This window comes from Bradyrhizobium sp. 31Argb (assembly GCF_043638955.1).
GTDB lineage: Bacteria > Pseudomonadota > Alphaproteobacteria > Rhizobiales > Xanthobacteraceae > Bradyrhizobium.
Map to the genome: position 1 here is coordinate 1 of NZ_JBEGDB010000031.1, position 48,463 is coordinate 48,463.

The window sequence follows — 48,463 nt, forward strand, 5'->3', positions numbered from 1 at the left end:
CTCCTGCCACCCGAAAACTTGCCGATCCTCGAATGGCTCGGTATCAAAACGTCAAAATCACTGTGATGAACCACTAGTCGCGACCTGCCGATCTGGATTGCCTCGACCGTGATTGACGCGCCGGCCGTTCCATTGTTGTTATCGGTCTCAACGAAACAACAGCGCCGGGCAGGAAACCATGAGCAAGACCTCCAACATCAGAAGCATCGAAACGCTCGCCTGCGATGCCGGCTGGCGGAATTACCACTTCGTCAAGGTGACGACCGAAGGCGGCATCGTCGGCTGGAGCGAATTTGACGAGGGTTTTGGCGCGCCCGGCGTCACGGCCGCGATCGAGCGGCTGTCGACGCGGATCGTCGGCAAGAACGCGCTGCAGCATGAGCGCATCTATGCGGAATTGTTCTCCGCGACCCGGCCGGCCGCCGGCGGCGTGGTGGCGCTGGCGCTCGGCGCGATCGAGAACGCACTGCTCGACGTCAAGGCAAAGGCGCTCGGCGTGGCCTGCTATGAACTGCTCGGCGGCAAGATCCGCGACCGTATCAGGGTCTACTGGTCGCATTGCGCGACCTGGCGCATCAACCATCCCGACTGGTACAAGCCGGCCATCACCGACCTCGACGGCGTCAAGGCGATCGGCCGCGAGGTGCGCGAGAAGCGCTTCACGGCGCTGAAGACCAACATCTTCGTCTATACCGACGGCAAGCCGCAGGGCTGGCGGCCGGGCTTCGGCGCGCCGTTCGAGCCCGAGATCAATGTCGACCGCAAGGTGCTGCGCAATCTCTGCATGCATTTGGAGGCGATCCGCGACGGCGCCGGGCCCGATGTCGATCTCCTGCTCGACCTCAACTTCAATGCCAAGACCGAAGGCTATCTCAAGATCCTGCGGGCGATCGAGAAGATGGACATGTTCTGGGTCGAGATCGACACCTTCAACCCGCAAGCGCTCGGCTACATCCGCCGCCAGAGCCCGCATCCGATCTCCTCCTGCGAGACGCTATTGGGCCTGCGCGAATTCCTGCCCTACTTCACCGAACAGGCGATGGACGTCGCGATCATCGACACGCCCTGGAACGGCGTCTGGCAATCGATGAAGATCGCGAACGCCGCCGAGCATTTCGAGGTCAACGTCGCCCCGCACAATTTCTACGGCCACCTCTGCACCATGATGAACGCGCATTTCTCCGCGGCAGTGCCGAATTTGCGGATCATGGAAACCGACATCGACCGGCTCGCCTGGGATCATGAGCTGTTCACTCATGTCCCTGAAATCGTCGACGGCCACCTCGTGATTCCGAACCGGCCGGGCTGGGGCACCGAGCCGAACGAAGAAGGCCTGCGCGCGCATCCGCCGAAGAGCAAGGGCGGATTGCTGAATTACGGACAGGCTGGGAAGAAATAGGCCGCCGCTCTTCGTGACCCGAGCAGCCGGCCTCTTAGGGTTCGATCGGAAGATCGGCCTCGAACAGACGATTGAGATCACCGATCAATGCAAGACCATTTTCGCGCGCTCTAACCGCTGAATTGATCCGCTCTGACGCAGCCGCCTGGAACGCCATATAACCATGGTATCGCGGCCGAACATAGGATTCCTCGAGCGTCGCGCGTGTGCTCCGATAGAATTCCGCGGTCGCGCTGTTGACGACCGGATCGTCCCAGGCACTTGCATGTCCGGGCTGGCCGCCGGCTGCGGCGTAAGGTCCACGCTGTACCTCTGCGCTCGCGACCCAATAGGCAAAATCGATCGCGTGCATCGCGTGCGGCGTCTTGGCGGAAACGGCAATTCCGGTACCGCCAAGCGCGGCGCCAATCGGCTTGCGCGAGCCGATCGTCGGGATGTTGGCGAAACGGATCAGTCGTCGGCGAAAGGCAGTCTGGGCGTAGGACACGTAACCGTAGATGAACGGAACACAGTCGATTTCCGAGGCATCATCGACCATCCTTTCGAACACCGCGATCGGATCGCGGTCGAGGTCCGCGGGATCGATCAATTCGGCGAGTTCGCGGATTCTGCGCCACACTTCGAGGCCCGTCTCGGCATCCACGAACCGGGAACGTTCAATGCCGCATGGCTGGCCGAGATGCGCTGCGAGCGTATAGAACAGCATGAGGGAATGCGGCGGCCGGAGCGGGAGGGCCACTCGCCCGCGCCGCGCCAGTTCCATCACTTCGGTGAACTCCGACGGAGCTTGCGCCAGCCGGTCCGGTCGAAACGCCTGGACTTGGGTGGCCGCGTCGATCGGAAATGCCCATTGTCTTCCATTCCACCTATATGAAAGGTACGACGGGCCGACGGATGCGGCCTCGAGCACAGTCCGCTCCGTCGCGCGGCCCGTGACATCCAGCGGCAGCAGGCACTTCTCCTCGGTGACTTGCCCGACATGCGGATGATCGATCACAATCAGGTCATAGCGGTTGGCGAGCTCCATCACCGGGAAGCTTTCGAAGTCCTGAAGCGAACGCTGCTCCCAGGTGATGTTCACTCCGCTGCGCCGTCGCCATATCTCCGAGCACGCGACCAGCGGATCGTAGCCGCGCGGATGGCTCCACGTCATGCCCTTGAGATGGATCACAGCCCGAACTCCCGGCGAAGCGCGGCCGAATGCTCGCCGATCTTCGGCGCCGCCTGATCGCCCTTCGGCCTGAAGCCGTCGAGACGCAGCGGCACGCGCGTGGTCCGGATGCTGACATCCTCGCGCGACACGGTTTGCAGCATATCAAGCGACTTGAAGCCCTCACTCTCCAGCAATTCAGGCCAGGTGAGGACCTTCGCGCACCAGATGTCGGCGGGCTCGAGGATCGAGAGCCAGTCGTTACTGGTTCGCTCGGCCAGCCGAAGGGCGATGATGGTCTTGATAGCGTCCCGGTCATTGAACCAGCTCGCCGGGTCGTCGCGATAGGGAGCGAGCGCATCCAGGCCGAGCAAGTCGGCGAGCTTCGGGATCGGCGCCATCGCGATCGCCAGGAACCCGTCCTTGGTTGGATACACACCATATGGCGCGGCCAAATAGGCATGAGCGCTGCGACGCGCGGAGCGGCTGGGCAGTCGTCCGCCGTCATTCAGATGTACCGTAAGCACCTCGAGCTGGAAGTCGATGAGCGCTTCAAGCAAGCTTGTCTCCACATGAGCGCCCTCACCAGTCACGCCGCGTCGGACCAGGGCAGCAAGAACACCCTGGGCCATCGTCGCGCCAGCCATCATGTCGGCAACCGCAAGCCCGAAAGGGACCGGCCCTTGGGCATCGTCGCCATTCAGCCACATCACGCCGGACCGGGACTGTGCCAGCAGGTCCTGGCCCGGGCGTTGCACCCACGGCCCCTCCTTACCGTAACCCGTGATGGACGCGTAGACGATGCGCGGATTGAGCGCTCTCACGGCATTGTAGTCGAGCCCGATCCGCTCGATGACGCCGGGACGGAAATTCTGAACCACAACGTCCGCGCGCGCGAGGAGCGTGCGCAGCGCTGCCAAATCGTTCGGGTCCTTGAGATCGAGGGCCAGACTTTCCTTGCCGCGGTTGATCGCGTGGAAGATCGTGGAGTCACCGCCGATCTCTGCGTCGCTGAGATACAGGCGACGGGACAGGTCGCCGCTCTCCGGCCGTTCGACCTTGATCACCCGTGCTCCGAGGTCGAGCAGGCGGAGGCAGCAATAGGGACCGGATAGAAATTGGCTCAAGTCGACGACCAGAAGACCTTCGAGGGGGAGCGTCGTTTCGAACATCGGGCCACCTTCTGTCGGACAAGTTCTCGCTCGCAGCGCCGGACTGCAGAAGCACCCCTGCGGTTGATCCGCTCCGGGGCTATCATTCTTATATGAATATGGTACTTATAAGTAAATGGCAAGCTCCGACGTGACGAATACCGGGTGGGCACCCGCAACCTGAGAATCACTGGCAGGGCACTAGGTCGGCGGACTTCAGGCTACGCCCGCGGCAGCGGAAATCTCGCCTGCCGTCGTGAGCAGCATCGCGAGAATATCGTCTCGTAGTGGCGCATCGTCGCGGTCGAGGCGACGAATATGCGGACAGGTAAGCGCCGCAAGCGGGATTCCGGTCGAGCTGAGAATGGGAACGGAAATATTGGTGACGCCGGCCGTTTGCTGGCTTGGACGAACCTCGTAGCCTCGCTGTCGCACCTTTGCGATGATTTGCTCGAACCTTTCCGGTGAAGTCTCGCCGGGAATAGGCACTCGCTCGTCGAGCATCAGCTTGCGCTCCGTCTCAGTCACGAAGGCGAGCAAGACGTGGCCCGATCCGGTGTTCAGCAGGCTGATATGCGAACCCACCCGTATCGAGAGCCCCCAATATCCCGGAGCATCGGTCTGTGCGATCACCACTCCGCTGCCCCGGTCATAAACCACCATGTGGCAGGCCTGCTCCGCCTTACGCGTGAAGCGGCGCATCGCAGGGAGCGCGAGACTTACGAGGCGCCGCATGGGTGGATGCCGATGAGCCAGCCCAAACAGCTTCAGGGACAGTTCGTAGCGATCTTCGCTGGTCCGCACGACGTAGTACCGCCGCACCAGCCGATCCAGCATCCGGTAGATCTCGTTGGGTGAACGGTCGAGTGCCTTTGCGATTTCGGCCTGCGAGAGCCCCTCATCGGTACTCGACAAGAGTTCGATGATGTCGAGGCCCTTGTCCAGCGCAGGCGCCTTGTAAAGCTCTTCCGTCGTCTCATGTGTCTTTGTCATCGCTCACCCGCGGCCCATGGGCGGCGACAATAGCACACGACCGGATTGCCGCCGGACTGCGCCGCCGACGTTTTCGACGGCTTTTTCGGGACACTTGACATTCTTCCATATATGAAAATACTTTCCATATTTGAATAATGGCGCGCAGGAGCCTTCGCGGCGTCGCTTGCTGCGTCGGGAGGACGTCAAGGAGTTTCACGCATGATCGTGAGCGAGCTTTTTTTCGAGGATTACCAGATCGGCTTCAGCCGCCGCACCCTCGGCCGCACGATCACGGAAGCCGACATTGTGATCCACGCCGGCCAGACTGGCGACAATTTCCCGCATCATATGGACGCCGAGTGGTGCGCCAAGCAGGATTTCAAGCAGCGGATCGCACACGGAACGCTGGTCTTCAGCGTCGGCATCGGCATGACGGCGTCCACGATCAACCCGCATGCAATGTCCTACGGCTACGACCGATTGCGGTTCATTCGCCCGGTCTTCATCGGTGACACCATCACCGTCAACGCAAGCATCACGACCAAGCGCGACCACGCCAAGCGCGCCGATGTGGGTGTGGTCGTCGAAACGGTTGAGATGCTGAATCAGTCCGACGAAACCGTGCTCGTCTGCGAGCACCTCTATCTCGTCAAGCGAAGGCGGCCCGGCGACGAGTGCCGCAAACCGCATTGAGACATTGCGGAAGACAACAAAGCTTAAACAAAGGGAGGTCCGATGATGCTGCAGAATACCCAGGATTCGCCGCTAGAGAGCGCGATCCAGCGATCCGCATGGCGCTTGCTGCCGTTCCTCATGCTGATGCTTGTCCTCGCATTCCTCGATCGGGTCAATATAGGCTTCGTCAGGCTCGCCTATCAGGCCGATACGGGTATCGGGGACGCTGCCTATGCTTTCGGAGCAGGCATTTTCTTTATTGGTTATGCCCTGTTCGAGGTGCCCAGCAATCTCATCACGACGCGTGTCGGCGCACGCACCTGGCTCGCGCGCATCATGGTGAGCTGGGGACTGATTTCCGCCGCGATGATATTCGCGCGTTCGGACACCGTCTTTTATGTCCTGCGCTTTCTCCTCGGAGTCGCGGAGGCTGGCTTTTACCCGGGGGTGCTGCTCTATCTGACCTACTGGTTTCCGGCCAAGCAACGAGCGCGTGCGACCGGCCTGTTCTATCTCGGCGTCCCCCTCTCACTCGTATTCGGGAGCCCGCTCAGCGGTTTGTTGCTGCAATTCGATGGGGTGTTGGGTCTAAAGGACTGGCAGTTCGTTCTTGCAGTCGAGGGGATGGCCGCAGTCGTTGTTGGCTTTATTGCCTTCTTCTATCTTTGCGACCGGCCCGCGGAAGCGGCCTGGTTGACGCCGGCAGAGCGCAAGGCGCTGTCCGACGAAATCGCGCGGGAGGAAGCTCTCAAGGCGGGGCAGGTGAAACACTCGGCCCTCGGTGTGCTCAGGGATGTGCGGGTTATCGCCTTTATCGTGGTCTACTTCTGCTTCCAAATCGGCACCTCGCCGTTCTCTTTCTACTTCCCTTCAAAGCTCGCCTCGGCCATGGGGGGCAAAGTCGACTTTACGATCGGCCTCCTGCTGGCACTTCCCTGGCTGTGCTCGGCGATAGTCACGCTGCTTGCGACCGCATACGCCGATCAGCATGAGAATCACCGCCAGGTCGCTGTCGTGCTGATCATCGCCGGCGTTCTGGCATCGGCTGCCGTCGGATTCACCAACAATCCGGTTCTGCTGATGATCGCCTTCTGTATTGCCGTCCCGGGGCTGACCTCGTCGCAGCCGGTCTTTTGGAGTCTGCCGACGCAGTATCTGAGCGGCATCGGCGCGGCGAGCGGGATCGCCTTCATCGTATCCCTGGGCAATCTGGGCGGGTTCTTTTCGCCACAGATCAAGACCTATGCCGAGCAGGCCCTTGGCAATAGCAGCGTCGGCTACTTGGTCCTGTCGGTGATTGCCGCCGGTGCCGCAGTCATCCTGCTGGGTCTGCCGCAAAATGAACCGCGCACCCGCTTTGCGCCGCCGCTCGCCAAATTAGACGCCGCAGCGAGGAAGGATCCTGCCTAGAGCATTTTCGGTTCTGATGGAATCAGAACCGAAGCTCTAGATTCTTGTTGTGACGCGTTTTCTTCACGCGAACCGGTGTCCACTTCGCTCGAAAACGCTCTAACCGGTTCGGAGCAATGCGAAGGCAGATCGGGAAATCAAAGGATCGGCTGAGAATGCCGGCCGTTCGGAAGAGGGCAAGATGAGCAAACGTCTTGGTGGAAAGACCGCCGTTGTGACCGCGGCCGGAAATGGTATCGGGCGCGCGTCCGCAATGATGCTTGCCGCAGAAGGGGCGATGGTGTGGGCGACGGATATCGACCAAGTCGCGCTCGACGAGCTGAGAAGAGATGCAGATCCCGGCTTGCTTCTCCGAACTCATCGCCTGGATGTGCTCGATCCGGTCGAGGTAAGGCAATTCGCCGAATCGCTCAGACCGATCGACGTTTTGTTCAACTGTGCAGGCTACGTGCACGCAGGAGATATTCTGCATTGCGAGGAGAGCGCTTGGGATCTGAGCTTCGAATTGAACGTGAAAGCGATGTATCGCACCATCCGGGCGTTTCTTCCCGCGATGATCGAAGCTGGCCGCGGCGGCTCCATCATAAACATGGCGTCCGTTGCTTCGAGCGTGAAAGGTGTCTCGAGCCGTTGCGCCTACGGCGCCTCCAAGGCGGCCGTGATCGGTCTGACGAAATCCGTTGCGGCAGACTTCGTATCCCATCAGATTCGTTGCAACGCCATTTGCCCTGGCACTATCGAGTCACCTTCTCTGCAAGCGCGCATAAAGGCACAGGCGCTGAAGGATGGGCTGGACGATGCTGCAGCACGTCAGAGCTTTACGTCGCGGCAGCCGCTCGGGAGACTTGGTCGACCCGACGAGGTCGCGGCTCTCGTCACATATCTTGCTTCGGATGAGTCGGCGTTTACAACAGGAGCGATCCACATCATCGATGGCGGCTGGTCAACTTGAGTAGCTCGACTGGCTCGGTAGTTAGAGCGTTTTCGAGCGAAGTGGACACCGGTTCGCGTGAAGAAAACGCGTCAAAACAAAAACCTAGAGCTTCGGTTCTGATTCCATCAGAACCGAAAATGCTCTAGGCTCTGGCTCCAGACCGGGACGACGGAGCGGCATTTCGTCCCGCGCAATCACTTATCCCCCGGCCCGTTCAAGAATGCGCTTTCGACGACGTCGCCGATCGGTTGCCAGACATTGCCGTCGAACTGCACCAGCCGCATCTGCTTGATCGGGCGGAAATCGGTCGGGCCGGTGTTGATCGCGATGCCCGGCAGCGCGACCGGGTTGAGATAGTTCTTCAAGGACGCAGCCTGTAGCATGATGTTCTCGCGTGACAGATCATCGCCGCACTGGTTCAGCACCTGGACCAGGGTCTCCGCCGCGGCGTAGCCGAAGATGGCGTAGCTGTCCTCCTTGTCGCCGTCGGGATAGTACTTGTCCATGAAGGCCGACCATGCCTTGATCGGCGGGTCTTCCTTCCATGCAGCATCGTCGGCATCCTTCAGGAAGGATGTCGAGATCACGCCGAGCGCATTCTGCAGCCCCGCCGGCCGCAGCGCGCTCGCGATCGAGGCCGAGGCATTGTCGAGGATGAAGACCGGATGCCAATCCAGATCGGCGGCAATGCGGATGGCGCGGGCGGCGATCGCCGGTGCCCCGTTGAAGACCAATATGTCGGCACCGGAATCCTTCAATATCTTGATCTGCACCTGGATCGAGGTCTCGGACGCATCAAAGGCGAGATCGGCGACGATCATGCCGGCGGTATCCCCGAGCCCCTCCTGCAATCCCCTGAACAGATCGCGCCCGAACTGATCGTTTTGCCAGAGCACGGCGATCTTGCGGTCGGGATAGGACGCCTGGATGTAATTCGCATAGATCTGGCCCTCGGCGCGGAAGGTCGGCTGCCAGCCCATGCTCCACGGAAATTTCTTCGGATTTGCCCATTCCTCGTCGCCCGAAGCGACGAACAATTGCGGGATCTTCTTGTCGTTGAGATAGGTCCGGGTCGCGAGATTGCTCGGCGTGCCGAATGAGCCGAACATCAGCAGCACGTTCTCCTTCTCGACCAGGTCGCGCGTCTGCTGAAGTGCAGTGCGCGGATTGGAGCTGTCGTCGACGGAGATGAACTTGATCTTCCGTCCGTTGATGCCGCCGCGCTCGTTGACCATGTCGAAATAGGCGGCCTCTGCCCTGCCGATGGTCGCGAAGGCCGCCAGCGGGCCGGTGTAGGGCATGACGTTGCCGATACGGATTTCATTATCTGCGGCGCCTCCCTCGGACGCCTGCTGTGCGCTGGACGGCGCCCACGCGAGAAGCAGTGCGGCGACGAGGGACAGCGACAATCTTGCTTTTGTTCGTTGCATCAGCATCGCCTCAAACCTGCTCTGATAGCAGCCTGCTGCGTTTTCCCCACCCACAACAATAGCGCGTAAATATGGGCAGAGAAATGAAATGGTGCGTTGCAGCGATCGAGCGATCATGGACGGCCGGCGCCGAAAGGAACTTCCATCGACGCCAACAAAGCGGAGAACATCGGCTATTTTATCGCCGCCGCCCGGGACGTATAGATCAAAAACACCACCGTGCCGGCCAGCAGGGCCGCGGCCATGAACATCATCACCGCCGGCAACCCGTAGAGCGCCGCCACCGCGCCGGTTATGGACTGCATCAGCGCCGCGCCGAGGAAGAAGGAGAGATTGATCGCCGAAAGCGCTTTGCCGGCGCTCTGGGCGTCAACGAGCTGCCTGGTCATGCCGTAGAGCAGCGGCTGCGCCGACACGGCAAGACCGATCAGGACGAACAGGACCAGATCATATTGCGGCGGCATGACGGCGACGCCGAACAGACCAGATACCGGGTAACCCGGAGCTCCCAGGGCCAGCAGGAGAAGCAGCAGCGCCGATGCGAAATGGGTCGCCGCAACCACGGTGCGCCGGTGGCCGAGCCTGCGATCGACCATGCCGATGCAGACCGGCCCGACGATCAGCGCCAGCGTGAACAGTCCGAGTTGGTTGCCGGCTTCGATGCGCGTGAGCCCCTTGACCTCCATCAGCCACGGGCCGCCCCACAATCCCCTCAGCACCAGCGACGCCGCCAGCGAGACCAGCGACAAGGCGACGAGGCCCCGGAGCTGATGGGACAGGCCAAGGCGCAAGACTTCCATCATTTGCGAAAGCGGCGACGAATCGTCCTTGTGCTCGGCCGGCTGTTTCGGCACCAGCGCGAACACTGCGATTAACACCGCGACGCCGCCAATCGCCGATATCCAAAACCCGGCCCGCCAGCCAAAACGGTCGACCACGAAGGCCAACGGGCTCGACGACAGCAGCATGCCGATGTTGCCGATCGACAGGATCGCACCCGACCACAGGCCAAACTGCATCGGGGAAAGCTGTTTCGCAGCCAGCGTCATCGGGCACATCAGCATGCCTGATGTCGCGATCCCCAGGATGAGCTGGCCAACGAGGAAGCTCCCCGGTCCGGTCGCGAACGCGGATGCCATCGCCCCGAAGATGGTTCCGACGAGCAGGCTGAGCGAGACCGGGCGAACGCCGAAGCGATCCATCGCGGCGCCGACGGGAACCTGCGATGCGGCAAAGGCGAAATGGTAGATCGAGGTCAGACTCGCGAGCGTCTGCGGCGGCGTCGCGAAATCGGCGGCCATCAGGTCGAGGCTGATGGCCGGGATCGTCCGCAGCAGAGTCGATAGCATATGGCCGCAAGCCAAGGCCAACAGAGCAAAAATCAGCGTGCAGGTACTGGACCCCGCATCTTCTTTGGTAACGCCGCCCACGAATCGTCTCGTCTCCGAGGAATTTCGGGACGGCGTATCACCAATAGGCCGGGAACGCCAATCTGTGCCTAGGTATTAGGCAGCTCAGTGCTTGTGGAACACCAACGTCCGCACTTCGATGCTTTCGCGAGGCTCGGCATTAGTCGGGGTTGTGGGGTCGATGAAGGCCGTATGCGGCGCGAAGCGCGTGCGGCCGTCGGTTGCGGAATCGTAGCACTTGAGCAGCAGCGCTTCGTCCGGCGTCATCTCCGGGAAATAGAACCAGCGATGGTTCGCGTTATATTTCACCGAATAGGTCTCGCCCTGGCGGTTCGGATAGATCAGGTCGGAGGCGATCAGATCGCCCGGCGCCACCGACTGGCCGTCGGCCATCGCCAGCGGCGCATCGCGCAGCGGCCCGCGGATCGGCCGCCACAGGTTGATCACCTGCACGCGGCCCTTGACGAGTTCATTGGCCTCATCCGGCAGATGTTCGAACACACGGTTGCGGCCGGACAGATCAGTCTGGTCGACATGGACCCGCGTCGCCGGCTGTCGCGGCGTGCCGTCACGCACATCAGGTGCGCCCTCGACGCGCTTGCGCACAGTGTGGTCGAAGATGACGACGCGATCGGCCTTCAACGTCGCCTTCAGGAAGGCTTCGACGGCGGGATAGTAGACGCGCCTGATTTCGTTATCGTCGTAATAGTTCCTCACCGCGGTCGGATGCTTGACCAGCGCGAAGCCTTCGGTCGAGCGAAAACTGGTTGGCGATCAGACGGCCGTCGAAGATCGGAACGTTGTGGGGTTCGGGGAGCGCCGTCGACTTGGGCTCGCCGGGTGGCGGATCAAAGGCGTAGGTACGTGGCTTGCCCGCTACCGGGGCGAGATAGTTGAGCTCGGCAGTGACGAAGGGAAGCGACTCGATTTTGGTTTCATGCAGGCCCATGGTGGTCTCCCGGACTCCCTATTGTTCGTTCTCATCATTTTGGCCGGGTGAACCGCCCCGGCAAGGGAGCCGAAGAAATAGCAACGTTGACATTCTTGCGAGGATGAAACGTGGAAAATCCTTTTCGACGCTCTCAACTCGCCAAGCGAATTATTTCCGCTGATCACACTTTTGGGAGGTGCGGCCCACGCGTCATTGCGAGCCACCGCTCTCTCCCCGTCATTGCGAGCGCAGCGAAGCAATCCATTTCTCGGCTTGTGGAGGCATGGATTGCTTCGCTTCGCTCGCAATGACGGTTGGGGCGAGCGGTCGAGGTCGAACACTGACGCGGGCTCACAAGCCCGTGCCCTTGCCGATCGCCGTCGCGAACGAGCGGTCGACGATCTCGGCGGCGTTGAGCTGCTGCTTGATCAAGCCCCAGCGGTGATAGAGATCGATGGTCTTCTGCTCATCGCTCACGACATTGTCATCGATCGGCGTGATCTGGATCTTGGCCCGCGAAAGCCAGTTCAACGGCACCGAGGTCGGGATGTTCATCAGCTTGCCCCAGGTCTCGGCATAGCCGGCCACATTGTTCTGCGACCATGCCCGTGCCGCGGCGAGACGGCGGACGAAATCCTGCAATTGCTCGTGCTTGTCCTTGATCGCGTTTGGCGTTGCGACCTGAAAGCCGAGGCCGGGCGTGATACCCTCCGCGGTGATTACACGGCGCGACTTGAACAGCACCTCTTCCTGGCTGACATAGGGCTCCCAGGTCGACCAGGCATCGACCGATCCTTGCGTGTAGGCGACCTTGGCGTCCGACGGCGCGAGGAAGACGATCTGGACGTCGCTCGCCTGCCAGCCCCTGGATTCGAGCGCGGCCAGGATCAACTGGTGACCGATCGAGCCGCGGCCGGTCGCGATCTTCTTGCCGCGCAAATCGTCAAAACTCTTGATCGCGGATTTCTCGGGCACCAGGATCGCGAGCCCTTCGCGCGACTGCCGGACGGCGGCGATCGCCTTCACCGGCACGCCTGCCGCGGCGGCAAAGGTGAAGGGCGCATCGCCGACAAGGCCGGTATCGATCGCGCCGGCGCTGAGCGCTTCCAACAGCGGCGCGGCTGCCGCGAACTCCTTCCACTCGATCTTGTAGGGCACATCCTTGAGCACGCCGGCGGCTTCCATCACCGCCTGCGAATTGCCCTTTTGATCGCCGACGCGCAGCGTGGTTTGCGCGGACGCGATGCTCGCGCCGCCGAGCGCGAGCAGAATAGCGAGAGCGAACCGGATCATTCGGCGGCAATCCCACGCGTCGCATCGCGCGCGGCGATCAGCTTGCGCGTCAGCGGAATCAGCTCGCGGCCATAGTCGATCGCATCGATCAGCGGATCGAAGCCGCGGATCAGGAAGTGGCTGACGCCGAGGTCGTAATAATCGGCGAACACCTCGGCGACCTGCTCGGGCGTGCCGACCAGCGCTGTGGTGTTGCTGTTGGCGCCGGTCAGCTTGGCGATCTCGGTCCACAGCCGCTTGTCGATGCGCGTGCCCTGGTCGGCAAGCGCAAGCAGCCGCTTCGCGCCCGCGGTGGCATGACCGTCGGCCGGCTTGCGGTAGCCGGTCTGATCCTGCAACTCGGTGGCGCGATCGAGGATCGCCTGCGCCTTGGCCCACGCCTTCTCCTCGGTATCGGCGAGGATCGGCCGCACCGAGAGGCTGAAGCGCGGCACCGGTCGGCCATGCCTGGCGGCCGCGGCACGCACACGCGCGGTGACGTCGCGCACCTGCGCATAAGATTCGCCCCACAGCGCAAACGTGTCGGCGTGCTTGCCCGCGACCTCGACCGCGGCATCCGATCCGCCGCCGATGAAAGTGTAGATGCCACCCTTCTGATGCGGCTTGACCTGCGAAAAGCCCCGCTCGACCTGGTAGTACTTGCCGCGATAATCGAACGGCTTCTCGCTGGTCCATTCCAGATGGACGATGTCGAGGAATTCGCTGGTGCGCGCGTAGCGCTCGTCCTTGTCGTCGAGCGTATTGCCGTCCTGGCGCAGTTCGGTGGCGTTGCCGCCGGTGATGACGTGCAGCGAGACGCGGTCGGGGTAGAACTGGTCGAGCGTGGCAAGCTGGCGCGCCAATAGCGTCGGCGCCGTGAAGCCCGGCCGCTGCGCGATCATCACTTTCAACTTCCTGGTGATGCCGAGCACGTGCTGGGCGACCTGCAGCGCATCCGGCGTCGTCGAGTGAAATGCGAGCAGCGCGCGGTCGAAGCCGGCAAGCTCATGCGCCTTGGCCACCGTCTCGATATAGGGCGGATCGAGCACAGGACCGGAGCGGACGATGGTCTCCGACGCATTGTTGTTGGTGATGAAGCCGATGAACTCGACGGACATAGGGAAGCTCCGATCTTGTTGGCTGTTGTTCAGATGCCTAGCGCCAGGCGTCCGGCGGCGATGCGGGTGGAGTCATCCTGCGGGGTGTGGACGCGGCCGCACAGCACATCGCGAAAATGCCGCTCCAGCGGATTGTGTCGCGACAGACCGTGATTGCTGGCAAGTGACAGCGCGTCCTCCACCACGGCGACGGCATTGTTGGTCACCGTCAGCTTGACGATATTGGACTCGGTCGCACTCAGCGGCAAGCCGGTGTCGAACTCGCCGGCAAAACTGTCGATCAGGCGGGCATTAACGACAAGCCGCGCCTCGATGCCGCCAAGGATTTCCTGGGCTCGCGGCAATGTTGCGAGCGGGGCGCCGAGATTGGCCGGAACACGTTCGCGGAGGAAATTGATCAGCCAGTCACGCGCGGCGTGAGCGACGCCATCATAGATCGCGGCCACGAAGATGGCATGGACGGTCGCCTGGGTGACATCAGGCGCGGTCCACTCCTCCGGCTTGCGCACGTCGACCTCGTAATCGAGCGGGAACACGACGTCCTCGAAGATCACGTCGTGACTGCCGCTGGCGCGCAGGCCGAGGTGGTTCCAGGTTTCTTCGATCCTCGTTCCGGGCAAGCCCGCGGGCACCAGGAACTGGCCGACGCGGGTTTCCGGCTCGTCGGTCTTGGCCCACACCAGATACCATTTCAGGATCGGCGCGCCGGTCGAATAGATCTTGCGGCCGCTCAGCCGCCAGCCGGTATCGGTGCGGCGCGCAATCGTCGCCGGCAATCCACCTCGCGCAGGCGATCCCAGTTCGGGTTCGACACGCAGCGCGTTGATCAACGCGACGCCTTCGACCGTCTCCTTGGCAAGCTTGCGCGACAGACGTGTGGGCCAGCGCGGGCTGCGCGCCATCACCAGATGGTTGATGTAATGCATCGACAGCACCAGCGCGGTCGACGGATCGGCCTTGCCTATGATGGTAAGGATGCGCGCAGCGTCGCGCGCACCCGCCCCTGCCCCGCCAAGCGCGGCCGGGACGGTCAGCGCGAGCAGACCCGCTTTCGCGAGGTCCGCGAAATTCTCGAACGGAAAGCTGGCATCGCGGTCGTGCGCCGCCGCCCGCTCGGCGATGCCCTCGGCAAGCTGCAAGGCGCGCGCGACATGGTCCGGCGCTTCGGACGGCAGCCGCTCTTTCGCCGCCGTCGTCACCATGTCGCGTCGAGCCCAAGCAGGCCGAGAATCTGCCGGCGCAGATCGGCGAGATAGGGATCACCGCGATGACGCGGATACGGCCGATCCACCCTGATGTCGGCCTTGACGCGCGCTGGGCGGTCGCTGAGCACGATGACGCGGTTGGCAAGGAACAGCGCCTCCTCCGCATCATGCGTGACGAGCAGCGTGGTGAAGCCCTTGCGCTGCCAGAGCGAGACGATCTCGGCCTGCATGGTGATCCGCGTCAGCGAATCCAATTTGCCGAGCGGCTCGTCAAGGATGAGCACTTTCGGATCGTTAACCAGCGCACGCGCGAGCGCGACGCGCTGCGCCATGCCGCCGGAAAGCTGGTGCGGATAGGCTTTCCTGAAGGCGGAGAGACCGACCAGATCGATCGCCGCGTCGACACGCTGGCGCTGGCTTTTCAGGATGCCCTGCGCCTCCAGCCCGAGCGCGACATTGTCCCAGACCGAGCGCCAGGGAAACAGCGTCGGGTCCTGAAACACGACAACGCGCGACGGGTGCGGGCCTGCGATGCGGACCTCGTCTTCGCGCAGCACGCCGCTGCGCGGCTTCTCTAGTCCTGCGACCAGCCGGAGCAGCGTGGATTTGCCGCAGCCGGACGGGCCGAGCAGCGCGACGAATTCGCCGGGCTCGATCGCAAGGGTGACGTCATCCAAGACTGGAAGCTCGGCGCCGTCGATATCGAAGGCGTGATTGACGTGCTCGATATCGAGCGCGGCGCCGACCGCGGGAGTGGTGACGGCCTCAGCCAATGCAGCGGCTACCATTTGACGACGCCCTTCTGCCAGACCAGCAGCCGGTCTCGCGTCTTGAACAGTAGCGTGATCGCACCGGAGCAGAGGAGCGACATCACGATCAGCGCGGCATACATGTTGGCGTATGCCGCCCATCCCTGCGCCCACTGCAGATACCAGCCAAGGCCGGCCTTGACACCGATCATCTCGGCGACGACCAGCACGGCGAACGAAGCCCCGAGCCCCATGAAAAGGCCGACGAAGACATGCGGCAGCGCCGCGGGGATCGCCACTTTCAGCACCAGGAACGACGGCTTTGCTCCCAGCGTCCGCGCGACGTCGTAATAGGCGTTCGGCACGCTGGCAACGCCCGACCAGGTCAGGACCGTCACCGGGAAGCCGGTCGCAAGCGCGATCAGGAAGGTGCTCGCGCTCCAGCTCGAGGGGAAGGTGAAAAACGCAATCGGCAGCCAGGCGGTCGCGGGTAGCGGACCGATGAAGCGCAGCACCGGATGCTCCCAATAGCCGACCTTCTGCGACCAGCCGATCGATACGCCGGTCAGGAAGCCGATGGCGGCCCCGATGACATAGCCGCCAAGCTGCAGCTTCACGGACGCAATGACGCTGTCGAGCAACTTTGGCAGATCATCGGTATAGACTTCCAGGATCGACTGCGGCGGCGGGAAGAACGGCAGCGGCAGCCAGCCGAATTTTGCGGTGGCGATCTCCCACAACGTGAAGAATATCCCGAGCGCCAGCAGCCACGGCGCGCGCCGGCGCAGCGCCACCCCGGCGCCGCCGAGGAAATCGGCGCCAAGCGTGCCAAGCACCGCAAGCGCTGCGATCACGAACGCGCCGATCGCAAGCCCGTGCGTTCGCGACCAGTCACCAAGATCTTCCCAATAGAGGCAGGACGCACCGAACGCCAACCACACGACGCCGGCGGCAAGGCCGGCGCTATAGCCGCCGCTGCGGAGTCTTTCGAGCCAGGCCGGGCCGGCACCTGCTGCCGCCTGTCCGGCTGCGGCCGATGCGTCAGACACTGAATACGTCGACATAGATCCGTTCCGCGAATTTCGCCGTATCGGTGCTCTGCTTGAACACCGAGACGGTCTTCAGATCGTCGGCATAACCCTTCAGCTCGCGCTTCAGGACTTCGCCAACAGGGTGATGGTGATGGGTGTGATAGCGCACCATCGCCTCGAGATCGGCGAGCGAAGCTGCCTTCGGCGCATAGGGCTGGAACGACTTCGCGGCCTTCTCCGGATTCTGCGAGGTGAACATCGCGGCGTCGAGCAGCGCCTGGGTGATCGCGCGTGCGACATGCGGCTCGTTGCGCACGAGAGAGCCGCGGAGACCGACGATGCAGCAGGTCTTGTCGCGATACTCGCCGTCGAGATTGGAGGCGACTTCCTTGTACTGGCTGTCCTTGAGCCAGAGATAGGCAAGCGGATCGGAGGCCAGGAAGGCTTGCACCTCGCCCTTCTCGACCGCGACATTGAGGAGGTTGCCGGGATAGGCGCGCCAGTCGACGTCCTTGTTCGGATCAAAGCCCTGCTTGGCAAGCTGGATCGAGAAGAAGTTCTTGTCGGGGCCGGCAAGATCGCCGACAGCGACGATCTTGCCCTTGAGGTCGGCGAGCTTGTCGACGCCGGAGCCTACGCGGGTCAGCACGCGCATGCAGCCGCCATGAGTGCCGGCGGCGATCTTGACGTCAAAGCCCTGCTCCAGCGGCTTGAGCCAGCGCAAGGCCATGCCGAGCCCGGCATCGCTCTTGCCGGTGGCGATCGCCTCCAGCAACTGGTCGGTCGAGCCGCTGTAATTGACGAGCTCAATGTCGAGGTTCTGCTTCTGGAAGAAGCCGTAGTCGATCGCGACCGGCAGCGGCGCCAGGCACACCGCGCCCGCATTCCATGACAGCTTCAATTTGCGCGGCGCACCGGTCAGCGGCGGCACATCGGATGCCGTCTTGCAGATGGGAAACTCGGAGAAGTCGATCGCCGGTACCACACCACGCGCGGAAAACGCTTGCGCACCAAAGGCCCCGATCGGCGCGGCAAAAGCTGCGGCCGCACCGGCGCGCAACAGCGTCCGCCGATCCATCGCCAATCTATTCTTCTTCTCTGCAATCGACATCTTCACCCCTGCATTCGACGTGGCTCCGCCGTTCGCGCGAGCCACTCGGCGCGCACGCATTTCGTTCAGAGCTATTGCTGTAAAAAGGCGGATTTCTCCGGCGCCATTCGCACTCAAAGCAACGCACAAATGATGCGGTGCGATCGTGTCATCGTCAATGAAATGGAATTTCGAATGTTGCGCGGGCGAAAGGGATTATCTCCACGATCCCAGCGGCAGACGATGAAACGATTTCGTCGTGACACGATTGTCGACAGCCTGCGCGCTACCCCCCAATCGCATAGGGATTTAGCCGTCTTGCAACGGCGCGCGTAGCGCTTTCTCCGCGGAGGAAACCAACGAGACGTTTTTTGTCGCGCGCCTCGCTAATTCAGATTTCCGTTTCGTTGACTGCGAGAGCTCCGCTCATACACTCGATGGAAAGCCCACGCGTTCTCTACGCAATGGGCGAGCGAAATTAAAAAAGGAGACATGAGCAGACCCACTCGCCTTCGCTCTGTTACGCGCAAGCTATCGAGTCTGAACTAGCTGGGAGTGTCACCTCCCCTTGAAAAGGGGAGGTCGGTTTGCGCTGCAAGCGCAAACCGGGTGGGGATTCTCTCTCCACGAACGCCAGCGCCCGTGGCTGACCCCCACCCCGCCCTCCCCTTGCAGAGGGAGGGAGTCGACGGTCCCGAGCCAATAGAGGAGACGTGCGGTGCCCGGTCCTCTTCATCTCGCGTTCATCGTCGCCGGCCACCTGGCCTGCATGGCCTTGCTCGTGGGGCTTTCGCTTTGATGGCTTGTTCCCACGAGCGCTGATTGCCGCGCCCCGCGTTGCGGAGGATAGAGGGTCAGGCCTCACGCGAACCGGGCGCGCTTCATAGCAAAAAGGCCCCCGCTTCCGGAGGCCTTTTGCCTTAGACCGCGTCCTTGGCGGCCTTGACCGGGCGAGCCCGGACGACCTTGCGGGCCGGCTTGGCCTTGAACACCGTCTCTTCGCCGGTGAAGGGGTTGGTGCCCTTGCGCGCCTTGGTCGCGGGCTTCTTGATCACCACGAACTTCGCGAAGCCGGGGACGAGGAACACGCCGTTCTTCTTCAGCTCCTTATGACCGACATCCGTGAGGGTATCCATCACGTTCTTGACGTCGCGCTTGGAGAGTTCGGTGGTGGTCGCGATCTTCTCGATCAGTTGCGACTTCGACAATTGGGTAGCCATGGTTGCTCCATTGATTCTGGAAACGGCACGTTATGGCGGAAACTGGCTAAAAAAACAGGGTTTTCAGCATTCTTCACAGCTATATCGCCGCTGATACACCGGAATCCTGCGTTTTTCCCGGGTTTTTTCGCTGGTCGAGGCCCTCCGTCGCCTCAAACAGCCCTTTCAGCGGGCCATCCGACATCCCGCCGCCCCCTATTTTTCCGCTGCAGATTCGCACTCAGTGATTCGCGGTCCCTGCCGAAGCCTGCCTCATTGAGCCGCAGCCGATAGCGCCCGCCCGGTGTGGGGTCAGGAGAATGATCGTTCAGATTGCGCGGCAATTAAGAAAATGACCTGGGGTTCCCCTCCCCGCATAACATCGGCTAAAGACGGCCTGCGGCCCCCATGCCGTGCGCTGCCCGACGCTACTCCTGGAGACCTTGTATGGATTTCACCCGCCTCGAGATCAACCGCCGCACCGCGCTTCTGACGTCGGCCGCCATCGCCGCCAACGTCATCAACCCGATGCGGGCATTTGCGCAGGAGACCCCGCGCAAGGGCGGCGTATTCAACGTCCATTACGGCGCCGAGCAGCGCCAGCTCAATCCCAGCCTGCAGGCCTCGACCGGCGTCTACATCATCGGCGGCAAGATCCAGGAGAACCTGGTCGACCTCGACGCCGACGGCAAGCCGGTCGGCGTGCTCGCCGAGAGCTGGGAAGCCACCCCCGACGGCAAGACCGTCACCTTCAAACTGCGCAAGGGCATCACCTGGCACGACGGCAAGCCGTTCACCTCCGACGACGTCGCGTTCACCGCGATGAACATGTGGAAGAAGATCCTGAACTACGGCTCGACGCTGCAACTGTTCCTCACCGCCGTCGACACGCCCGATCCGCAGACCGCGATCTTCCGCTACGAGCGGCCGATGCCGCTCAATCTGCTGCTGCGCGCCCTGCCCGACCTCGGCTACGTCTCCGCCAAGCACCTCTACGAGAATGGCGACATCCGCCAGAATCCGACCAACCTGGCGCCGGTCGGCACCGGCCCGTTCAAGTTCGTCAAATATGAGCGCGGGCAATACATCATCGCCGACCGCAACCCGGACTACTGGCGGCCGAACGCGCCCTATCTCGACCGCATCGTCTGGAAGGTGATCACCGACCGCGCCGCCGCCGCGGCACAGATGGAAGCCGGCGAGCTGCACTACAGCCCGTTCTCCGGACTCACGATCTCGGACATGGCGCGGCTCGGCAAGGACAAGCGCTTCATCGTCTCCACCAAGGGCAACGAAGGCAACGCGCGCACCAATACGATCGAGTTCAACTTCCGCCGCAAGGAGCTTTCCGACATCCGCGTCCGCCGCGCCATCGCGCACGCGATCAACGTGCCGTTCTTCATCGAGAACTTCCTCGGCGATTTCGCCAAGCTCGGCACCGGCCCGATCCCCTCGACCTCCACCGACTTCTATCCCGGCCCGGATACGCCGCAATATCCCTACGACAAGGCCAAGGCGATCGCGCTGCTCAATGAGGCCGGCTTCAAGCCGGGCGCCGGAGGCACGCGCTTCTCGCTCCGGCTGCTGCCTGCGCCGTGGGGCGAGGACATCTCGCTGTGGTCGACCTTCGTCCAGCAGTCGCTGCAGGAAATCGGCATCCCCGTGGAGATCGTGCGCAATGACGGCGGCGGGTTCTTGAAGCAGGTCTATGACGACCACGCCTTCGACCTTGCCACCGGCTGGCACCAATACCGCAACGATCCCGCGGTCTCGACCACGGTCTGGTATCGTTCCGGCCAGCCCAAAGGCGCGCCCTGGACCAATCAATGGGACTGGGAAAACAAGACGGTCGACAAGACCATCGACGATGCGGCCACCGAGGTCGATCCGGTCAAGCGCAAGGCGCTCTATGCCGAGTTCGTCAAGGAAGTGAACACGGAACTGCCGGTCTGGATGCCGATCGAGCAGATCTTCGTCACCGTCATCACCGCAAAAGCCCGCAACCACTCCAACACGCCCCGCTGGGGCTCGTCGAGCTGGCACGATCTTTGGCTTTCCGCGTGATCCTTAATACGTCAAGATGAGAGCATGCGCATCTTGAGCCTTGCGGGGCGGCGGCTCGCCGCCTCGATCCCGACCCTATTCCTGATTTTGATCGGCGTGTTTCTGCTGCTGCAGATGGCGCCCGGCGACACCGTGGACGCGCTGATGGCGCAAATGGGCGGCGGTGACGCCGCGACCGCGCGCGAGCTGCGACAGTTCTACGGGCTTGACCTGTCAGTGCCGATGCAGCTCGCCAACTATCTCTGGCGGCTGGTGCGGCTCGATCTCGGATTCTCGTCGATCTACGGCAAGCCGGTCGCCTCCGTAATCCTGGAGCGGCTGCCGCCGACGATCCTGTTGATGACGGCGTCGCTGTCGTTCGCGTTCTTCTTCGGCCTCGTGTTCGGCGTGATCGCTGCGCGCGGCGTCAACCGCTGGCCGGATACGCTGATCTCGACGCTCGGATTGATCTTCTATGCGACGCCCTCCTTCTGGTTCGGCCTGATGGCGATCGTGGTATTCTCGGTCTATCTGCAATGGCTGCCGTCGGGCGGTTTCGAGGATATCGGCACCATCCAGACCGGCATCTGGCGCGTGCTCGATATCGCAAGACACCTCGTGCTGCCGACCTTCACCCTCGGGCTGATCTTCCTCGCCATTTACTTGCGCATCATGCGCGCCTCGATGCTGGAGGTGCTTAACCTCGATTTCGTCCGCACCGCCCGCGCCAAGGGCCTGGACGAGACCCATGTTGTGACGCGGCATGTGCTGCGCAATGCGCTGCTGCCGATGGTGACGCTGATCGGGCTACAGGCCGGAACCATGCTCGGCGGCTCAGTGGTGGTCGAAAGCGTGTTCTCGCTGCCTGGGCTTGGGCGGTTGGCTTACGAGTCCGTGGTGCAGCGCGACCTCAACACGCTGCTCGGCATCGTCTTTGTCTCGGCCCTGCTCGTGATCGTCGTCAACTTCGTGACCGACCTCCTCTATGCGCGGCTTGATCCGCGGATTTCGGCGGATAGCTGACATGGACGCGCTGAAACGCTATTTCCGCAGCCCTGCCGCGGTGATCGGCCTGATCCTGCTGCTCGTCGTGATCGTGATGGCGATCAGCGCCGGATTCCTCTATCCGCGCGATCCGCTGTCGCTCGCGGGGCGCCCGCTGATCTGGCCGTTCTCCAATCCACGTTTCCTGCTGGGCACCGACAATTCCGGGCGCGATATCGCCGCGCAGATCTTCTACGGCGCGCGGATATCGCTTCTGATCGGCGGCGTCGCGACCGCGATCGCGATCCTGATCGGGATCCTGGTCGGCGCCTTTGCCGGCTACTATGGCGGCTGGGTCGACAATGTCCTGATGCGGATCACGGAGGCATTCCAGACCCTGCCGAATTTCGTGCTGCTGCTGGTGCTGGTCGCGGTGTTCGGCTCGACACTGACGACCGTTACCATCGCGGTCGGCGTCGTATCCTGGCCGGCGCCAGCGCGATTGACCCGCGCCGAGTTCCTCTCATTGCGCAACCGCGAATTCGTGCAGGCCGGCAAGACGCTGGGCATGCGCGACAACAAGATCATGCTCGGCGAGATCCTGCCCAACGCCCTGCCCCCGGTCATCGTCTATGCCAGCGTGGTGATGGCGGTCGCGATTCTCCTGGAGAGCGCACTCGCCTTCCTGCGGCTGTCCGATCCCAATGTTGCCTCCTGGGGCAATTTGATCGGGCTCGGCCGCGACGTATTGCGCGTGCAGTGGTACGTCTCGGCGATCCCCGGCATCGCCATTCTCATCACCGTGCTCGCGGTATCGCTGGTCGGCCAGGGGCTCAACGACGCACTCAATCCGAGGCTGAAGAGCCGATGAGCGAGACCATCCTTTCGCTCGAGACGTTAAGCGTGCGCCTGCCCGAGGGCGCCGACCGGCCCCATGCGCTGTCGAGCGTTTCTCTGTCGATCGCCTCGAACGAGATCCTCTGCGTGGTCGGCGAATCCGGCTCCGGAAAGTCGATGATGGCGAACGCCATTATGCGGCTGTTGCCGAACGAGGTTAAAATCGAGAATGGCCGGATGCTGTTCGAGAGCCGCGATCTCTGCGCCGCGGATACGGCCGAGATGCGCGAGGTGCGCGGCGCGGGCATCGCCATGATCTTCCAGGAGCCGATGACCGCGCTCAATCCGCTGCGCACCATCGGCGACCAGATCGGCGAGATGTTCTCGATCCACACGGAACTATCGAAAGCGGAGATCAACGCGCGCGTGCTGGCGCTGCTCGGCGACGTCCGCATTCCCGATCCCAAACTGGCCGCAAAGGCCGATCCGCATGAGCTCTCCGGCGGCCAGCGCCAACGCGCCATGATCGCGATGGCGCTCGCGCTCGATCCAAAACTCCTGATCGCGGACGAGCCGACCACCGCACTCGACGTCACCACGCAGGCGCAGATATTGAAGCTGATCCGCGACCTGCAGCAGCGCAAGAAGACGGCGGTGCTGTTCATCACCCACGATTTCGGCGTCGTCGCCGAGATCGCCGATCGCGTCGTGGTGATGCAGCATGGCAGGATCGTCGAGCAAGGCACGGCTCACCAGGTGCTGAGCCACCCGGCGCACCCCTACACCAGGCAGCTCATCGCCGCCGTACCGCCGCTGAAAGCACCGCCGCCACGGGTGCTGTCGAGCGAGAACATCCTGACGATTGCCAACGTCTCAAAGACCTATCGCACTGGCGGCTTCCTCGGACGTGGCGCGCGCGTCACGGCCGCGGTCAAGGAGACCTCTCTCGATCTGCCCAAGGGCGCAACGCTTGGCATCGTCGGCGAATCCGGCTCGGGCAAGTCGACCTTGGCGCGCTGCATCGTACGCCTGATCGATCCCGACTCCGGATCGATCGTGCTCAATGGCAAGGACTGGGCAAAACTGTCGCGCGAGGAAGTCCGCCGCCAGACCCGGCATATCCAGATGGTGTTCCAGGATCCGTTTGCCTCGCTCAACCCGCGCCGCAAGGCCGCCGAGCTGGTGGCGCAAGGCCCCATCGTCCACGGCACGCCGCGCGCGACGGCGATTGCCGAAGCCAGGAAACTGTTCGAGCTTGTCGGGCTTGATCCATCCGCCGGCGACCGCTACCCGCACGAATTCTCCGGCGGCCAACGCCAGCGCATCGGGCTGGCGCGGGCACTGGCGCTAAAGCCCGACGTGCTGGTCGCGGACGAGCCGGTCTCCGCGCTCGACGTCTCCGTGCAGGCGCAGGTGCTGAGGCTGCTGGCCGATCTGCGCCAGCAGCTCGGCCTCTCCATCATCTTCATCACTCACGATCTGCGCGTCGCCGCGCAGATCTGCGATCTCGTCGCCGTCATGAAGGACGGCGCGGTCGTCGAACAGGGATTGGCCGCCGAAGTGTTCGGCAACCCGAAGCATCCCTACACAAAGGCGCTGCTGGATTCGATTCCCGGCGGCGAGTTCGCGCGCGAGCACGAAACAGCGAGTATGCTCTAGGCGGCGCGCCGTTCGATAGTCTGAGCCATGCGCTTTGCGGTATCGTCCGCGGCCTTGAGCGACATGTCGGCCATCCGCCGGCCACATCCCACAGCATTCTCCACGGTTTCTCGCACAAAGTCACTTTGGACGGCGACAACATCCTGAGGAGTTCGGCAGCGCCACAATTCGTTCATGCGGTTCATACTACACTCCATTTGGTGCCGGACGAACGCCAGGTACTCTTGCGACATCCCACTCACCCCTTTGGCAATTGCGGTGGTGGACTGAAGGACGCTGGCGGCGCTGTGAGCCGACCTTTCGGCGGCGCGTTGCGCTTCCTCCGATAGTCCTAGTACACCACCAAGTTGATCGGTGGAGCGACCCATGAGCGCCGTCGTCATGTCCAGGCCGAACCGCAGGGCGCTCTGTACCGTCTCGGCGTTTTGCCGCAGCAGATCGGCGCTGGCCCGAGCCATCTCTTGACTGGCCTCAGCCGTGGTTTCTCCGATCCGTCTGGTCTGCTCAGCAGTTCTCTCGCTTACGCGCCGAACTGCATCTTCGGCGGCTTGAGTAGACTTATCCTCTTGGCGTGGATTTGCCATCTTTGTTGCCTCCTCGTTATTGATTGTAGTTGAATGATTGTAGTCGGGATTCCTGTGCAACTGGCTCGCTGAATAGAGGTGGAATCCTTCGCAACCAAACGCGGTGACTCTAGAACCGTTCCGGTATTTCTTCAGCTTTCGAGATGCTCAGGCGCTGACTCCAAACTCTGATTTTCCGGCCCGGAACCCGGGGCAGCCAGTCGCACATCAAGCCGGGCGATTGCGGTCTGTTAGGCCGAGGTTTGGAACAGCTTGCGGCGAGCTGCTTGTGTCTTCGAGTGAACCCTGCGGGACATTGAACCACATCCGAGTTAAGTCAGGAATGCTCTCTTAACGGATACCGCTCTCGGCACGGCTTGGTATCTTGGCGAATGCTCTTACTGAACTGATCTCCAATTGCCCCAGCGCTTCATGCTCTAGATCTCGCGGGCATCCCTACGGCGGTAGACCAGCAGCATCAACGACGCGAGCTTTCGCAGCAGTCCATGCGCAGCAATCGGCTGCGGCTCGGTGAATGGCAGCGCCAATTCCTTCACCGGCACGCCGCGAACCGCCTTTGCAAACTCGGCGCCGATTGCGATCGTCAGCGCCACCGCGCGGCCGTTGCAACCGGTCCAGCCATAGGCGTCGGGACCGAGCTGATGGAAGCGTGGCAGGAAATCGGTGGTCATGCCGACATAGCCGTTCCAGACGTGGTCGAAGGAGACTTCGCCGATCTGCGGCCACAGACGTTGCAACCGTTCGGTCACCCTCGCCTTCAACCGCGCGGCCTTGTCGCCCGGGCCGATCACGGCGCCACCGGTGACGAGCCGGTTGCGCGCGTCGTAGCGCGCGAAATAGAGCTCGCCATGGGTATCCGACATCGCCTGCCGTCCTGGGATGATGGACTTGCGGACATTGTCCGACAATGGCTGCGTCGCCATCTGCCAGGACAGCACCGGCATCACCTCGGTCGCGATCTCCGGGACCAGTGATTTCACGATCTCGCCGCTATAGGCATTGGTGGCGACGACCAGCGCGCGGCCTGAGATCTCGCCTTTGGCGGTCTTCACCACCCAGCGGTTATTCTGCCGTTCAAAACTCTCCACGGGCGAGCGCGCATAAATGCGGCCGCCGAGATCGAGGACTGCGCGTGCGAGCCCCCGCGCCAGCGCCAGCGGATTGATGTGGCCGCCACTCCTGTTCCAGAAACCGCCGTACCACGCATCCGAGCCCAGCATGTCGCGGACCTGATCGCGCGTGAGCAACTCGACGGGCGCGCCGAATTTCGACCACTGCCGCACCCGCCGCTCCGCGATCTTGATGCGGCCGGGCGAATGCACTGGCTGCACCCAACCGGCCTGCTCCTGCTCGGCCTGGATATTGTATCGCCCGGCGACGTCGAACAGCGTTGAAGCGCTGTCGCGCAAGAGGCTGACGAAGCGCTCGCCGGCTGCGCGATGCTTGGCGACGATGTCCTCCGGATCGGGCCTCGACAAGGTCGGGATCACCTGGCCGTTGTTGCGCCCCGAGGCGCCCCAGCCCGGCTCCATCGCCTCGACAATCGCCACGTCGACGCCGGCCTCGCGCAGATGCAGCGCGGTCGACAGCCCCGTGAAACCGCTGCCGATCACGACCACGTCGGCCTGGGTGCCGGTCAATTCGGGCAGATCAGGTCCAGCGGGCGTCACCGCTGCCCATAGGGAATCGGGCCAGCGGACATCTAGTCTTTCCATCATCAATCTCTTCACGATCATTCCTCGGCGGCGCCGCATCCATCGGAACGTCGGCTTGCGGCCGCCGGATCGATCTGTTTAGTGTAGTACGCCACCTATCCATGCCGGGGAAACAACAGAGTGTCACTCAAGAACGTCATCGGAATCGATCACGCCGTGATCATGGTGAAGGATCTCGACCGGGCTGCCGACAACTGGAAGCATCTCGGCTTCACCGTTTCGCCGCGCGGCACCCATAGCGCGCATATGGGGTCCGGCAATTACACCATCATGCTCGACCCCGACTACGTCGAACTGCTCGGCGTGCTCACCCCGACCGAGCACAACGCGCCGGCGCGGGCATTCCTGGAGAAGCGCGGCGAAGGCATCGAGCGCATTGCATTCACCGCGGTCGATTCGGCTGAAGGCGCCGAGGAGATTCGCGCGCGTGGTTACACGCCGATCGGCCCGACCGATTTCGAGCGGCCGGTGACGATGCCTGATGGCACGGTCTCAGCAGCCAAATTCCGCACCTTCCAATGGCCGACCGCGGAGGCGCCGGGCGGCGTGCGCATCTTCGCCTGCCAGCACAAGACCCGCGAGACGGTGTGGATTCCCGAATTAATGACGCATGCCAATGGTGCAAGGCGCCTGAGGCAGGTGCTGATCGTGACACCCGAGCCCGCCAAGGATGCTGCGCATCTGTCCAAAATGATTGATGTCGCAGTGAGGAACGAAGCCGACGGCGCCGTCACTGTCCCCTCGGGCTCTGACCGCGCCGACTTCCTGTTCGTGACCACGGATCAACTCGGCAAGCGCTATCCCGGCGTTTCGCTGGCCGCCCTGCCCGAGCGCGGCGGCGCGGGCCTTGTGATCGCGGCCGATCTTGCCGCCGCGGAAAAGGCGCTGGGCTCGATCGGCGTGCACAGTGCGGGCGCGATCTGCGTACCGCCGGCAGCAAGCAACGGGACGCTGCTTGCCTTCGTCAAGGCATAACTCACCACCAGCTCGCGCGACAATTGTAGTGTATTGTCGCGCACATTAGGGCTAGGCAGAGCCCGCGCAGACGCTAGTATCTCTCCCAAACAAAAAACGACCAGGGAGAGATACATGACGGATCACCAGATCTCGCGCCGGCAGCTTTTGGCCGGCACGGCTGCGGCCGGCGCGCTCAGCCTCACCGGATTTCCGGCGCGCGCCGACATCGACTGGAAGAAATATAACGGCACCAAGCTCGAGGTGATCCTCGCCAAGGGACCGCGCGGCGACAATCTGCAAAAATACATCAAGGAATTCACCGCGCTCACCGGCATCCAGGTCGAGTCCGAGCAGATCCCAGAGCAGCAGCAGCGCCAGAAATGCGTCATCGAGCTCGCCTCGGGCAAGCCGAGCTTCGACGTCGTCCATCTGAGCTATCATGTGCAGAAGCGGCAGTTCGAGAAGGGCGGCTGGCTCGCCGATATCTCCGGCTACCTGAAGGACCCGAATTTCACGCCGCCTGACCTGGTCGAGAGCGACTTCTCCGCCGCCGGACAGCAATACGCCAAGAACGACAAGGGCCAGATGCTGTCGCTGCCGTGGTCGGTCGACTACTTCATCCTCTATTACAACAAGGAGCTATTCCAGAAGAAAGGCGTCGAGGTGCCGAAGACGCTGGACGAGATGGTGGTCGCCGCCGAGAAGCTCACCGACCCCAAGGAAGGCACTTTTGGTTTTGTCGGGCGCGGCCTGCGCAACGCCAACATGGCGATGTGGACCAACTTCTACCTGAACTATGGCGGCGAATTCCTGGATAGCAAGGGCAACATCCTGACCGACGGCCCCGAGGCGATCGAAGCGACCAAGCTGTACCAGCGGCTGTTGACCAAATCGGCGCCGCCCGGCGTCGCCGGCTTCAACTGGATGGAGTCGATGGCATCATTCACGCAAGGCAGATCGGCGATGTGGATCGACGCCGACGGCTGGGCGCCGCCGCTGGAAGATCCAACCGCCTCGCGCGTCGTCGGCAAGGTCGGCTACACCCTCGTGCCGGCCGGACCGAAGGGCGCGTTTTCCTCGACCTATGGCGACGGCATCGGCATCGCCGCGGCAAGCAAGAACAAGGAAGCCGCTTACCTCCTCTGCCAATGGGTCGTTTCCAGGACGCAAGCCGCACGATTGCTGCAGGCCGGCGGGGGCGTGCCGTTCCGCAATTCGATCGTGAACGACCCGGAAGTCGCCAAGGGCGTGAAGACGCAGGAATGGCTGAAGTCCGTCGTCGACTCCGCCAAGATCAGCAAGCTCGGACTGCCCGTCATCATCCCTGTCGCCGAGTTCCGCGACATCGTCGGCGCCGCGCTGACCGCAACGCTCTCGGGCGCCGATCCCGCGACCGAACTGAAGAAAGCACACGAGCAATTCCGGCCCATCCTGGAACGCAGCGAAAAAGCGTGAGCACGATAACGGAAACTAGCCCGGCCGCGGCGGAAACCTCCGCCGCGCCGGAGCAGCAATGGCATCGCCCCACCTACTGGCCTTTCGTGCTGCCGGCGCTGATCGTCGTGCTGGCCGTGATTGTGTTCCCCTGGCTGTTCACGATCTGGATGAGCTTCAACGAGTGGAAAGTCGGTTCGCCCACGACCTTCGTCGGCTTTGCCAACTATCTGCGATTGCCGAACGATCCGCGTTTCGTCGAGGCGGTCGGACACACCATCTTCTACACCGCGCTGTCAGTGATATTGCCGCTGATCTTCGGCACGCTCGCAGCAGTCGTCTTTCACCAGCGCTTTGCCGGACGCGGCTTCCTGCGCGGCGTCTTCATCATGCCGATGATGGCCACGCCCGTGGCGATCGCGCTGGTCTGGACCATGATGTTCCACCCGCAGCTCGGCGTACTCAACTACCTCTTGTCGCTGGTCGGCCTGCCGCCGCAGCTCTGGGTGTTCAATCCCGCGACCGTCATTCCATCGCTGGTGCTGGTCGAGACCTGGCAATGGACGCCGCTGGTCATGCTGATCGTGCTCGGCGGCCTCGCCGCGATTCCGACCGAACCCTACGAGAGCGCGGAGATCGACGGCGCCGGCTTCTGGCAGATGTTCCGCTACATCACGCTGCCGTTGATCATGCCGTTCCTGTTCATCGCCGGCATGATCCGCATGATCGATGCGGTGAAGAGTTTCGACATCATCTTCGCGATCACGCAAGGCGGGCCCGGCTCGGCGTCGGAGACCATCAACCTCTATCTCTACAGCGTCGCCTTCGTCTATTACGACCTCGGCTACGGCTCGGCGATTGCGGTCGTGTTCTTCCTGCTGATCGTCCTGCTCGCCGCGGTGCTGCTCTACTTGCGCAAGCGGATGCTGTGGACCGAGATCGGAGGCGGCGCATGAGCCCGCGTCAACTGCTGGGCCGGATCGGCCTCTGGTTCTCGGTGTTCATCATCGTGTCGCCGGCGATCCTGTTCTTCCTCTGGATGATCTCGCTGTCGCTGAAGTACGAGATCGACAATGCCGCCTATCCGCCGGTTTTCATCCCCGAGCAGTTCGCCTGGAAGAACTATACCGACGTGCTGGCCTCCAACCGCTTCCTGACCTATTTCGTCAACAGCCTCGTCGTCACCGGCAGCGCGACATTGCTCGCGATGCTGGTCGGCGTGCCGGCCGGCTACGGCATCGCGCGGATGGCGGCGCATAAATCCGCGATCGTGATCCTGATCGCGCGAATCACGCCGGGGTTGTCGTATCTGATTCCGCTGTTCCTGCTGTTCCAATGGCTGGGGCTGCTCGGCACGCTGGTGCCGCAGATCATCATCCATCTCGTGGTCACCGTGCCGATCGTGATCTGGATCATGATCGGCTATTTCGAAACCACGCCGCTGGAATTGGAGGAAGCCGCACGGATCGATGGCGCCACGCGGTGGCAGGTGTTCCGTCACGTCGCGCTGCCGATCGCACGTCCGGGACTCGCGGTCGCCTTCATCCTCGCGGTGATCTTCTCCTGGAACAACTTCGTGTTCGGCATCGTGCTGGCGGGACGCGAGACGCGGACGTTACCTGTCGCCGTCTACAACATGATCTCGTTCGACCAGTTGAGCTGGGGGCCGCTGGCTGCGGCGGCGTTGCTCGTGACCTTCCCGGTGCTGCTGCTCACGGTGTTCGCCCAGCGCCAGATCGTCGCCGGACTCACCGCAGGTGCAGTCAAGGGCGGGTAGCGTCTTTCCACGTCATTGCGAGCGAAGCGAAGCAATCCATAGAGCCACTTGCGGAGACATGGATTGCTTCGTCGCTTGCGCTCCTCGCAATGACGGCTGAGAGCTCACTCCGCCGATGCCGCGATCGGCATCTCCAGGTGTGGCTCGTACCCTCATGCAATGTCCCTAAGCTAATGTCTTCGAAGTCTCCAACGCCTCCAGTACAGCGGCTGAGCTGGCGACCCAGCCGAAGATGCCGCCCTGGGCCTTGATCATCTTCAGACCCATCTCGTGAAATTCGGGAAAGTACGATGCGCAGCCGTCGGAAATGACAACGCAGCGATAGCCGCGGTCATTGGCCTCGCGCACGGTCGTGTTGACGCAGACTTCCGTGGTGACGCCGCACACCAGAAGATTCTCGATGCCGTATTTCTGCAGCACATCGTCCATCTCGGTGGCGTAGAACGCGCCCTTGCCGGGCTTATCGATCACGATCTCGCTGTCGAGCGGATAGAGCTCGGGGATGATGTCGTGGCCGGCCTCGCCGCGGATGAGGATGCGGCCCATCGGACCGGGATCGCCGATACGCAATGATGGCGCGCCGCGTTCGACCTTGGCGGGCGGCGCGTCGGAAAGATCGGGCAGATGTCCTTCGCGGGTATGGATGACCAGCATGCCGGTGCCGCGCGCCGCCGACAGCACCGCGCCGATCGGCTTCACGGCGCGCGCAAGCTGGCTGACGTCATTGCCGAGCGTTTCGCCGAAGCCGCCGGGCTCCATGAAATCGCGCTGCATGTCGATGATGACGAGCGCGGTCTCGGTCCAGTCGAGCTCGATCGGCTCCGGCTCTGCGACGATCTTCCCCACCGGATCGCTTGAGTTCGCCATGACGTGCTCACCCCAAACAAGAGAATTCTTGATCAGGGGTTAAGCAAACGCCGTGCCATTGTGTACAATTCGAGATCGTGCGCTGCCGGACGCTCTCATCTGAAGAGATGGACGAGCCCGATGCTGATGGCGAGCAGCACCAATAGCGAGAGCGTGACCGCGGCTGTCACGCGTCCTCCCACGGTGGCGATGACGCGGATATCAACGCCAAGCCCAAGGGCCGCCATCGACAGCACGGTGAGCAAAACCGCCGTCTTCGTCACCAGGGGGACCACCGCATCCGGAACGAGATCGAACGATCGCAGCGCGGCAAGGACCAGAAAGCCGATGATGAACCAGGGCACCAATTTGAACGGACTGATCGCCGCCGCCTTCTCGTGCTTGCGGCGGCTGGCGACGAACAAAGAGAGGCCGATCACGATCGGTCCCAGCATCAGCACGCGCACCAGTTTCACGAGCGTCCCGATCTGCGTGCTGACGATGCCGGCAGGCACGGTCGCCGCAAGCACCTGGGGAACGGCATAGACCGTAAGTCCGGCCAGGATGCCGTATTGCGTCGCCGTCAATCCCAGGAGCGGGATCAGCAAGGGCAATCCCAGCACCATCAGCACGCCGAGAATGGCGGTAAATGAGATCGACGAGGCGATGTCGTCGCTGTGGGCGTCGATCACGGGGGCAACCGCCGTGATGGCCGAATTCCCGCAGATGGAATTACCGCAGGCGATCAGGATCGACAGCTTGGGCGGCAGGCCGAGCATGCGGCTGACCCCAAAACTAAGCGCCAGCATGATCGCAACCGTCCCCGCGATCGCACCGATCAGCGCCAGGCCGGACGCCGCAATCGCGGCGAAGCTGATCGAGGCCCCCAGCAGCACGACCGCGACTTCGAGCAGTTGCTTGGCGCTGAAGGCGATCCCGGAGCGCCATCGCTCGGATGGATTCCAGGCGGTACGGATCGCCATCCCCAGGAGGATCGCGATCACCAGGGCTTCGACATAGGGATGGTCGAAGGCCCGTTCCTCCAGATGCTGGACGCCGACCGCGACGAGCGTGATCGCGCCGCACAGCAGGATGCCAGGAAAAAGGCTAAAGGTGCGGGCGATAGCACTCGGGCGCCGCGCTGTTTCCTTGATGCTATTGGTATTGTCCGCCACAGTGGCACTCCCTATCGGGAATAATTTATGCGCCTACCGTGATGTTTTGGCTAATATATTCTCCGATTTCCCCAGTAACGAGAAGTTATGTTCTGGAGCCTGAGGCGCACGTCCGATTTAAGCGGGCCAATGGCCCGGAAGCCAGCCGATTTCGGCTGGAACCCTATCCATAATGAGAGTGCAGGATGGAACGTCAGAGGGCTGCGAACAGGCCCTGCGCCCAGGCAACGGCGCGGTCGAAATTGAAGACGCCAGCCTCAAAATAGGCGGCGCGGGCGATCACGATGCCAGCGACGAGCAGCCAGAACGCGCCGGTGCCGGCGCGCAGCAGCCACGAGGACGCACGCCCAGGGGCGCGAACGCTCTCGGCCGTCATCGGCTCGCCAAACGCATCAAATCCGGGATTGCTCATGGCCGCTTCCATTGAAACCGTCCCTAAATGTCGTCAATTGCGGCCAGGAAGCAATGGTAGCGAAATGTCTTTTGCGGCAGCGACTTGGAAGCACGTTCCCCGGTGCCCCCACGGGGAAGAATTTTTATCCCCGCCCCTCCAAATCGCCGGAAATAGCCCCCGATACTATCGAGTTAGCGCCGGCGCCGCCGGCCTCTGGGCTCCTTAGACTGTGCCGATGACACCCTCGACCAGATAGTCCGTCGTCTCCAATGAGGGATCATAGAGGCTGGTGTCCTTGGAGGTGATGACCTTGCCGGTATTGCTCTTCACTCCAGCGATGAAGATCGGCTTGCCCGCCTTCAACTCGGCGATCGCGGCGGTGGCGGCATTGCGGCCGGCTTCGCTGCAGCCGGCGCCGAACGGCGAGCTCACCACCATGTCCTTGTCGTAGCCGCCGATCACCATGTTTGGCAGCTTCTCACCCTTGGCGATCATGCCGGCAAACCCCTTGTAGACCGTCTCCCACTTCAGCTCCGCGCCTGTGATGAAGCCCTTGGGCGCGAGATCCGCCTGGTTGGCGTTGTGGCCGCAGCTCTTCACGCCGCGCTTCTCGGCGGTCTCGATCACGACCTTCGGGCTGTCGATGTGACAGGCGATGATATCGCAGCCGGCATCGACCAGCGCGTTCGCGGCTTCCGCCTCGCGCACCGGCAGGGCCCAATCGCCGGTGATGATGAGCTGCACCGTGACATCAGGATTGACCTTGCGCGCGCCGAGCATGAACGAATTGACGTTGCGCAACACCAGCGGGATCGGCTTAGCAGCGATATAGCCGATCTTGTTCGCTTTGGTGGATAGGCCCGCGGCAATGCCGTTCACATAATGGCCCTGGTCGAGATAGCAGAAATAGCCGCCCGCGTTGGCCGGATGCTTGTCGGCCTGCCAGAGCGAGGTCGGATGGCGGAATTCGACCTTGGGATATTTCTTCGCCGCATCGACCATGAACGGGTTGAAGTAGCCAAAGGAGGTCGGAAACAGCAGCGTCGCACCGTCGATGTTGATCATCGACTCCATGGTTTTTGCAACCGCCACGGTCTCCGGCACGTTCTCTTCTTCGACGACCTTCACGCCCGGCACATCCTTGAGCGCCTTGGCGGCGACGGCATGGGCCTGGTTCCAGCCATAGTCCTGGCGAGAGCCGATATAGATGATGCCCACCGTGAGATCGGCGGCGTGCGCCGGCTGGCCGAGGGCGGAAAGAACGAAGGGACTTGCGGCGGCTCCAGCGAGAAAGGTTCGGCGGGAAAGCGGAGGCGTGGTCATTGATACTCTCCTTGATCGCCGAACCTTTGGCGCGGCTTGGGTGACACTGGTGATGAAATCCTGTCCCCGGTCATTTCGCGGCCCGTGTCTTCCGCCGCGGCAGCCGCGCGATCTTTGATCCGTTGCCGGTGTCCGTCGTCTCCGTGTAGCGGGACAGCACCGCGCCGAGATCGAATTGCGCCTCGCGATCCTGATCGAGCAGCGCCCGGTGCTCGACCGCACCGAGGTGATGGTCCATCAGCTCGATCGCGGCCTCGGCATTGCGGCTGCGCAGCGCGGCCACAATCTCGCGGTGTTCGTTGACGGCGCAGTCTGCGGAATGCGGCCGGCCGTAAAGCGCCAGGATCAGCGAGCAGCGCGACACCACTTCGCCGAGATAGCGGCGGAGCAGATTGTTGCCCGCGAGCTCGCCCAGCTTGACATGGAATTCGCCGGCGAGACGGATGGAGACTCTCGCTTCGCCAGCCTTGCGCGCAGCTTCTTCCTTGCGAACATGCCCCTCGAGCTCGGCGCCGAATTCCGGTCGCCAGCGCGCGATCACCAGCCGCACCACCTCGCGCTCGAGCGTGCGGCGGACCTCGAAGACTTCCCTCGCCTCTTCCAGCGTCGGTTTGGCAGTGGTGGCGGTGCGGCGCGGTGGCGCATCGACCAGGCCTTCCGCTTGAAGCTGTGCCAAAGCCGCGCGCACCAGCGTGCGGCTCATGTGAAACTGGGCGCCGAGTTCATCCTCCGGCAGCTTCGTGCCCGGCGGCAGCGCCTGCTCGATGATCGCCTGGCGCAGCGCCTGGCAGGCAACATCAACCCGGGTCGATTTCTTGCTCATCCGAAATCCGCATGCGCCGTCGGACGAGAATGCGTCCGCGATTGCGCATACGATAGGTCGGGATTTCGTACACAGGATGAGGCAATTTTGGTCGGTGCGCTCGAATAAATGGCAGCACAACGCTTAAAGTTTGCGCTTCGAATGCACGGCGAAACCGGGAATAACTAACACCGGATGTCTCCTGGAGCGCAACTCTCTGTATACAGGATTTTGCCTTCTCGGATCGCTGCGGAGGGAATGCCATGAACGAAACGATCGTCAAACTGCGATTGAACCAGCAACAGCTTGAACTGATGGACCGCACCATCGCGCAGGGTGTGGCCCCCGATCGTGCGGCGTTGGTCCGTCTCGCATTGCGCGAATACGCCGCCAGCCGGAAGGCCGAGACCGCAGGAAGCTCGCGATGACCACGCGCAAGATCACATCGGAATGGATCCTCGAGCCGGGGACCGGCAAGGCAATCGAATTGTTGAAGGGACAGGTCCTGCGCATCGAGCAGGTCGAAGGCGGCCAGTGCGCCGACTTCAACTGCTTCAACCTGCATGACTACAAGGAGTTCATGCATTGCGGCCGCACCCGCACCGTGCACGGCTTCCATCCGACCAAAGGCACCTTCATGTGGTCGGCGCCGCCGCGCGGGCGAGCGATGCTCTACATTCTGGAAGATACCGTCGGCCGCAACGACGTGCTGTTCCCGCGCTGCAGCGCCTATGTCTATGAGGCCGCCTACGGCTTTTCCATGCACACCAATTGCCACGACATCCAGGCGGAGGCGCAGCGCGAATACGGGCTGACGCCTGACGACGTCCACGATTCCTTCAACCTGTTCATGTGCACCGGCGTCGACGCCGACGGCCACGCCTACATGACCCGCCAGACCACCAAGGCCGGCGACCATGTCGACCTGCTGGCGCTGATGGACGTGCTGGCGATCCCCAATGTCTGCGGCGCCGACGTGATGAAGACCAGCAACTTTGCGCTGAAGCCGCTGAAGCTCACGGTGTTCGAGGCGACAGAGGCGGATCTCGCCAGCGTGCCGACGACGCCGGTGCTTGCCAGCCAGCGGACGCCGAAGGATTTCAAGAACCCGGTCATCAAGAGCGATCGCGGCTTGCGGCGGGACCCTGACTACAGGCCGGAGTTTCCAAACACGCCGATCGTGCTTACCGAACTGCCTGTTGCGCTGACGGCGGAGGAAGTCACGATGCTCAACGCGGTCAAGCTTACCGACATCTACGGTGACGACGATGCGGCGGCGCTGCGCGACATCCTGTTCTCCTGGTGGGAGGAGCGCTTTCTGCAAGCCCATGCCGGCGCACCGGCGATCGAGGCCTGAGCGATGGACGCGATCCCTGCCCAGAAACCAACTCAAGACGAGGTCACCTTCGACTTCCGCAAGCTGTCGGCGCGCGAGCGCTACAAATTGATGATCGGCACCGTGGTGCCGCGGCCGATCGCGCTGGTGACGACGGTCGATCCGACGGGGCGCATCAATGCCGCCCCGTTCAGCTTCTTCAACTGCCTCTCCGCCGACCCGCCGATCCTCGCGCTCGGGGTGGAGAACCATCCCGACATGTCGTTCAAGGACACCGCGCTCAACATCCGCCTGACCGAGGTCTTCACCGTCAACATCGTATCGCACGCGATTGCAGAAGCGATGCATGTCTGCGCGGTGCCGTTTGCCGCCAGCCGCGACGAACTTGCCGCCGCGGGCCTGACGGCGATGCCCGGAACCGAAGTGGCCTCGCCCTGGATCAAGGAGGCTCCCGCCGCCTTCGAATGCCGCCGCCATGTCACGCTGGAACTGGGAAAGTCCCGCCAGATCATCCTCGGCGAGATCGTGTTTGCGCACTATCAGCGCGACGTGGTCGATGCCGAGCGGCTGCACATCGATCCGGCCAAGCTCGACGCGGTCGCACGTCTTGGCGGCAACACCTGTGCCACCATCCGCGACCGCTTTGAGATGCTGACGCCGACGCTCGAAGAATTCGAGGCAATGACGGCGCCTGAAAAATAGTCTTTCGATGCAAGCCAAAATCGGATTTGCTTCTCTCAATCCCGGAAACGACCAGCACTGAAACAAGGAGTTCGACATGAACGGACTTGGCGGCCTCAACAAATCCCCCAACGGCGTCGTGATCGGGCTGGTTCAACTGCAATTGCCCGTGGTGGTGACCAAAGCCGATCTGGCGAAGCAGACCGAGAAGATCGTCTGGATGGTCGGCAAGGCGCGGCGCAATCTATCCACGATGGATCTCGTCGTGTTTCCCGAATATTCGCTGCACGGTCTGTCGATGGACACCCATCCCGAGATCATGTGCCGGCTCGACGGGCCGGAGGTTGGAGCGTTCAAGCAGGCCTGCGTCGACAACAAGATCTGGGGCTGCTTCTCCATCATGGAGTACAATCCGGACGGCAACCCCTACAATTCAGGCCTGATCATCGACGACCACGGCGAGATCAAACTCTACTATCGCAAATTCCATCCCTGGATTCCGGTCGAGCCGTGGGAGCCTGGCGACGTCGGCATTCCCGTGATCGAGGGACCGAAGGGCGCTAGAATCGCGCTCATCATCTGCCATGACGGCATGTTCCCGGAGATGGCGCGTGAATGCGCCTACAAGGGCGCAGAGATCATGATCCGCACCGCCGGCTACACCGCGCCGATCCGCGAGAGCTGGCGTTTTACAAATCAGGCGAACGCGTTCCAGAATCTGATGGTAACAGCCAATGTCTGCATGTGCGGCTCCGACGGCTCGTTCGATTCCATGGGCGAAGGCATGATCGTCAATTTCGACGGCACCATCATCGCCCACGGCACCACGGGCCGCGCCGACGAGATCATCACCGCCGAGGTGCGCCCCGACCTGGTGCGCGAGGCGCGGATCAACTGGGGTGTCGAAAACAACATCTATCAGCTCTGGCATCGCGGCTATGTCGCAGTGAAGGGTGGCGCGATGGATTGTCCCTACACCTTCATGCAGGACATGGTCTCAGGTCACTTCCGATTGCCGTGGGAAGACCAGGTCAAGATCACCGACGGCACCTCCTGCGGCTTCCCTGCACCGACGCGCATGTTCGGCAAGACCGCGAAAGCGGCGGAGTGATTTGTAGGGTGGGCAAAGCGAAGCGTGCCCACCATTCACGAGCGGTGCAAGAGATGGTGGGCACGCTTCGCTTTGCCCACCCTACGGGCCACGAAAATTCTCGAGCAGCCGCAGCAGCACCCGCGCGCCGGCGTCGGCATCGGCGAGATCCACATGCTCGTCGGGGTGATGGCTGATGCCGCCGCGGCAGCGGACGAAGAGCATAGCGACGTCGGCGATGTCGATCATCGCCATGCCGTCATGCCCCGCCCCGCTCGGCAGCTCGAACACGGAATATCCCTCGCCGGCCACCGCCTCCGCCACCTGCGCTTTCAGCCAGGACGCGCAGGGCACGGTGCGGTTCTCATGGGTGACGTCGAGTTGCAGCGCGAGCGAGCGGCGTTTCGCGATGGTCTCGATTTGACGAACGATATCGGCGACCGCGCGCTTGCGATGCATATCCGTGGGCGCGCGGATGTCGATGGTGAAGGAGACGAATCCCGGGATCACGTTGGTGGCGCCGGGCCTGGCATCGATATAGCCGACAGTGCCGACGAGACCGCCACCGTCGCTCTTGCAGAAACCCTCGATCGCCGTGATGCATTCGGCAGCGCCCGCTAACGCGTCGCGCCTGAGCGCCATCGGCACGGTGCCGGCATGACCGGCCATGCCCGTGAGCTTTGCCGCAAGCCGCGTGGCGCCGGCGATCGCGGTCACCACGCCGACGGGCAGGTCTTTTTCTTCCAGCACCGGCCCCTGCTCGATATGCAGTTCGACATAGGCGAGCAGTTCGCGGCGGGCGCGCGCGGCGGCGCCGATATGATCGGGGTCGAGCCCCAAGGCGATCATCGCCTCGCGCATGGAAATGCCGGCATTGTCGCGCGCGTTCAGCACGCTTTCGTCGAAGGTGCCGGCGACCGCACGGCTGCCGAGCAGCGTCGAAGCAAAGCGCACGCCTTCCTCGTCGGCAAAGCCGGTCACCTCGATCGCGAACGGCAATCGGCAGCCGCGCCGGTTGAGATCGGCGACGCAGGAGATCGCGGTGATGAGGCCGAGCGGTCCGTCCCATTTGCCGGCGTCGCGCACCGTGTCGTAATGCGAGCCCAGCATCAGGCACGGCAGGCCGGGCCTCTCGCCCTCGTAACGGCCGCAGACATTGCCGATCGCGTCGAGATGCGCACTCATCCCGGCCTCGCGCATCCAGGACAGAAGGAGATCGGCCGCCTTGCGGTGCTCGGGCGTCAGATAGATTCGCGCCAAATGCTCAGGCGTCTCCGATATCGCCGCAAGCTGGTCGATGCGGGCAACGATCTCCTCGCCAAGCAAAGATGGTCTGGTCCCGGCTCCCGCCGCGTCTTTCTTGCTCATGCTTTTCCAGTAAAGCGCCGCTTCGATGCCGGCGTCGGGATCGATACAAGTTCAATGCCAGCCCCTTGGCGCACGATCAACGCCCCAAATAGTGCTCAGCGGCATTGCATACAATTGTCTGGTAACGCTCAATAATTAGGCTGACGCAGCATCGCTCAAAGTTTGAGCGGAATACGGCATCGAATAATACCCAAGCTATTTCAATAAATTGGTATTTCATGCCCGCCAGATAGGCTCTGGCACGAAGCTTGCGACATCCCGCCTAAGCTCCGCCGTTGGCGCGGATGCGCAACGACCGGCGGCCGGACCGCCCCAGGGGAGCAGGCAATGGATTTCAGCAGGATTTCACGACGGCATTTATTGCAAGGCGGCGCCGCGCTGGCGCTCAGCGGCACGATCGGCGCGCGCACGGCGCAGGCGGCCGAGACCACCATCGGCTTCATCTATGTCGGATCGCGTGACGACTACGGCTACAACCAGGCCCACGCGCAAGGCGCGGCGGCGCTGAAGAAACTGCCCGGCATCAAGGTGGTCGAGGAAGAGAAGGTGCCGGAGACCGATGCTGTCGAGAAGACCATGGAGTCCATGATCAATCTCGACGGCTCCACGCTGCTGTTCCCGACCTCGTTCGGATACTTCAGTCCGCACATGGTCAAGATAGCGAACAAATATCCGAAGATCCGCTTCGAGCATTGCGGCGGCTTGTGGACCGAGAAGGACCCGAAGAACGCCGGAAGCTATTTCGGCTATATCGACGAGGCGCAGTTCATTTCCGGTATCGTTGCGGGCTATTCGACCAAGAGCGGCAAGCTCGGCTTCGTCGCCGCCAAGCCAATCCCGCAGGTGCTGCGCAACATCAACGCCTTCACGCTCGGCGCCAAGCTCGCCAACCCGAAGGCGACGACCCAGGTGATCTTCACCGGCGACTGGTCGATGCCGGTCAAGGAGGCCGAGGCCACCAACAGCCTGATCGACCAGGGCGTCGACGTGCTGACCTGCCATGTCGACGGCCCCAAGACGATGGTCGAGAACGCTGCTCGCCGCGGCGCTTTTGTCTGCGGTTACCATGTCAACCAATCCCCGCTCGCGCCGAAGGCCTATCTCACCGGCGCCGAATGGAACTGGGAAGCGCTCTATCCGAAATTCCTGAAGATGATCGCGTCGGGCGAATCGATCCCGAACTTCTATCGTGGCGGCCTGAAGGAAGAGATCGTCAAATGCTCGCCCTATGGCGAAGCGGTCTCGGCCGAAGCGCGCAAGCATGCCGACGAGATGAAGGCAAAGCTCGTCGCCGGCGAATACACCATCTTCAAGGGACCGATCCTCGACAACAAGGGCAAGACGGTGATCGCGTCCGGCATCGAGCGCGGCCAGAAGGATCCTGAGCTCGAGAAGATGGACTATCTGATCGAAGGCGTGATCGGAGCGACTTCGTGACGACGGACACGGCTGACTCGGCCGAGGCAGTCGAGGCGGTCGGGGTCGCCCCGGCCGCCGATCCCGGTTTCCTGCAGCGCTACGGCGCCGCCATCGAGTACATCCTGATCCCGGGCGCCGCCCTGATCGGCGCGCTCGCGACCTTCGGCGTGTTCGTCGCGCTCTACGGCAAGAATCCGCTCGATCTCTATTTCTACATGTACCAGGGCGCGTTCGGCACCTGGTTCTCCTGGCAGAACACGCTGACCCGCGCCGCGCCGTTGATCCTGACCGCGCTGTGCACGGCACTGCCGGCGCAGCTCGGCATGGTCATCATCGGCGGCGAAGGCGCGCTCCTGATCGGCGCGCTCTCCGCGACCAGCGCGGCGCTCGCCATGCAATGGGCGCCGCCGCTGGTGGTGCAGATCGCGATGGTCATTGCCGGCGTGATCGGCGGCGGATTGTGGATCACGCTATCAGGCGCGCTCCGTCAGTATCGCGGCGTCAACGAGACGATCTCGAGCCTACTGCTGGTCTATATCGCGCTCGCGATCCTCAACCATCTCGTCGAAGGCGTGATGCGCGATCCCTCCAATCTCAACAAGCCGTCGACGCGGGAGATCGGCGCCGCCAACATGATCGGCACCATCCCCGGCACCGACGTGCATTGGGGCCTGGTGTTCGGCCTCGTCTGCGCGATCGCCTCCTACATCCTGATCTATCACACCACCTTCGGCTTTGCCGCACGTGTCGCCGGCGGCAATATCCGCGCCGCGAAGATCGTCGGACTTGGCGTCGGCAAATTGATCATGACGATCTGCTTTCTCGCCGGCGCCTGCGCGGGCGTTGCCGGCATGATCGAGGTCGCCGCCGTCCAGGGCCGCACCAACGCCAATCTCGCCGCGGGCTACGGCTTCACCGGCATCCTGGTCGCCTTCCTGGCGCGGCAGAATCCGCTCGCGGTCATTCCGGTCGCGATCCTGCTCGGCGGCATCAGCGCCAGTGGCGGCCTCCTGCAGCGACGGCTCGGACTGCCCGACGCGTCCGTCCTGGTGCTGCAGGGCATCATCTTCGTGTTCGTGCTGGCCAGCGACGCGCTCTACGGACGCATTGGCTTCGTGAAAGGAAAGTCCTGACATGGCTGACAGCTCGATCGGACTGTGGACCGTCCCGCTCGCCGTGCTCGGCGGCGCCATCCGTGTCTCGACACCGTTCCTGTTCGTCAGTCTCGGCGAATGCATCACCGAGCGGAGCGGCCGCATCAATCTCGGCCTCGAGGGCACGCTGGTGATGGGCGCGATGAGCGCCTACGGCATCTCCTATCTCTCCGGCTCGCCCTGGCTGGGCGTGCTTGCCGCCGGCGTCACCGGCGCGCTGCTCGGCGCGCTCCATGCCGGCATCTGCTCATTGCCGCGCGTGAACGACGTCGCGGTCGGCATCGCGCTGATGCTGTTCGGCATCGGGCCCGCTTTCTTCCTCGGCAAGCCATTGATCGAACCGACCGCGCCGCGGCTGCCCGCGATCGATTTCGGCTGGTGGAGCGACATTCCGCAGGTCCGCGCCGCACTCCGCATCAATGTGCTGTTCCTGATCGGCGTCGCAATCGCCCCCATTCTCTATTGGGCGTTCAAGACCACGCGCTGGGGGCTCCTGATCCGCACCGTCGGCGAAAGCTCGGACGCGGCGCGGGCGATGGGCCATTCGGTGCTGCTGATCCGGCTGCGCGCCACCATGGTCGGCGGCTTCCTCGCCGGGATCGGCGGCTCGTTCCTGTCGCTGTTCTATCCCGGAAGCTGGAACGAAGGCCTTTCCAGCGGACAGGGCATCACTGCGGTTGCGCTCGTGATCTTCGCGCGCTGGGATCCCCTGCTCTGCCTGTGGGCGTCGCTTGCTTTCGGCGGCGCCGCGGCGCTGGGACCGGCGCTGCAATCGGTCGGCGTCACCTCGGGCTATCACCTGTTCAATGCTGCGCCGTACATCCTGACGCTCGCGATCATGATCATCACCTGCTCGCCGAAACGCACGCTGACCGGCGCCCCCGCCGAGCTTTCCATCACCCGATAACACGCGCAGCAACGAGGTCGTCCATGCCCGAGCGCTATATCAAGTCCGAGCCCTACGCCTGGCCTTACAATGGCGATCTCCGCCCGGAAAACACCGCGCTCATCATCATCGATATGCAGACCGATTTCTGCGGCGTCGGCGGCTATGTCGACAAGATGGGCTACGACCTCTCGCTGACGCGAGCGCCGATCGAGCCGATCAAGCGCCTGCTCGCGGTGATGCGGAGCCAGGGCCATCACATCATCCACACCCGCGAGGGCCACCGCACCGATCTCGCCGATCTTCCCGCCAACAAGCGTTGGCGCTCGCGCCAGATCGGCGCCGGCATCGGCGATCCCGGTCCTTGCGGCCGCATCCTGGTGCGCGGCGAGCCCGGTTGGGAGATCATTCCCGATCTTGCCCCCCTGCCGGGCGAGCCGATCATCGACAAACCCGGTAAGGGCTCGTTCTGTGCGACCGACCTGGAGCTGATGCTGCGCCTGCGCGGCATTGAGAACATCGTGCTGACCGGCATCACCACCGACGTCTGCGTCCATACCACGATGCGCGAGGCCAACGACCGCGGCTTCGAATGCGTGCTGATCGAGGATTGCTGCGGCGCGACCGACAAGGGCAATCACGACCATGCGCTGAAGATGATCAAGATGCAGGGCGGCGTGTTCGGCGCAGTGGCGAAATCCGCCGACCTGATCGGAGCGATCTCGTGATCATCGGCGAGACGCCCCCTCCGACCGGCGCCTTCGGCGTCGACGCCATCGCCATGACCATGCGCTTTGGCGATTTCCTGGCGCTCGACAATGTCGAATTGAAGGTGCGTCCCGGCTCTTTCCATGCGCTGCTCGGCGAGAACGGTGCCGGCAAGAGCACGCTGGTGAAATGCATCATGGGCTATTACCACGCGACCCAGGGCGACATCCTGATCGGCGGGCGCGAGCAGAAGATCGGCAACCCGAAGCATGCGCATGCGCTCGGGCTCGGCATGGTCTACCAGCATTTCACCCTGGTCCCGGCGATGACGGTCGCGGAGAACCTGGTGCTGGCGCGCGACGACGTGCCGGCGGTGGTGGACTGGAGCAGAGAGAAGAAGGAGCTCGAGACGTTCCTGGCGCGGATGCCATTCAAGGTGCCGCTGGACGCCAAGGTTTCCGACATCTCGGCCGGCGAGCGGCAGAAGTGCGAGATTCTCAAGCAGCTCTATCTGAAGCGGCGCTTCCTGATCCTGGACGAGCCGACCTCGGTGCTGACGCCGGGCGAGGCCGACGAAGTTTTGGGCATGCTGCGCGCGATGGTCGTATCAGGTGAATTGACCATCCTGATGATCACGCACAAGTTCCGCGAGGTGATGGCCTTTGCCGATGAGGTGACCATCCTGCGGCGTGGAAAACTCGCCGGCCAGGGCCGCGTCGCCGAGCTCACGCCGGATGCCATGGCGCGCACCATGATCGGCGCCGAGCAATTGACCGTGCAGCCGCCCCGCGTCGGCGAAGTCGGCGAGGCGCGCCTCGAGCTCAACAGCCTCACCGCGCTCGACGATGCCGGCGCGGTGGCCGTCCACAACGTCTCGCTCACGGTCCGCGGCGGTGAGATCGTGGGCATCGCCGGCGTCTCCGGCAATGGCCAGCGCCAGCTCGTGGAAGTGCTCGCCGGCCAGCGCGACGCCGAGAGCGGCGAAGTCCGCATCCGCGGCGAGCGCTATTCGGCGACGCGCGAGGAGATGCGCCGGCACAAGATGTCGCTATTGCCCGAGGAGCCGCTCAAGAACGCCTGCGTCGGCGGCATGAGCGTGGCCGACAACATCGCCTTCCGCGAATTCGACCGCGCCCCCTTCGCCAAGGGCGGCTGGTGGCTGAGTGGCGCGGCCTTTCGCAGGAATGCCGAACGCAAGATCGGCCTCTATAAGATCAAGACCCGCACACCGGATACGCCTATCTCCGCGCTCTCGGGCGGCAACGTCCAGCGCGCGGTGCTGGCGCGCGAGCTCGGCGGCGAGGTCGAGGTGCTGATTGCTGCCAATCCCTGCTTCGGGCTCGATTTCGCCGCCGTGGCGCAGATCCATGCCGAGATCATGGCGGCGCGCAACCGCGGCGCGGCGGTGCTTCTCGTCAGCGAAGACCTTGACGAACTGCTCGAACTTTCCGACCGTCTGGTCGTGATGTTCCACGGTGAGCTCGTCCACGAGGCCCGCGCCAGCGAAGCCGATCTCACCGAGATCGGGCGGCATATGGCGGGACATTGATGACGGATATTTCTGCGCTCACCCAGGACGAGGCTGACCTGCATTTCCTGCGGCGGTCCTTCGAGGTCGCCCGCCGCTCCGTCACCCACGGCAATCATCCCTTCGGCTCGGTTCTGGTCGACCAGAATCGCAACGTGCTGATGGAAGTCGAGAACGGCTACATGCCCTCCCGTGACGGCACCGCGCATGCCGAGCGCCTGCTCGCGACCAAGGCCTGCACGACGCTGGCGCCTGAGGTCCTCCAGCACGCCACGCTCTATTCGTCCGCGGAGCCCTGCGCGATGTGCGCGGGCGCGATCTACTGGGCCGGCATCGGGCGCCTGGTCTATGCGTTAAGCGAACATCGCCTGCGCGAGATCACCGGCAATCATCCGGAAAATCCGACCCTCGACCTGCCCTGCCGCGAAGTATTCCGCACCGGACAGCGACCGACCGATGTCGTCGGACCGCTGATCGAGGACGAGGCGGCGAAGCTTCACGCCGGCCTCTGGCAGAAATAGCGCCCGAAGGACTGCCAACCTACCTCGCCTGCGTCTTGTCCACGCTCTTAGGAAAAAAATGGCGCCGCGGGTTCATCGCGGCGCCCAGTTCACCTGGAGAACGGGTCAGGTGGTTAGAACTTCATGGTGATACCGCCGTAGACCGTCGACTCGGTGCAGCTATTGGTGCTGTACGTCACTCCGGCCGCGTTGGTGAGGGTGCAGACGCCAGGCGCTGCGTTGTGGTCGAGGCCGAACTTGTTCTGCCAGTAGCGGTAGGCAACCCAGAGATCGACGAAGTGGGTGTACTTCGGTCCCCAGACCGCCTTGCTGGCGTCGAAGGTCAGACGGATCGGCTCGCTGTTGAACTCAACTGCGGTGCCGGTGCTGAACGGACCGGTGCCGAAGCCGACCAGCGGATTGTTCTGGTCACCCTTCTTGCCGTACCAGGCAGCCGCGGCCGCTGATCGAGAAGTACTGCATGTATTCCGGCAGGAAGCCGAGGTCCATATAGTAGTTGGTTTCGACCGCCCAGGTCGGATTGAAGCTGGTATTGCCGTCCGGAAGGCAGGTGGCGCCGGGAGCCGGATACGGAATGCCGGGACCGAACAGTCCGCACTGGTTGAAGGCGTTGTGGTTGGAGAACTCCCAGGACGCCAACGGCGACACGTTGAAGTAGCCTTTGTAGGGCAGAGCGAATTCGAACTGCAGACCGGCGACGACCTGTCGCTTGGCCGGGGCGAGGAAGTTGTTCTCGCTGTTGCCGTCCATACCGACTTCGAAGGAGACGTTGGTGAGCGGTCCGACGTTGAAGGCCTTAGTGTTGAAGATCTGATTGAAGCCGAAGGTCGAGCGGAACAGGCCGTAGATTTCGGTGGCGCCGGCGCAATTGGCTGACGCGCCAGTGATCAGCACGCCGGCATTGGAGCACGGCGATGCCGGATCGTTCTGACCCGACTTGAACATCGAGATCGTGAAGAAGTTGGTGCCGTAGGTCCAGATGTCGAAGTGGGTGAACGAGTAGACCTGCTTGGCCGTCGTGCCGTTGATCGTACCGTTCGGCTGAATGGAGAACACGCCGGGATCGGTGCCCTTGGGCATCCAGGAGAAGGTCACGCGGTTATCGACCAGCAGGAAGAACGGCAAATCAGGCGCGGGCTTTGGCGCCTTGACCGGCAGGTCGGCCGCGCTGGCGAAGCCGGCGGGCGCGAGTGTGGCAAGTGACAGTGCCGCGGCTGCCAGGTTTCGAAGACTGAGCATATTCGTGTGTACCCCCAAGTTGACGTGCGAAAGTTCGAGGCCCTTCGCAACGACCCTTGCGCCGTTCCCCTGAAGTGAGAAGCCTCAAGTTTTTTCACAGCGTGCTGCAAGTTTCGGCACCTAACGACTGCAACGTCAGTGTTTTAGGGAGTGGCCAGCGGCGAGGCGCAAACGCCCAAGCAACCTCCGCGCGTGGCGCGCATTTTCCGCTTTTGCCTATTTCTATTGGTTTTCTGCGGCGTTTGAGCGCAGCGCCTTGCGACGCTGCACGATCACCACGCGTAATCGTACACAGTCGAAACTTGGCTGCTCAACTTTTTGTCAGCACTGCTTAGACAGTCTCGAATTGTCTCGACCGTCGCAAATATGCAACAGCGATCGAATGACGTCCGCGCGGAGTGGAAGCCGCAAAAGAAGTCAGTAGCGCGGCTCACATCATTCTCAGTGTCGTCTCCGCAAAGGCGGGGGAGCCATAACCACAGGGAGGTGTTGTGGCAGGAGCAAGCGGTTGTAGCGGGGGACACAACAAAGGCCTGTGGCTATGGGTCATGGGGCAAGCCCGGGACAACGCGGGGTGAGTTCTGATTCAAATGTCAAACAGCTCATCCGCTGTCATCGTCCGCGAAGGCGGACGATCCAGTATTCCAGAGGCGGCTGAGCTTGAGCCGAGAGGCCGCCGGATACTGGATGCCCCGCCTGCGCGGGGCATGACGATGGAGTGTGTGAGAGGATATGCGTCCGCATTCTCGCGGCGCGTTGCGCCCGAGCTTTGCATCTCGCTTCACCCTCTCATCGCATAGAGGGCGCAGGGAAAGCCGGGTGCCGGTTGCACCCATGGGTCCCGTGCAACAAAAAGCACGGGGGTAGGACCACAG

Annotated in this window: 42 protein-coding genes and 2 pseudogenes; 22 read left to right on the top strand and 22 right to left on the bottom strand. The window is 62.8% G+C overall.

Annotation, left to right across the window (positions count from 1 at the left end):
* Positions 1–178: 178 nt before the first annotated feature.
* Entirely contained in the window at positions 179–1,399 is a 1,221-nt protein-coding gene (locus AAFX91_RS08720) for a mandelate racemase/muconate lactonizing enzyme family protein (RefSeq protein ID WP_394566194.1), read from the top strand.
* Between the two features lie 34 nt (positions 1,400–1,433).
* On the opposite strand, the gene AAFX91_RS08725 is transcribed toward AAFX91_RS08720, so the two are convergent.
* The 3 genes from AAFX91_RS08725 to AAFX91_RS08735 form a co-directional block, all read right to left on the bottom strand.
* On the bottom strand, positions 1,434–2,552 hold the full coding sequence (locus tag AAFX91_RS08725; RefSeq protein WP_394566213.1) for a carbohydrate ABC transporter substrate-binding protein: 1,119 nt from the start codon (positions 2,550–2,552) through the stop codon (positions 1,434–1,436).
* A gap of 14 nt (positions 2,553–2,566) precedes the next feature.
* Positions 2,567–3,721: a CaiB/BaiF CoA transferase family protein gene (locus AAFX91_RS08730; protein ID WP_394566195.1), complete on the bottom strand. Its 1,155-nt coding sequence runs from the start codon at positions 3,719–3,721 to the stop codon at positions 2,567–2,569.
* Between the two features lie 195 nt (positions 3,722–3,916).
* Entirely contained in the window at positions 3,917–4,693 is a 777-nt protein-coding gene (locus AAFX91_RS08735; RefSeq protein ID WP_282529854.1) for an IclR family transcriptional regulator, read from the bottom strand.
* Between the two features lie 201 nt (positions 4,694–4,894).
* On the opposite strand from AAFX91_RS08735, the gene AAFX91_RS08740 reads away from it, so the two are divergent.
* The 3 genes from AAFX91_RS08740 (at position 4,895) to AAFX91_RS08750 (ending at position 7,712) form a co-directional block, all read left to right on the top strand.
* The gene (locus AAFX91_RS08740) at positions 4,895–5,368 is read left to right on the top strand and encodes a MaoC/PaaZ C-terminal domain-containing protein (RefSeq protein ID WP_207234550.1); all 474 of its coding nucleotides are present in this window, start codon (positions 4,895–4,897) and stop codon (positions 5,366–5,368) included.
* Between the two features lie 45 nt (positions 5,369–5,413).
* A complete protein-coding gene (locus AAFX91_RS08745; protein ID WP_394566196.1) occupies positions 5,414–6,760 on the top strand; it encodes an MFS transporter in 1,347 nt (448 codons plus the stop codon).
* Positions 6,761–6,941: 181 nt separating this feature from the next.
* Positions 6,942–7,712 carry an SDR family oxidoreductase gene (locus tag AAFX91_RS08750; protein WP_130581124.1) on the top strand — a complete coding sequence of 257 codons (771 nt, stop codon included), beginning with the start codon at positions 6,942–6,944 and terminating at the stop codon, positions 7,710–7,712.
* A gap of 176 nt (positions 7,713–7,888) precedes the next feature.
* On the opposite strand, the gene AAFX91_RS08755 is transcribed toward AAFX91_RS08750, so the two are convergent.
* The 10 genes and pseudogenes from AAFX91_RS08755 to AAFX91_RS08800 all read right to left on the bottom strand — a co-directional run bounded on the left by AAFX91_RS08755 (position 7,889) and on the right by AAFX91_RS08800 (position 19,149).
* Positions 7,889–9,124, bottom strand: a complete 1,236-nt coding sequence (locus AAFX91_RS08755) for an ABC transporter substrate-binding protein (RefSeq protein WP_394566197.1) — start codon at positions 9,122–9,124, stop codon at positions 7,889–7,891.
* A gap of 173 nt (positions 9,125–9,297) precedes the next feature.
* Positions 9,298–10,554: an MFS transporter gene (locus tag AAFX91_RS08760; protein WP_394566198.1), complete on the bottom strand. Its 1,257-nt coding sequence runs from the start codon at positions 10,552–10,554 to the stop codon at positions 9,298–9,300.
* 84 nt (positions 10,555–10,638) lie between these two features.
* A pseudogene (locus tag AAFX91_RS08765) lies at positions 10,639–11,482 on the bottom strand (CmcJ/NvfI family oxidoreductase).
* A 333-nt stretch (positions 11,483–11,815) separates the two neighbouring features.
* On the bottom strand, positions 11,816–12,757 hold the full coding sequence (locus AAFX91_RS08770) for an ABC transporter substrate-binding protein (protein WP_394566199.1): 942 nt from the start codon (positions 12,755–12,757) through the stop codon (positions 11,816–11,818).
* The gene (locus AAFX91_RS08775) at positions 12,754–13,854 is read right to left on the bottom strand and encodes an LLM class flavin-dependent oxidoreductase (RefSeq protein WP_394566200.1); all 1,101 of its coding nucleotides are present in this window, start codon (positions 13,852–13,854) and stop codon (positions 12,754–12,756) included. Before AAFX91_RS08775 ends, AAFX91_RS08770 begins: the two co-directional genes overlap by 4 nt.
* 29 nt (positions 13,855–13,883) lie before the next feature.
* Positions 13,884–15,056: an acyl-CoA dehydrogenase family protein gene (locus tag AAFX91_RS08780; RefSeq protein WP_394566201.1), complete on the bottom strand. Its 1,173-nt coding sequence runs from the start codon at positions 15,054–15,056 to the stop codon at positions 13,884–13,886.
* Complete coding sequence (locus AAFX91_RS08785; RefSeq protein WP_130583165.1) at positions 15,050–15,847, bottom strand: ABC transporter ATP-binding protein; 798 nt, start codon at positions 15,845–15,847, stop codon at positions 15,050–15,052. The genes AAFX91_RS08780 and AAFX91_RS08785 overlap by 7 nt, the downstream gene beginning before the upstream one ends.
* A complete protein-coding gene (locus tag AAFX91_RS08790; RefSeq protein WP_394566202.1) occupies positions 15,841–16,872 on the bottom strand; it encodes an ABC transporter permease in 1,032 nt (343 codons plus the stop codon). Before AAFX91_RS08790 ends, AAFX91_RS08785 begins: the two co-directional genes overlap by 7 nt.
* On the bottom strand, positions 16,850–17,950 hold the full coding sequence (locus tag AAFX91_RS08795; protein ID WP_394566203.1) for an ABC transporter substrate-binding protein: 1,101 nt from the start codon (positions 17,948–17,950) through the stop codon (positions 16,850–16,852). Before AAFX91_RS08795 ends, AAFX91_RS08790 begins: the two co-directional genes overlap by 23 nt.
* 899 nt (positions 17,951–18,849) lie before the next feature.
* Positions 18,850–19,149 carry an HU family DNA-binding protein gene (locus AAFX91_RS08800; RefSeq protein ID WP_027579467.1) on the bottom strand — a complete coding sequence of 100 codons (300 nt, stop codon included), beginning with the start codon at positions 19,147–19,149 and terminating at the stop codon, positions 18,850–18,852.
* A 426-nt stretch (positions 19,150–19,575) separates the two neighbouring features.
* Between AAFX91_RS08800 and AAFX91_RS08805 the strand changes: the two genes are divergently transcribed.
* From AAFX91_RS08805 to AAFX91_RS08820, 4 genes are read left to right on the top strand one after another with little or no spacing between them, the layout of a single operon-like run.
* Positions 19,576–21,192, top strand: a complete 1,617-nt coding sequence (locus AAFX91_RS08805; RefSeq protein ID WP_130579665.1) for an ABC transporter substrate-binding protein — start codon at positions 19,576–19,578, stop codon at positions 21,190–21,192.
* 24 nt (positions 21,193–21,216) lie between these two features.
* The gene (locus AAFX91_RS08810) at positions 21,217–22,194 is read left to right on the top strand and encodes an ABC transporter permease (RefSeq protein WP_130579664.1); all 978 of its coding nucleotides are present in this window, start codon (positions 21,217–21,219) and stop codon (positions 22,192–22,194) included.
* A 1-nt stretch (position 22,195) separates the two neighbouring features.
* Entirely contained in the window at positions 22,196–23,026 is an 831-nt protein-coding gene (locus AAFX91_RS08815) for an ABC transporter permease (protein ID WP_130579663.1), read from the top strand.
* Complete coding sequence (locus AAFX91_RS08820; protein WP_394566204.1) at positions 23,023–24,651, top strand: ABC transporter ATP-binding protein; 1,629 nt, start codon at positions 23,023–23,025, stop codon at positions 24,649–24,651. The genes AAFX91_RS08815 and AAFX91_RS08820 overlap by 4 nt, the downstream gene beginning before the upstream one ends.
* Here AAFX91_RS08820 and AAFX91_RS08825 read toward each other — a convergent pair.
* Positions 24,648–25,235, bottom strand: coding sequence for a phasin family protein (locus AAFX91_RS08825; RefSeq protein WP_130579661.1), 588 nt, complete (start codon positions 25,233–25,235; stop codon positions 24,648–24,650). The two genes, AAFX91_RS08820 and AAFX91_RS08825, sit on opposite strands and share 4 nt — an antisense overlap.
* A gap of 416 nt (positions 25,236–25,651) precedes the next feature.
* Complete coding sequence (locus AAFX91_RS08830) at positions 25,652–26,950, bottom strand: FAD-binding oxidoreductase (protein WP_130579660.1); 1,299 nt, start codon at positions 26,948–26,950, stop codon at positions 25,652–25,654.
* 120 nt (positions 26,951–27,070) lie between these two features.
* Here AAFX91_RS08830 and AAFX91_RS08835 point away from each other — a divergent pair, with 120 nt between their 5' ends.
* From AAFX91_RS08835 to AAFX91_RS08850, 4 genes are all read left to right on the top strand, one after another.
* Positions 27,071–27,925 (top strand): VOC family protein, encoded by an 855-nt coding sequence (locus tag AAFX91_RS08835; RefSeq protein ID WP_130579659.1) that lies wholly within the window; start codon positions 27,071–27,073, stop codon positions 27,923–27,925.
* 114 nt (positions 27,926–28,039) lie between these two features.
* Entirely contained in the window at positions 28,040–29,362 is a 1,323-nt protein-coding gene (locus tag AAFX91_RS08840) for an ABC transporter substrate-binding protein (RefSeq protein WP_130579658.1), read from the top strand.
* On the top strand, positions 29,359–30,297 hold the full coding sequence (locus AAFX91_RS08845; protein WP_394566205.1) for a carbohydrate ABC transporter permease: 939 nt from the start codon (positions 29,359–29,361) through the stop codon (positions 30,295–30,297). The genes AAFX91_RS08840 and AAFX91_RS08845 overlap by 4 nt, the downstream gene beginning before the upstream one ends.
* A complete protein-coding gene (locus AAFX91_RS08850) occupies positions 30,294–31,118 on the top strand; it encodes a carbohydrate ABC transporter permease (RefSeq protein WP_165421174.1) in 825 nt (274 codons plus the stop codon). Before AAFX91_RS08845 ends, AAFX91_RS08850 begins: the two co-directional genes overlap by 4 nt.
* Before the next feature lie 165 nt (positions 31,119–31,283).
* Here the strand turns inward: AAFX91_RS08850 and AAFX91_RS08855 are convergent, their stop codons facing one another.
* The 5 genes from AAFX91_RS08855 to AAFX91_RS08875 all read right to left on the bottom strand — a co-directional run bounded on the left by AAFX91_RS08855 (position 31,284) and on the right by AAFX91_RS08875 (position 35,679).
* Positions 31,284–31,985 (bottom strand): cysteine hydrolase family protein, encoded by a 702-nt coding sequence (locus AAFX91_RS08855; RefSeq protein WP_394566206.1) that lies wholly within the window; start codon positions 31,983–31,985, stop codon positions 31,284–31,286.
* A 95-nt stretch (positions 31,986–32,080) separates the two neighbouring features.
* Positions 32,081–33,139: a YeiH family protein gene (locus tag AAFX91_RS08860; protein WP_394566207.1), complete on the bottom strand. Its 1,059-nt coding sequence runs from the start codon at positions 33,137–33,139 to the stop codon at positions 32,081–32,083.
* Positions 33,140–33,332: 193 nt separating this feature from the next.
* Positions 33,333–33,551 carry a hypothetical protein gene (locus AAFX91_RS08865; RefSeq protein WP_130579654.1) on the bottom strand — a complete coding sequence of 73 codons (219 nt, stop codon included), beginning with the start codon at positions 33,549–33,551 and terminating at the stop codon, positions 33,333–33,335.
* A 204-nt stretch (positions 33,552–33,755) separates the two neighbouring features.
* On the bottom strand, positions 33,756–34,856 hold the full coding sequence (locus AAFX91_RS08870) for a BMP family ABC transporter substrate-binding protein (protein WP_394566208.1): 1,101 nt from the start codon (positions 34,854–34,856) through the stop codon (positions 33,756–33,758).
* 70 nt (positions 34,857–34,926) lie between these two features.
* On the bottom strand, positions 34,927–35,679 hold the full coding sequence (locus tag AAFX91_RS08875; RefSeq protein ID WP_130579652.1) for a GntR family transcriptional regulator: 753 nt from the start codon (positions 35,677–35,679) through the stop codon (positions 34,927–34,929).
* 242 nt (positions 35,680–35,921) lie between these two features.
* On the opposite strand from AAFX91_RS08875, the gene AAFX91_RS08880 reads away from it, so the two are divergent.
* The 4 genes from AAFX91_RS08880 (at position 35,922) to AAFX91_RS08895 (ending at position 38,786) form a co-directional block, all read left to right on the top strand.
* Entirely contained in the window at positions 35,922–36,086 is a 165-nt protein-coding gene (locus AAFX91_RS08880; protein ID WP_165421172.1) for a hypothetical protein, read from the top strand.
* Complete coding sequence (locus tag AAFX91_RS08885; protein ID WP_394566209.1) at positions 36,083–37,015, top strand: DUF1989 domain-containing protein; 933 nt, start codon at positions 36,083–36,085, stop codon at positions 37,013–37,015. Before AAFX91_RS08880 ends, AAFX91_RS08885 begins: the two co-directional genes overlap by 4 nt.
* Before the next feature lie 3 nt (positions 37,016–37,018).
* On the top strand, positions 37,019–37,696 hold the full coding sequence (locus AAFX91_RS08890; protein ID WP_130579650.1) for a flavin reductase family protein: 678 nt from the start codon (positions 37,019–37,021) through the stop codon (positions 37,694–37,696).
* A 76-nt stretch (positions 37,697–37,772) separates the two neighbouring features.
* Complete coding sequence (locus tag AAFX91_RS08895; RefSeq protein ID WP_130579649.1) at positions 37,773–38,786, top strand: formamidase; 1,014 nt, start codon at positions 37,773–37,775, stop codon at positions 38,784–38,786.
* 81 nt (positions 38,787–38,867) lie between these two features.
* Here AAFX91_RS08895 and AAFX91_RS08900 read toward each other — a convergent pair whose 3' ends face one another.
* Positions 38,868–40,133 (bottom strand): allantoate amidohydrolase, encoded by a 1,266-nt coding sequence (locus AAFX91_RS08900; protein ID WP_130579648.1) that lies wholly within the window; start codon positions 40,131–40,133, stop codon positions 38,868–38,870.
* A 327-nt stretch (positions 40,134–40,460) separates the two neighbouring features.
* On the opposite strand from AAFX91_RS08900, the gene AAFX91_RS08905 reads away from it, so the two are divergent.
* The 6 genes from AAFX91_RS08905 to AAFX91_RS08930 are packed head-to-tail and all read left to right on the top strand — an operon-like array spanning position 40,461 to position 46,349.
* Positions 40,461–41,570 carry a BMP family ABC transporter substrate-binding protein gene (locus tag AAFX91_RS08905; RefSeq protein WP_130579647.1) on the top strand — a complete coding sequence of 370 codons (1,110 nt, stop codon included), beginning with the start codon at positions 40,461–40,463 and terminating at the stop codon, positions 41,568–41,570.
* Positions 41,567–42,685, top strand: coding sequence for an ABC transporter permease (locus AAFX91_RS08910; protein ID WP_394566210.1), 1,119 nt, complete (start codon positions 41,567–41,569; stop codon positions 42,683–42,685). Before AAFX91_RS08905 ends, AAFX91_RS08910 begins: the two co-directional genes overlap by 4 nt.
* A 1-nt stretch (position 42,686) precedes the next feature.
* A complete protein-coding gene (locus AAFX91_RS08915) occupies positions 42,687–43,613 on the top strand; it encodes an ABC transporter permease (protein WP_394566211.1) in 927 nt (308 codons plus the stop codon).
* A gap of 23 nt (positions 43,614–43,636) precedes the next feature.
* Positions 43,637–44,320 carry a cysteine hydrolase family protein gene (locus AAFX91_RS08920; protein WP_394566212.1) on the top strand — a complete coding sequence of 228 codons (684 nt, stop codon included), beginning with the start codon at positions 43,637–43,639 and terminating at the stop codon, positions 44,318–44,320.
* Positions 44,317–45,849: an ABC transporter ATP-binding protein gene (locus AAFX91_RS08925; RefSeq protein WP_130579644.1), complete on the top strand. Its 1,533-nt coding sequence runs from the start codon at positions 44,317–44,319 to the stop codon at positions 45,847–45,849. The genes AAFX91_RS08920 and AAFX91_RS08925 overlap by 4 nt, the downstream gene beginning before the upstream one ends.
* Positions 45,849–46,349, top strand: a complete 501-nt coding sequence (locus AAFX91_RS08930) for a nucleoside deaminase (protein WP_282532662.1) — start codon at positions 45,849–45,851, stop codon at positions 46,347–46,349. Before AAFX91_RS08925 ends, AAFX91_RS08930 begins: the two co-directional genes overlap by 1 nt.
* A 113-nt stretch (positions 46,350–46,462) precedes the next feature.
* Here AAFX91_RS08930 and AAFX91_RS08935 read toward each other — a convergent pair.
* Positions 46,463–47,588: pseudogene (locus AAFX91_RS08935) on the bottom strand (hypothetical protein).
* Between the last annotated feature and the right edge of the window lie 875 nt (positions 47,589–48,463).

Excerpts from the sequence above, each read along its gene's own strand:
- AAFX91_RS08740 (WP_207234550.1), top strand. The coding sequence starts at position 4,895 with ATGATCGTGAGCGAGCTTTTTTTCGAGGATTACCAGATCGGCTTCAGC.
- AAFX91_RS08780 (WP_394566201.1), bottom strand. The coding sequence starts at position 15,056 with ATGGTGACGACGGCGGCGAAAGAGCGGCTGCCGTCCGAAGCGCCGGAC.
- AAFX91_RS08855 (WP_394566206.1), bottom strand. The coding sequence starts at position 31,985 with ATGGCGAACTCAAGCGATCCGGTGGGGAAGATCGTCGCAGAGCCGGAG.
- AAFX91_RS08725 (WP_394566213.1), bottom strand. The coding sequence starts at position 2,552 with ATGACGTGGAGCCATCCGCGCGGCTACGATCCGCTGGTCGCGTGCTCG.
- AAFX91_RS08825 (WP_130579661.1), bottom strand. The coding sequence starts at position 25,235 with ATGGCAAATCCACGCCAAGAGGATAAGTCTACTCAAGCCGCCGAAGAT.
- AAFX91_RS08930 (WP_282532662.1), top strand. The coding sequence starts at position 45,849 with ATGACGGATATTTCTGCGCTCACCCAGGACGAGGCTGACCTGCATTTC.
- AAFX91_RS08800 (WP_027579467.1), bottom strand. The coding sequence starts at position 19,149 with ATGGCTACCCAATTGTCGAAGTCGCAACTGATCGAGAAGATCGCGACC.
- AAFX91_RS08770 (WP_394566199.1), bottom strand. The coding sequence starts at position 12,757 with ATGATCCGGTTCGCTCTCGCTATTCTGCTCGCGCTCGGCGGCGCGAGC.
- AAFX91_RS08840 (WP_130579658.1), top strand. The coding sequence starts at position 28,040 with ATGACGGATCACCAGATCTCGCGCCGGCAGCTTTTGGCCGGCACGGCT.
- AAFX91_RS08865 (WP_130579654.1), bottom strand. The coding sequence starts at position 33,551 with ATGAGCAATCCCGGATTTGATGCGTTTGGCGAGCCGATGACGGCCGAG.
- AAFX91_RS08810 (WP_130579664.1), top strand. The coding sequence starts at position 21,217 with ATGCGCATCTTGAGCCTTGCGGGGCGGCGGCTCGCCGCCTCGATCCCG.
- AAFX91_RS08720 (WP_394566194.1), top strand. The coding sequence starts at position 179 with ATGAGCAAGACCTCCAACATCAGAAGCATCGAAACGCTCGCCTGCGAT.
- AAFX91_RS08815 (WP_130579663.1), top strand. The coding sequence starts at position 22,196 with ATGGACGCGCTGAAACGCTATTTCCGCAGCCCTGCCGCGGTGATCGGC.
- AAFX91_RS08895 (WP_130579649.1), top strand. The coding sequence starts at position 37,773 with ATGAACGGACTTGGCGGCCTCAACAAATCCCCCAACGGCGTCGTGATC.
- AAFX91_RS08885 (WP_394566209.1), top strand. The coding sequence starts at position 36,083 with ATGACCACGCGCAAGATCACATCGGAATGGATCCTCGAGCCGGGGACC.
- AAFX91_RS08890 (WP_130579650.1), top strand. The coding sequence starts at position 37,019 with ATGGACGCGATCCCTGCCCAGAAACCAACTCAAGACGAGGTCACCTTC.
- AAFX91_RS08880 (WP_165421172.1), top strand. The coding sequence starts at position 35,922 with ATGAACGAAACGATCGTCAAACTGCGATTGAACCAGCAACAGCTTGAA.
- AAFX91_RS08775 (WP_394566200.1), bottom strand. The coding sequence starts at position 13,854 with ATGTCCGTCGAGTTCATCGGCTTCATCACCAACAACAATGCGTCGGAG.
- AAFX91_RS08755 (WP_394566197.1), bottom strand. The coding sequence starts at position 9,124 with ATGCAACGAACAAAAGCAAGATTGTCGCTGTCCCTCGTCGCCGCACTG.
- AAFX91_RS08915 (WP_394566211.1), top strand. The coding sequence starts at position 42,687 with ATGGCTGACAGCTCGATCGGACTGTGGACCGTCCCGCTCGCCGTGCTC.
- AAFX91_RS08805 (WP_130579665.1), top strand. The coding sequence starts at position 19,576 with ATGGATTTCACCCGCCTCGAGATCAACCGCCGCACCGCGCTTCTGACG.
- AAFX91_RS08850 (WP_165421174.1), top strand. The coding sequence starts at position 30,294 with ATGAGCCCGCGTCAACTGCTGGGCCGGATCGGCCTCTGGTTCTCGGTG.
- AAFX91_RS08735 (WP_282529854.1), bottom strand. The coding sequence starts at position 4,693 with ATGACAAAGACACATGAGACGACGGAAGAGCTTTACAAGGCGCCTGCG.
- AAFX91_RS08745 (WP_394566196.1), top strand. The coding sequence starts at position 5,414 with ATGCTGCAGAATACCCAGGATTCGCCGCTAGAGAGCGCGATCCAGCGA.
- AAFX91_RS08830 (WP_130579660.1), bottom strand. The coding sequence starts at position 26,950 with ATGGAAAGACTAGATGTCCGCTGGCCCGATTCCCTATGGGCAGCGGTG.
- AAFX91_RS08730 (WP_394566195.1), bottom strand. The coding sequence starts at position 3,721 with ATGTTCGAAACGACGCTCCCCCTCGAAGGTCTTCTGGTCGTCGACTTG.
- AAFX91_RS08920 (WP_394566212.1), top strand. The coding sequence starts at position 43,637 with ATGCCCGAGCGCTATATCAAGTCCGAGCCCTACGCCTGGCCTTACAAT.
- AAFX91_RS08785 (WP_130583165.1), bottom strand. The coding sequence starts at position 15,847 with ATGGTAGCCGCTGCATTGGCTGAGGCCGTCACCACTCCCGCGGTCGGC.
- AAFX91_RS08875 (WP_130579652.1), bottom strand. The coding sequence starts at position 35,679 with ATGAGCAAGAAATCGACCCGGGTTGATGTTGCCTGCCAGGCGCTGCGC.
- AAFX91_RS08905 (WP_130579647.1), top strand. The coding sequence starts at position 40,461 with ATGGATTTCAGCAGGATTTCACGACGGCATTTATTGCAAGGCGGCGCC.
- AAFX91_RS08900 (WP_130579648.1), bottom strand. The coding sequence starts at position 40,133 with ATGAGCAAGAAAGACGCGGCGGGAGCCGGGACCAGACCATCTTTGCTT.
- AAFX91_RS08750 (WP_130581124.1), top strand. The coding sequence starts at position 6,942 with ATGAGCAAACGTCTTGGTGGAAAGACCGCCGTTGTGACCGCGGCCGGA.
- AAFX91_RS08820 (WP_394566204.1), top strand. The coding sequence starts at position 23,023 with ATGAGCGAGACCATCCTTTCGCTCGAGACGTTAAGCGTGCGCCTGCCC.
- AAFX91_RS08790 (WP_394566202.1), bottom strand. The coding sequence starts at position 16,872 with ATGTCGACGTATTCAGTGTCTGACGCATCGGCCGCAGCCGGACAGGCG.
- AAFX91_RS08795 (WP_394566203.1), bottom strand. The coding sequence starts at position 17,950 with ATGTCGATTGCAGAGAAGAAGAATAGATTGGCGATGGATCGGCGGACG.
- AAFX91_RS08870 (WP_394566208.1), bottom strand. The coding sequence starts at position 34,856 with ATGACCACGCCTCCGCTTTCCCGCCGAACCTTTCTCGCTGGAGCCGCC.